The organism is Amycolatopsis orientalis DSM 43388 (genome assembly GCF_000411975.1).
Classification (GTDB): domain Bacteria; phylum Actinomycetota; class Actinomycetes; order Mycobacteriales; family Pseudonocardiaceae; genus Amycolatopsis; species Amycolatopsis orientalis_D.
In genome coordinates, this window is sequence record NZ_ASXG01000063.1 from 1 (window position 1) to 56,485 (window position 56,485).

Consider the following 56,485-nt stretch of genomic DNA (forward strand, 5'->3'; position numbering starts at 1 on the left):
GGCGGGCGCGTTCGACGACCCGACGCCCGCCGAGCTGGCGAACCTCGAAGCCGAGAAGGAAATGCAGCGCACCGGCCGGGGGTATTCGGCGATCCAGGCGACCCGTCCGCAGACCCTCGGCTACGCCCTCACCGATTCCCCGGCGGGTCAGGCCGCCTGGATCGCGGAGAAGTTCTGGGCCTGGACGGACCACGACGGCCATCCGGAGGACGCGGTGTCCCGGCAGGCGATCCTCGACGAAATCTCGGTCTATTGGTTCACCGCGTCGGCGACCTCGTCGGCACGCCTGTACTGGGAGAGCTTCTCCCATTTCCGGGACCAGGTCACCGCGCCGTCCGGGCTGTCGGTCTACCCGCGCGACATCACCCGGCCCTCGCGGCGCGAGGCCGAACTGCGGTTCACCGACCTGCGCTGGTTCGAGGAACTGCCCCGAGGCGGCCACTTCGCCGCACTGGAGCAGCCGGAATCGCTGGTCGAGCAGGTGCGCGGGTTCTTCCGTCTCGTCCGCTGAGGAGTCCGTGCGCGCGGACGCTCAGTGGAAGACGGTGCCGCCCAAGACGATGTGGGTCGGGTGGTGCAGGGCGGCGAGGTCGGCGCGCGGGTCGTCGGCGTAAACGATCAGGTCGGCCGGGGCGCCGTGTTCGATGCCGGGGTTGCCCAGCCATTCGCGCGCTTCCCAGGAAGCGCTCGCGAGAGCCTGCGTACGCGACATCCCCGCGCGGTGGAGCGCTTCGACCTCGTCGGCGATACGGCCGTGCGCGACCATGCCGCCCGCGTCCGTGCCCGCGAAGACGCGTACGCCCGCTTCGACCGCCGAGGACACCATATCGGCCACACCGGCGTGCAGGGCGCGCATGTGAGCCGCGTACGTCGGGTACTTGCCCGCCTTGTCCGCGATGCCCGGGAAGTTCTCGATGTTGATGAGCGTGGGCACCAACGCGACGTCGCGGCGCGCGAGTTCGGCGAGCTGATCCGGCGACAGCGCGGTGCCGTGTTCGAGACAGTCGATGCCCGCGCCGATCAAGCCCGGCAACGCCGCTTCGCCGAACACGTGCGCCGTGACGCGTGCGCCGAGGTCGTGGGCGACGCGGATGGCTTCCGCCAGCACATCGTCCGGCCACAACGGGGCGAGGTCGCCCTGGCCGCGGTCGATCCAGTCGCCGACGAGCTTGACCCAGCCGTCGCCGTCGCGGGCCTGCTCGGCGACCGCTTCGGGCAGCAGCGCCGGCTCGTCCAGCTCGATCGCGAAGCCGGGGATGTAGCGCTTCGGCAGCGCCAGGTGCCGTCCGCACCGGATGATCGTGGGCAGGTCGGCGCGCGATTGCAGCGGGCGGACGTCGAGCGGCAGGCCGCAGTCGCGGATCAGCAGCGTGCCCGCGTCGCGGTCGGTCGCGGCCTGCTCCGCCGCCTCCCGCACCGACAACCCGCCGGTCGGGCCGAGGCCCGGGTGGCAGTGCGCGTCGACGAGCCCGGGGACCACGAATCCGCCGGTGGACAGCGTTTCCGCGCCGGGAACCGGCTCGAACGACAGCTGTCCGTCCTGGATCCAGAGGTCACGCGGTTCGCCGTCGGGCAGGACGGTGCCGGAAAGGTGCAGCGCGCTCAATTGTTCTTCGGGTCCTTCGGCAGCTTGAACTTGGACGGGTCGAAGCCGGGCACGTCGTTCATGCCGCCGAGCTGGGACAGGTCCGGCATTCCGCCGCCCATGCCGCCGGGGGGAAGCATCGGCATGCCGCCGGGCATCCCGCCGCGCATCTTCGGCTGCGTGGGGCCGCGCCCCTTGCCCTTCTTCCCCTTCTTGCCCTTGCGGTTCTTGCTCCCGCCGCCTCCGCCGAAGCCGAACCGGCCGGCCATCTGCGCCATCATCTTGCGCGCCTCGAAGAAGCGGTTGACCAGGTCGTTGACCTCGCGGACGGTCACGCCGGAGCCGTTCGCGATGCGCAGCCGGCGCGAGCCGTTGATGATCTTCGGGTCGGCGCGCTCGGCGGGCGTCATGCCGCGGATGATCGCCTGCAGCCGGTCGAGCTGCTTGTCGTCGACGGCGGCGAGCTGGTCTTTCATCTGGCCCGCGCCGGGCAGCATGCCGAGCAGGTTGCCGATCGGGCCCATCTTGCGCACGGCGAGCATCTGCTCGAGGAAGTCCTCCAGCGTGAGCTGCCCGCTGGTGAGCTTCTGCGCGGCCTGTTCGGCCTGCTCCTGGTCGAAGTGCTGTTCGGCCTGCTCGATCAGGGTCAGCACATCGCCCATGCCCAGGATGCGCGAGGCCATCCGGTCCGGGTGGAACGTGTCGAAGTCCTCGAGCTTCTCGCCGTTGGACGCGAAGAGGATGGGCTGGCCGGTGACCTCGCGGACGGACAGCGCGGCGCCACCGCGCGCGTCGCCGTCGAGCTTCGTGAGCACCACGCCGGTGAAGCCGACGCCGTCGCGGAACGCCTCGGCCGTGGTGACCGCGTCCTGACCGATCATGGCGTCGACCACGAACAGGACCTCGTCCGGCTGCACGGCCTCGCGGATGTCCGCCGCCTGCTTCATCAGCTCTTCGTCGACACCCAGCCGGCCTGCGGTGTCGACCACGACGATGTCGTGCTGCGCGTGCTTGGCCTCCTCGATCGCGCGGCGGGCGACGTCGACCGGGTCGCCGACGCCGTTGCCCGGCTCCGGCGCGAACGTGGGGACGCCCGCGCGCTCGCCGACGATCTGCAGCTGGTTGACCGCGTTCGGCCGCTGGAGGTCGCAGGCGACCAGCATCGGCGCGTGGCCCTGCTTCTTCAGCCACATCGCCAGCTTCCCGGCGAGCGTCGTCTTGCCCGCGCCCTGGAGGCCGGCGAGCATGATCACCGACGGCGGGTTCTTCGCCAGGCGCAGCCGCCGCGTCTCGCCGCCGAGGATGCCGATCAGCTCCTCGTTGACGATCTTCACGACCTGCTGGGCCGGGTTCAGCGCCTGGGACACCTCGGCGCCCTTGGCCCGGTCCTTGATCTTCGCGATGAACGCCTTGACCACCGGGAGCGCGACGTCCGCCTCCAGCAGCGCGATGCGGATCTCGCGCGCGGTGGCGTCGATGTCGGCGTCGGACAGCCGGCCCTTGCGCGAGAGCGACTGCAGGGCCGAGGTGAGCCGATCGGAGAGGGTGTCGAACACGGGGGTGCACGCTCCAGCTGGGTCGAAAGTTCGCGTGCCGGGCGGTGCTCGGCACCCCCGGCATCTTCCGAGGGTAGCCGCTCCGGCCGTCCCGCCTTCACGGGTACGGGAAGGGTACTACGCAGTCAGGTACTAATTGACGCAGCGATAACAGCTCAACCGCGCGAAAACCGTTCGACCAGCCTCGCCGATTAAGTAAACATAGGCGTATGACATCAGCGACTGCCCGCCGCGCGACGCTCGCCGAACCGGCAGCGGAGGAGGACGAACAGGTCCCGTTCCGCCGCATCGCGGGCCTGTTCCGGCCGCACCGGCGGGCGCTGGCCGGGCTGTGCGCGCTGCTGGTCCTGCAGGCCGGGCTGGGCGTCACCTCTCCGTTCCTGCTGCGCGAGATGCTGGACGACGCGCTGCCGCACCGCGACGCCCTGCTGGTGAGCCTGCTGGCCATCGGGATGATCGCCGCCGCGCTCGGGTCCGGCGCGCTGAGCGTGCGGACCACCGGACTGTCCAACACCATCGGCCAGCGGGTGATGAACGAGCTGCGGGTGGCGGTGTACAGCCATCTGCAGCGGATGTCGCTCGGCTTCTACACCCGGACCAAGACCGGCGAGGTGCTGTCGCGGGTGTTCAACGACATCGGCGGCGTGGACAACGTCGTGACCGGGACCGCCGCGTCGATCGTGCAGAACGGCACGACGGCGCTGGCGATCGCGGCGGCGATCCTGGTCATGGACTGGCAGCTGGCGCTGTTGTCGCTGGTCGTTGTGCCGTTGTTCCTGCTGTTCACGCTGCGGCTCGGCGGCAAGCAGCGCAAGCTCGCCCGCGGCCGGACGCGCCGGATGGCGCGGCTGACCACGATCGTCGAGGAATCGCTGTCGGTCACCGGCGTGCTGCTGGCCAAGACGATGGGCAACGCGAAGCTGATGCGCGACCGGTTCGCCGAGGAATCGCGCGAGGTCGCGGCACTGGAGCGCAGGGCCGCGCTGGCCGGACGGTGGCAGCGGGCGGCGCGGACGATGAGCCTGACGATCATCCCGGCGCTGGTCTACTGGGCGGCCGGGCTGGAGCTCGCCGGTGGTGCGGCGCCGATCTCGTTGGGCACCGTCGTCGCGTTCACCAGCATGTTGAACCGGCTGCTCACGCCGGCGACGGCGATGCAGACGGTGGGCCAGAACGTCGCGTCGGCGAAGGCGTTGTTCGGACGGATCTTCGAGGTGCTCGACCTGCCGGTGGAGATCGACGACCGGCCGGGCGCGCGGACGCTGCGGCCCAGCGGCGGCGCGGTTTCGATGCGCGGGGTGTCGTTCCGCTACGACGACGAAGGCCCGTGGACGTTGCGCGACATCGATCTCGACGTGCCCGCCGGGACCACGACCGCGCTGGTCGGTTCGACGGGTTCGGGGAAGACGACGCTCGCCTACCTGGTCGCCCGGTTGTACGAGGTGACCGAGGGGAAGGTGTGCGTGGACGGGACGGATGTCCGGGACGTCACGCTCGCGTCGCTGGCCGCCGGGGTCGGGCTGGTGTCGCAGGAGACCTATCTGTTCCACGCGTCGGTGCGGGAGAACCTCCGCTTCGCGAAGCCGGACGCCACCGACGCAGAGCTGGAGAACGCCGCGAAGGCCGCGCACATCCACGACACGCTGGCCGCGCTGCCCGAGGGCTACGACACGGTGGTGGGGGAACGCGGCTACCGGTTTTCCGGCGGGGAGAAGCAGCGGATGGCGATCGCGCGGATCCTGCTGCGCAATCCGCCGATGCTGATCCTGGACGAGGCGACGAGTTCGCTGGACAACCGCACGGAACGGGCGGTGCAGGCGGAACTGGACCGGCTCGCCGCGGGCCGCACGACGATCGCGATCGCGCACCGGCTGTCCACTGTGGAGCACGCGGACCAGATCGCGGTGCTGGACGCCGGCCGGATCGTCGAGCGCGGGACGCACGAAGAACTGCTCGCGCTGGACGGGCGGTACGCCGCGTTGGTGCGGGGAGAAACCGCCTAATGTGGCGGTATGGAGACCGAACCCGACGCGCACCGGGCCGACGAGCTGGCGGCGCTGGCCCGGACGGTGCGCGAGGGCGTCGGACGGCTGAACTGGCGGATGCGCTTCGAGGCGGGTTCGCCCGCTCCGGGACCGGCCGTGCTGGCGGTGCTGTCGCGGCTGTACCGGGGCGGCACGCACACGCCGAGCGAGCTGGCCGAAGCCGAACGGATCCATCCGCAGTCGCTCACGCGGATCCTGGCCACGCTGGCCGAACGCGAATGGATCACGCGCACTCCGGATCCATCGGACGGACGGCGGTCGCTGATCGACCTCACCCCGGCCGGGCTGCGGGAGCTGCGCGAGTACTCGGTCGCGCGGGAGACCTGGCTGGCCGCGGCTCTCGAACGGACGCTCAGCCCCACCGAGCAGGAGCTGCTCCGGCTCGCCGCCGGGCTGCTGACCCGGATCGCGGACTCCTGAGTCCCGGGGTTCCGGGGCGGCCGCTCCCCACGGCCGTCCCCGGAACCGTGGCGGAAGAGCTCACCTCCCCAGGAGGCCTTCCGCCGCGGGCACGCGGAGCGGTTCCCCCTCGACCACCCGGCGTTGGCCAGAAGTCTGCCGTCCGGGCACCGGCGCGCGGCAGCGTGAAGTCCCTCAATCGGGACTGAGTAGAACTACTCAAACGCGGGTGTCGGGCCCCGCCGAATCGCTCGTGTGCTCGAACAGCGGTTCGGCGTCGGAGAGTTCCTCGGCCGAGCAGCTCACCGCGCAGGCGGCCGCCTGCAGGACTTCGGTGAGCACCTCGACCTCGGACGGCGAGACGGTGGCGAGCGCGGGGTTGCGGACGTCCATGCGGCCGGCGAGGCCGGCCAGCGCGTGGGAAAGCGCGTGCTGGCCGGCGACCAGCTGGGTGACCACCTCGGACAGTTCGCTGAGGGTGGCGGCCGAGCCGTCGCCGCGGAGCAGGGCGGAGAGCTCCTCGGCGCACGTGCGCAGGTGCCCGGCCACGACTGTCGGCGGCAGCGAAAGCTCGGGCAGGTTCTCGTGACCTCGCACCGCGTTCACCTCGCCCCCTGGTCGGACCGTCCATCCTGCCATCGGAACCGGTTTTGTCGCTTCCGACACCCCGGACGGGTGAGCCCGGATGGCGCAATCCAGCCGGATCTGCCTGGCCAGCTGTCCGTGAAGGACTCCTTGCGGGAATCTGATTCCCGCAAGGAGTCCTTCACGGACCGTCAGGAGACCGCGGCCAGCACGGCGTCGGTGATGCCAGCCCGCCACGACGGGGTGACGTGGCCGGAACGCGGCGAGAGGGCGAAAGAGTCGACCACGGCGCCGCCGAGGGTCGCGGCTTTCGCCCAGTGGACGTCGGCCTCGGCCCGGCGCAGGGCGCTCGCCACGCGGAACAGCAGGCCGATCTGGTCGGCGGCGCGCAATTCGAGCACGACGGCGTCGGGGCCGCTCGTTTCGTCGTCGAACCAGCGCACCACCGGTTTGACCACGACCGGCGACGACGTGGCGTAGTCGCGTTCCTTCGCCGCCAAGCGCTGGGTGAGCGGCATCGTCCCGGCGACCGCGCGGGCGAATTGCTCCCGCAGCAGCGCGGGGTCCGGCAGGGAGCCGAACTTCGGCGACGCGGTGAACACGCCGGCCCGGCCCCTGCCCGAGTGCTCGCGCAGGACCGCCGAGTGGACCTCCAGGGAGTTCAGCGCCAGCACTCCGGCCGCCGGGGCGAGCAGTTCCCGGTCCGCGGGCACGGCCAGCAGCGCGGTGACCACCTTGCCGTGCGCGGAAATCCGGATTTGGCCGACCCCGGTCCGGGCGGCCTCGGCGACGAGCTCCCGCTGGTCGTCGTCGAGCGGCTCGGGCGGGGTGAAACCCTTGCCGTGCATCACTTCCTCGCACCCGCTGACCAGTTCGGCGAGCAGCCGGTCCTTCCAGTCGGTCCAGACGCCGGGGCCGGTGGCCAGCGAGTCCGCCCGGGTGAGGGCGTGCAGCAGTTCCAGCAGGACGATGTCGCCGTCCAGGGTTTTCACCACGCGCGAGAGGGTCGCGGGGTCGCCGATGTCGCGCCGGGTCGCGGTGTGCGGGAGCAGCAGGTGGTGGCGGACCATCGCGGAGACCGTCGCCACGTCCGCCGTCGGCAGGCCCAGCCGCTGCGCTACCGAGGCGGAGATCTTCGCGCCCAGCTCGGAGTGGTCGGCCTCGCGGCCCTTGCCGATGTCGTGCAGCAGCGCGCCGATCAGCAGCAGGTCCGGCCGCGACACGGTGGTCGACAGCTTCGCGGCTTCGACGCACGCCTGGACGAGGTGCCGGTCGACGGTCCACTGGTGCACTGGCGACCGTGGCGGCAGGTCGCGCACGGCGCCCCATTCCGGGAACAGCCGCGCCCACAGGCCGGTGCGGTCGAGTGCTTCGACCGCGTCGACCAGCCCCTCCCCCGCGCCCAGCAGCTCGACGAGCGCGTTGCGAGCGTCGTCCGGCCACGGTTCGCGCAGTTCGGGTGCGGACTCGGCGAGCGTGCGCAACGTGCCCGGCGAGATGGGCTTCCGGGTACGCGCGGAGGCTGCTGCGGCGCGGAGCAGGAGCGCTGGGTCCCGGGCGGGGAGCGCGTCCCGGGCGAGCGCGACCTCGTCGCCGTGCAGCACGACGCCCTCGGCCAACGGACGTCGTACTGGGCGTCGACCGAAGCGCGGGCGGGGTTGCTCCACAGTGGACCGAAGAGCGACATCGACCGCGTACGCGATGGTTCGGCCCGCGCCGGAAAGCTTGCGTGCCAAGGCGAATCGGTCGCCCAGCTCAAGCTCGTGCGCTACGACGTCGGCGTCGGCGGCACCGAGGATGTCTCGCTCCCGACGCGATTCGCGGCGCAGTTCGGTACGGACGTCCAGCAGGAGCTGTTTGGCTGCCAGCAGCTCTTCGCCCGGTCGTGCGGTGAGCTGCGCGGCCGCGAGGGCTTCCAGGACGCCGAAGTCGCGCAGGCCGCCGCGGCCGTGTTTGAGGTCCGGCTCGGCGGATTGGGCGATCTCGCCGCTGCGCCGCCACCGGGTGTGGACGGATTCCGCCAGCTCCGGCAAGCATTTGCGGGCGGTGCGCCGCCACTGGTCGCGAGCGGCGGACGCGACCCGTTCGGTGAGATCCGGGTCGCCGGCCAGGTGCCGGGCGTCGAGGAGACCCAGCGCGGTACGCAGGTCCTCCGCCGCGACTTTCAGCGCCTCGCCCGGGGTGCGGACCGAATGGTCGAGGCCGACCCGCGCATCCCACAGCGGGTACCACAGCGCGTCGGCGATCTCCCCGATGTTCCCGTTCCCGTTGTGCAGCAACAGCAAATCGAGATCGGAGCACGGCACCAGCTCGCGCCGTCCCAACCCCCCTACGGCGACCAGCGCGACACCTGGGTCCGCGGTGTCGACGCCGGCCGCCGTCGCTCCTTTCCCGAGCCAGAACTCGTACAGATCGACCAGGGAGGCCCGCAGTGCGGGAGCTCCGTGCCGTCCTTCGAGCAGCAGTGCGGTGGCCCGGGCGAGTTCTCCCCCGTCGGTCATCGGCTACAGCGCGTCCGTGCCGCGTTCGCCGGTGCGGACCCGGATGACCGTCTCCACTGGTGTCACCCAGACCTTCCCGTCGCCGATCTTGCCGGTGTGCGCGGCGGTGGTGACCGCGTCGAGGACCTTCTCGACGACGGCGTCGTCCACCACGACCTCGATCTTCAGCTTGGCCACGAAATCCACCGAGTACTCGGCGCCGCGGTAGACCTCGGTGTGGCCCTTCTGCCTGCCGTAGCCCTGGACCTCGCTCACCGTCATCCCGAGCACGCCCAGCTGCTCCAGCGAGGAGCGGACGTCGTCGAGCGTGAACGGCTTGACGATCGCGGTGATCAGCTTCATGCCTTGCTCTCCTCGAGTTTCGTGACGGGCTTGACCGGGACCGTGTTCGAGTGGCTGAGGCCGCCCATGCCGGTGAAGTCGTAGGCGCTCTCCGCGTGCTGGCCCTCGTCGATGCCGCCGACCTCGTGTTCGGTGCTGACGCGGAACCCGCCCGCCTTCTTGATCGCGAACCCGATGATGAACGTCATGATGAACGAGTAGCCCAGGACCGCAAGCGCGGCGACCACCTGGATGCCGAGCTGTTTGAAGCCACCGCCGTAGAACAGGCCGTCCGCGCCCGCCGAGTTCACGCTCTTGGTCGCGAAGAACCCGATCAGGATGGTGCCGACGAGACCGCCGACGAGGTGCACGCCGACGACGTCGAGCGAGTCGTCGAAGCCGAGGCGAAACTTCAGCGAGATGGCCAGCGCGCACAGCACCCCGGCGATGACACCGATTGCGATCGAGCCGAGCGGGCTCACGAAACCGCAGGCGGGGGTGATCGCGACCAGGCCCGCCACCGCGCCCGAAGCCGCGCCGAGCGTGGTCGGCTTGCCGAACTTCAGCTGTTCCACGAGCAGCCAGCCGAGCACCGCGGCCGCGGTCGCGACGGTGGTGTTGGTGAACGCGACGCCCGCGAGGTCGTTCGCGCCCAGCGCGGAACCGGCGTTGAAGCCGTACCAGCCGAACCACAGCAGCGACGCGCCGAGCAGGACGAACGGGACGTTGTGCGGGCGTCCGGTGTCCTTCGGCCAGCCCTTGCGCTTGCCGAGCACCAGCGCGAGGGCGAGACCCGCGGCGCCGGCGTTGATGTGCACCGCCGTGCCGCCGGCGAAGTCGAGCGCCTTGAGCTGATTGGCGATCCAGCCGCCGACCGCGTCCTTGCCGGTGAATCCGTCGAACGAGAACACCCAGTGCGCGACCGGGAAATACACGATGACGACCCAGATCGCCACGAAAAGCGTCCAGCCCCAGAACTTCGCGCGATCCGCGATGGCGCCGGAAATGAGCGCCGGGGTGATGATCGCGAACATCAGCTGGAACATGCAGAACGCGAGCAGCGGCAGCGCGTCCGGCCCCGGCCACGGAACCGCGGGCGGGCCCGAGCTCGCCAGCCCGACGAGCTTGCCGAACGCGTCCGACAGGCCGGCGTAGTCGAGGTTCCCGACCAGGCCGCCGAAAGCGTCGTCGCCGAAGGACAGCGAGAACCCGAAGAGCACCCACAGCACCCCGACTATCGCGAGCGCGATGAAGTTCATCATCAACATGTTCAAAACGCTCTTCGCGCGGACCATGCCGCCGTAGAAGAACGCGAGGCCTGGGGTCATGAGCATGACCAGCGCGGCGCTGACCAGCACCCAGGCGGTATCTCCGGCGTTCAGCACAATCGTCCTCCCGTGCCGTGGGCAACTGCTGAGGAAGTGTTGGCCGCCGGTGTTTCACCAGGCTTCGGTTCACGTTTCCCTCGCGTGAACTCCGGTGCGGTGGTTGTTACGGGGACGTTTCCGCGACCCCAGGGCGAAATGTCCGGTCAGGCAACCTCATGGTCGAATAGCGCCATGTCTTTGCCTGATCGGGTGATTGATGCACTGCGCTGTTCGGTGTGCGCGGAGCCGGTCTCGCTGACCGGCCGGACGCTGCGCTGCGAGCGGCGGCATGCGTTCGATCTGGCCCGGCAGGGTTACGTCAACCTGCTGCACGCCCGCATCCCGGCGGGGACGGCCGACACCGCGCCGATGGTGGACGCGCGGGCGGCGTTTTTGTCTTCCGGCGCGTACGAGCCGCTCGCCGACGCGGTCGCCGCTGCCGGTTCTGCTTCCGGATTGATCATCGACGCCGGGGCGGGCCCGGGCTATTACCTCTCGCGAGTACTGGACGCCGCTCCGGACGCGGTCGGGCTCGCGCTGGACGTATCAGCGATCGCGTTGCGGCGCGCCGCGCGGGCGCACCCGCGGCTGGGCGCGGTGGTGTGGAACCTGTGGGAGCCGTGGCCGGTGGGCGACGGCGTGGCTTCGGTGGTCTTGGACGTGTTCTCGCCGCGGAACGCCGCGGAGTTCCACCGGGTGCTCGAACCAGGCGGGAAGCTGGTCGTGGCGGCGCCGTTGCCGGGACATCTCGCGGAACTGGGCGACCTGGTGCTCGCGGTGGACGCGCGCAAGGAAGAACGGCTCGAAGCGGCGCTGGGCGGGTTGTTCGTGCGGGAGTCCGGGGTCGAGGTGGTCCGGACGCAGGAGTTCACCGCCGCGCAGGTACGGGACGTGGTCGCGATGGGGCCCGCGGGATTCCATCTGGACCGGGATGGGCGACGGGAACGGCTCGAAGCGGCGGAGGGACGGGCCGTGACGCTGGCGGTTTCGGTGAGCACTTGGCGGAAGCGGTGAAGAAAGCCCCGCCCGACCCCCGGATACGCATGGCTGAACTGAGCGACGTCGAGGCGATCCGCCGGTTCGGCGAAAGGCACATCCCGCCGCACTACACCCCACTGATCGGCGAAGCGGCGGCCCAGCGCCAGGTCCGCCAGTGGTGGAACGACTCGCACCTCTCCGCAGCCGTGGCCGACGGGCGGGTCATCGTCGCCGAAACCGGCGGACGGGTCGTGGGGGTCGGCCAGCTCGGGCCGGACCACGTCGTCTACAAGCTCTACCTGGACCCGGCGCACCGTGGCCACGGTCTGGGCCCGCGGCTGCTCAATGCTCTCGCGAGCCAGTTGCCGGACAGCGTCAGCCAGCTGCGCATCGAGCACTTCGCCGCCAACGAGCGAGCCGCGGCGTTCTACGAACGGGAAGGCTTCGAGATCGAGCGGGTCGAACCGGACCCCGGCGGAGACCCCGCGCTGGCCGTGGTCTGGCGGGCCCGGCCGATCACTCTCCGGGAAGAATGGCCGCCGCCCCCGGCGCTGGGTTAGCGTGGCGCTCGATGAGCGAACGTACCTGGGGCTTCCGCACCCGCGCCCTGCACGCCGGCGGCACTCCCGATCCCTCCACCGGGGCCCGTGCGGTGCCGATTTACCAGACGACCAGCTTCGTGTTCGAGGACGCGTCCGACGCGGCCAATCTGTTCGCGCTGCAGAAGTACGGGAACATCTACAGCCGGATCGGCAACCCGACCGTCGCGGCGTTCGAGGAGCGCATCGCGAGCCTGGAAGGGGCGATCGGCGGGGTCGCGACGGCCAGCGGGCAGGCGGCGGAGTTCCTCACCTTCTCGGCCCTCGCCGAAGCCGGGGACCACATCGTGTCGGCTGCCGGGCTGTATGGCGGGACGGTCACGCAGCTCACCGGGACGCTCGCGCGGTTCGGCGTCGAGACGACGTTCGTGCACGGCGACACCGAGGAGTACGCCAAGGCGGTCACCGACCGCACGAAGCTGATCTACACCGAGGTGATCGGCAACCCGAGCGGTGCGATCGCGGACCTTGCCGGGCTGGCCGATCTCGCGCATTCGCACGGCATGCCGCTCGTGGTCGACGCGACGCTCGCCACGCCCTACCTCTGCCGTCCGATCGAGCACGGCGCGGACATCGTCCTGCACTCGGCCACGAAGTTCCTCGGCGGACACGGCACGACGCTCGGCGGGGTCGTCGTCGAAGCGGGGACTTTCGACTGGGGCAACGGAAATTTCCCCCGGATGACCGAGACCGTCGACAGTTACGGCGGGCTCAAGTACTGGGAGAACTTCGGCGAGTACGCGTTCTGCACGCGGCTGCGCGCGGAGCAGTTGCGCGACATCGGCGCGGTGCTGTCGCCCCATTCGGCGTTTTTGCTGTTGCAGGGTGTGGAAACGCTGCCGCAGCGGATGGACGCGCACGTGGTCAACGCGCAGGCGATCGCGGAGTACCTGAACGCGGACCCGCGGGTCGCGTGGGTGTCTTACGCGGGGTTGCCGGATCACCCGGACCACGAACGGGCGGCGCGATATCTGCCGCAGGGGCCGGGCGCGGTGTTTTCGTTCGGGGTGAAGGGCGGACGCGCGGCGGGCGAGAAGTTCGTGGAGTCGGTGGAGCTGCTGTCGCACTTGGCGAACGTCGGCGACGCGCGGACGTTGGTGATCCATCCCGCCTCGACGACGCACGCGCAGCTGTCCGAGGACCAGCTCGCCGCGGCGGGCGTGGGCGCGGACTTGATCCGGCTGTCGGTCGGGCTGGAGGACGTCGACGATCTGCTGTGGGATCTCGACCAGGCCCTCGGCAAGGCGGTGAACGCGTGACCTACGACGTCGGAGCGGTCGAACGGCGGCGTCTTCTCGGACGCACGAAATCGGTGACGGTCGTGGGCGCGTCGGCGAATCCGGCGCGGCCGAGCTACTTCGTGGCGACTTATCTGCTGTCGTCGACGCGGTACGAGGTCAACTTCGTGAACCCGCGACTCGACACGCTGCTGGGGCGGCCGGTGTATCCGTCGCTGGCGGACGTGCCCGGCGAGCTGGATCTGGTGAGCGTGTTCCGCAAGCACGACGACCTCCCCGGGGTCGCCGAGGAGGTCATCGACGCGGGAGCGCGGACGTTGTGGCTCCAGCTCGGCCTGTGGCACGAACCGGTGGCGGACCGCGCCCGCGAGGCGGGGCTCGACGTGGTGATGAACCGGTGCGTGAAGATCGAACACGCGCGGTTCGCCGGCGGCCTGCACCTGGCCGGGTTCAACACCGGGGTGATCAGCTCCCGGCGGCAGACCGCGCCCTGACCAGGGCGGCTACGGTTGCCGGGTGAACTGCCCGCACGGCTGGCCGCGCCAGGAAACCGAGATGACCTGTTTGGACGATCTCGAAGTCGTGTTCGGCGGCGGACCGGTGTCGGTGCGGTTCGGCGAACGGCACGCCGCCACTCACCACCTGGACCGGCGGCTGTTCTTCGCCGTCCGCGCCCAGGGGCCCGGGCTCGATGCCCGGCTGGAGGGCGTCACGAACTACGTCACCGGCCGCGGCCTCGCCCGCTTCCTCGACGGGCTCGACTTCCGCGGCTGGGAAGGCGAATCGCGCTGGACCAACGCCGACCGCGACCTGACCGTCTCCGCGACCTACCGCTCCGGCGGCCGCGTCGAACTGGCCTGGACGCTCCGGCCGTGGCGGCACTCCGTCCACGGCGAATGGGAGACCACGGTCAAGACCGCGATGGAGGCTGGCGCGGAGAAGGACGAGCTGGCCGCCCAGCTCCACGCTTTCCTTACCGCCGAAGGATTTCCGGTCGAATACGGCGAGACCGAGTTCAGCTGACCGTCGCGACCAGGAACTCCTCCCCCGCCGCCGCGAGCCCGTCCGCCCGCCCGGAGAGATACCGCTTGGTCAGCTCAGCCGCGCTGACGTGCTGGACGTCCGGAAAACCGCACTCCCGCGCCAACTCCAGCATCTCGTCCGGCGCGAAGAAGCTCACGAACGGCGTCCCGGCCGCTTTCGCGCCCTTCATCGCCGCTGCCCGGGCCGCGCGGTCGGGTTCGTCCAGGTACTCCTCCGGCATCTGGAACGTCATCGCCACCACGGTCCCCGGCGCGAAACCGGCGAGCGCGCGCAACGTCGCGGCGTTGGCCTCGCGGGTCAGGTACATGCTGACGCCCGTGGAGGCGACCACTGCCGGTTCGTCCAGGTCGAAACCGTTGGCGGCCAAGCGTTCCGGCCACTGTTCGCCGGATTCGAAGTCGACCGGCACGAACCGGTGCGGCTCGGGCAGCCCGAGTTCGGCCAGCCGCGCGCGCTTCCACTCCTGCGTGCCCGGCTGGTCGATCTCGAACACCCGCACGCCCAGCCCCGGCTCCCGCTGCGCGAACGTGTCCAGCCCGGCGCCGAGCAGGACGTACTGCGAGACCCCGCGTTCGCGCACCAGGTCCTCGACGAACCGGCTGCGCAGCGCGATCCCCGCGCGAAACCGCCGGGTGAAGTCGAGGTCCATGTCCGGCCGGGACCGCCAGTCCGGCCCGGGATCGGCCAGCTGGAGACCGATCTCGTCGACCAGCGCGTGCGGCGGCGGATCGGCGAGCACGTGCAGCGCGCGCCACAACGCCACCCGCACCGCGGTGTGGTCCGGCTCGCTCACTTCGGGGCCCGCAGAACCCAGGTGCGGCCGTCCGGATCCCGCACGGTCATCTCGCGCGTGCCGTAGTGGGTGTCCTCGAACGGGGTGACGACGTCGAGTTCCGCGTCCACCGACTCGTCCGGCACCGCCACCACCACGCTCGTGCGCGGCTCCTGGCTTTCCGGGACCTCGGCGACGAACACCGGCACGCCGTCGCCGTTGGAGAGCTGGCCCGAGTTGTGGTCGGTCTCGAAATCGAGGCTGAAGCCCACGCGCTGCAGGAACTTCGCGGTCTTGCCCCAGTTGTGCGTCTCCAGGAAGAGCATCGTGATGCCTTCGCTCATGTCAGCCGTCCTCTCGTTCTTCCGGCGGTTCGCCGAGATACGCCCGCAAGGCCGCGGTGACCAGCGCGGACAGCGATTGCTCGGTCTCGATCGCCCGGTACTTCACCTGCTTGATCAGCTCGACCGGCAGGTAGACGTTGAATTGCTTGACCTCTTCACCGGCCATTCTAGGATGCTAGCAATCTAGCCGACGGCGAGCAAGGGCCGCGGAACGCCGTCGTGAGAAGGTGGGGGCATGGCGAAACCCTCCGGGCTGCAGATCAGGAACATCATCGCCGCCGTCCTGATGGCTGCCGCGTTCGTGTTCAACCTGGTGAGCGGCGGCCCGTGGTGGGTCACCGCGATCGTCGGCGTCGCGGCTCTGCTGTCGTCCTTCTCCGCCTACCTGAACCGGCCCAGCGCGCGCGGCTGACCCGTCCGGGCAGCCCGGCCCGGACACTCGGGCAGGAAGATCGTCCCGTTCAGCCTTCGTCCGCACGGACGTCGCCTCCGGTTCAGCCGCCGCTGCTCTACTCGGCGCGGCCGGATCGCGGCAGGCGAAGGAGTGTTGGTGGCAGGGAACGGCTTCACCGTCCACCCGGACGAACTGCACAAGTTCAGCGAGTATCTCGACAAGACGACCGTGCCCGCGGTGGACGACTCCGCGAAGGCGGTGGACGACGCCAACGGCGGCGACATCGACGCGTTCGGCGTCGTGCTCGCGCAGGTGCTCGCCATTCCCGCGCGGATCGCGCTGAAGGCTGTCTCCGACAATCTGCACGGCGTCGCGAAGGACGTGACCGACAGCGCCGACAAGACGCGCCAGGCCAGCGAGCAGTACCGCACGGGCGACCAGGACCTCGCGAAGGCGTTCGACAATTTCAAGCCGGAGCAGGTGAAATGAGCGCCGTCGTCCCCATCACCGACTCGAACAACACCACCGGCGCGGGCGTCGCGGACAGCTGGCACAGCGTCGTCTCGTCGATCCAGGAGATCCAGCACCTGCACGGCGCGGACGCGGCCGCGGTGGGGGTCGAACTCGGCGTGTCGATCGTCGGCGCGATCGCGGACACCGCGGCGTTCGTCCTCGACCCGTTCGGCAAGCTGATCGCGGCCGGGCTCGGCTGGCTGATCGAGCACATCTCGTTCCTCAAAGAGGGCCTCGACAAGCTCGCCGGCGACCCCGCGGCGATCAAGAAGATGGCCGAGGAACTGCACAAGACCGCGCAGAACCTGCGCAACGCGGCGAAGGACCTCGACACCACGCTGCAGAAGACGGTCACCGACTGGCAGGGCGACGGCGCGGAGGCGTTCAAGAAGAACATCAGCGACCGGCGCGGGCAGATCGACAGCGCCGGACAGGCGGTCGACGTCGCGGGCTACGTCGTGGAGACGACGATGGCCCTGGTCACCGTGGTGCGCTCGCTGATCCGCGACCTGATCACCACGTTCCTCGGCGACGTCATCGCGACCATGCTGATCGCGCTCGCGATGGCGGCGTTCACGTTCGGCGCGTCGATCGTCGTGGGGGTCGGCAACGTGATCCGGTCCGGGATCTCGCTGGCGCTGACGATCGCGTCCAAGATCGCCCGGATCGTCGGCCTCGGCGGGCGGACCGCGAGCCGCCTGGCGCAACTGGCGGAAAAGGTCAAGCCCTCCCGCGGCGGCGGCTCGCACGGCGGCGGGAACACCCACGAGATGACCGACCTCGGCGGCAACCACGGCACCGGGAACCACGGCGGCGAGGGCGGCGGAACCGGCGGCCAGGGCGGGCACAGCGGGAACGGCACGCCGCACGAGGACTCTCCGGGCGGGAACAGCTCGCACGAGGACGCCCCCGGTGGGAACAACTCGCACGAGGATGCGCCGGGCGGGACCAACTCGCACGAGGACGCCCCCGGCAGCAGCAACTTGCACGAGGACACTCCGGGCGGAACCAACCACGAAGACAACCCGGGCGGGACCAACCAGCACGAAGACTCGCCGGGCGGCAACCCGCACGAGGACGATCCGTTCGACACCTGGCTGGCCGCGGACCAGCACTTCAACCCGCCGCCCAACCGCCCGCACGACACCCCGGGCGGCAATCCGCACCACGAGGACGCCCCGGGCGGGAACGGTCACGACAACACGCCTGGCGGCACCAACCACCACGAAGACACGCCGGGCAACAACACCCCGCACGAAGACGCCCCCAGCGCCAACGGGCACGACGACACGCCCGGCGGCGCCAACCACCACGAAGACACGCCAGGCGGAAACACGAACCACGAGGACGCTCCCGGCGGCAGCAACCCGAACCACGAGGACAACCCGGGCGGCACCAACCATCACGAGGACAACCCAGGCGGCGGCAACCACGAAAACGGCGAGGGCGGCGGGAACAGCGCGGGCGGGTCCGGCCCGCAGTCGCCGTTCAAACCGTACGAGTTCGGCTGGATGAAGAAGCACGAAAGCTGGCTCGAGAACATGTGCAGCCTCCCGCAGGTCCAGAAGTACACCGGCGGGAAGAACGTCTGGAAGGACATCGTCAAAGGCCCGGAGGACTACTTCAAGAGGCACCCGGACGTCTTCACCTTCCTCAAGGGCCTCTCCGACGCCAAGAGCAGCAAGAACTTCGTCGGCTGGGTGGGGAAGGACTCGATCAACTTCGACAAGGCGATCACCGACATCCACATGCAGGCCGAGGAAGCGTGGAATTCCTCGGACGAGCAGTGGCGTCAGGAACACCCGGATCCCGCTGGCACGGAGTAAGCGGACGAAAAAGCCGTGAGGGCCTCCTTCCGGGAAACTGATTCCCGGAAGGAGGCCCTCACGGACGTTCCCCGCCGCGGCGAAGGCACCCGGCAGGCTTGGGACAAGGACGTGAAGGGCTCCTTGAGGGAAGCCAACTCCCCGAAAGAGGCCCGCACAGACCATCCCTGCCGCAGCGAAGACACCCGACAAGCCTCGCACAAGCGACCTCAAGGACCCCTCAAGGGAAGCCAACCCCCCGAAGGAGACCCGCACAGACCATCCCTGCCGCAGCGAAGACACCCGACAAGCCTCGCACAAGCGACCTCAAGGACCCCTCAAGGGAAGCCAACCCCCCGAAGGAGACCCGCACAGACCATCCCTGCCGCAGCGAAGACACCCGACAGGCCTCGGACAAGGGACGTGAAGGGCTCCTTGAGGGAAGCCGATTCCCTCAAGGAGCCCTTCACGGACCGGAACTCAGCCGGACGTCTCGGCGAACCGGGCGGTCAGGGCTTCCCGGCCGCGTTTGCTCAGTTCGCCGAAGAGCCGCAGGCGGGCGAGGCCGCCGTCCGGGTAGATGTCGAGCCGGATTTCGGTGACCTCCGGGCCGTCGTCGGCCAGGGCGAACCGGTGCCGGGTGTCGGGCTGCAGCCTGGTGCGCGGCAGCAGTTCCACCCACTCGCCCTCGTCGAGGCGGCCGCTCACCGAGGCCCAGCCGGGCGCGTTTCCCTTGAGGTTGCTCGTGTCCAGCTCCACGAACCGGATCACGCCCGCGCCCGCCAGGCGGACCGTCGCCCAGTCGTTGCCGTCGTCGCGGCGGCGGGCGGTTTCCCAGCCTTCCGCCTGGTGCGCGGCGAGGCCCGGCGACAGCATGTTGTTCGGCGACGAATAGAACATGTCGCTGCACCCGGTGACGACCGCGCCGTTCTCCAGCGCCGCCAAGTCCAGCGAGCGCGGGTCGAGCAACGCCGGGTCGGGCACCGGCGAACCGTGCACGCGCAGGCGCGCGACGCCGCCGTCCGGGTGCTGGGTGAGGCGCACGTGGGTGTAGCGGCGCGGGGACGTCACCTTGTAGAAATTCTCCGAGTCGCCGACGGCAGGTTCGTGGTCGACCAGGACGTCCCAGTCGGCGTCCTGCAGTTCGGCGGCGCTCGGGTAGCCGGGCACCGACGTCGCCGCCACAGACACGAAGGGCGGGTAGTTGCCCTTGAAGAACGCCGTGTCCACCACCACGCCGGACACGACGCCGCCGAGGCCGAGGCGGACCAGGGCGTGGTCGTCGCCGGGTTCGCGGTGCCGCCGGGTCTCCCAGCCGTCGTACACCTGGCCCTTCGGGCCGAACGTTTCGGCGCGGTGCGCCGGCCGCCACGGGTTGACCAGGTTTTCCTTTTCGGCGAACAGTTCGTCGCTCGCCCACATCACGGTGCCCCCGAACAGGCGCGAGGCCAGGTCGGGCTGGGCGGTCCACTCCGGACGGTCGGACACGTGCTCCTCCATCTCTTCAGCAATTGCCCCGGGTCAGCAGAGTCCCCCTCGGTTCGTCGCCGGTCACCGGCTCGCCGCGCAGCCACGTGCCGCGCACGACCCCGGCCAGCGGACGCTGGTCGTACGCGCTCACCGGGTTGCGGTGCGCGAGCTTCGCGACGTCCACGACGAAGGCGTCGTCCGGCGCGAACACGCAGAAATCGGCGTCCGCGCCCACCTCCAGCTTGCCCTTGCGCGTCATCCCCACCTGCGCGGCCGGACGCTCGGCCATCCACCGCACCACGTCGACCAGGCTGAAACCGCGCTGTCGTGCCTGCGTCCAGATCGCGGGCAGCCCGAGCTGCAGGCTGGAAATGCCGCCCCAGGCGAGGCCGAAATCGCCCGTGTCGAAGCGTTTCAGCTCCGGGGTGCACGGCGAATGGTCGCTGACGATCGTGTCGATCACTCCGTCCGCCAGCCCCTGCCACAGCAATTCCCGGTTCGCCGCCTCGCGGATCGGCGGGCAGCACTTGAATTGCGTCGCGCCGTCCCGGATTTCCTCCGCGATGAACGACAGGTAGTGCGGGCAGGTTTCCGCCGACAGCGCGACGCCTTCGCGCCGGGCGCTGGCGATCAGCGGCAGAGCGTCCGAAGAGGACAGATGCAGGATGTGTGCGCGGACGCCGGTGCGCCGGGCCGCTTCGATCACGTGCGTGATGGCCAGATTTTCCGCTCCGCGCGGACGGGAGCCGAGGAAGTCGCGGTACTTCTCGCCGTGCGGGTCGGGCGCGGCGTCGATCGCGTCGGAATCCTCTGCGTGCACGATCATCTGCGCGTCGAACGACTTCAGCTCGCGCATCGCGGATTCCAGGCCGGCCGCGTCCAGCGGCGGGAACTCGTCCACGCCGGAGTGCAGCAGGAAGCACTTGAAGCCGAAGACCCCCTCGTCGTGCAGCCCGCGCAACTCCCCTTCGTTGCCCGGAATCGCCCCGCCCCAGAACCCGACGTCGACGTGCACGCGCCCGCTCGCCGCCTTGCGTTTGACCTCCAGCGCGGCCACGTCGACCGTCGGCGGCAGGCTGTTGAGCGGCATGTCCACGATCGTCGTGACGCCACCGGCCGCGGCCGCGCGCGTCGCGGTCTCGAAGCCTTCCCACTCGGCCCGGCCGGGGTCGTTGACGTGCACGTGGGTGTCCACGAGACCGGGCAGCAGCACCTCGTCCGCGGCCAGCTCGACGACCTGGGCGCCCGGCATCTCGACAACGCCGGCTTCCACCGCGACAATCCGGCCGTCGCGCACGCCGATCGTCGCCGGCCCGAGACCGGCGGGGGTCACCGCACGCGCGGCCCGCACTACGAGGTCCATCGACGACACCCTCCAGTTCCACGTTACGGAAACAGTCTTTCGCCCACCGAGATTAGACGCGCCCTTCCCGGCTCGTCAACGCCGTCCCTTCCACGTTACGGTCACCAGGTGGAGTTGGAAGCCGAGTTCACCAGCGAGCCGTTCCGCGGCGAGGGCGCACCGCCGGAGCACGCCGTCCGCGCTCGCGACGCCGCCGACGCGGCCGGACTCGACACCGACTTCGGCCCGCTCGGCACCCTGGCCCGCGGGAGCGCCGACGACCTGTTCGCCGCGCTGCCGTCGATCGCCCGCGCCGCCCTCGAAGGCGGGGCCACCCGGGTGACGCTGCAACTGCGCCGGACCGACGATTCCGACCCCGTTCCCGCGGTCGAACTCAACAGCGCGCTCGCGCGATTGATCGCCGACGTGGAACACGAACTCGGCTCGAAACTCCGCGAACTCGACCGCCCGGAAAAACAGCGCGCGGTGCGCCTGCTGCGCGAGCGCGGGGCCTTCAACCTGCGGAAATCGGTTTCGGCCGTCGCCGAGGAACTGGGCGTCACGCGATTCACGGTCTACAACTACCTCAACCGGGAAGCCGACTGAAACAGCCGCGAGACGCGATTCAACAAAGTGTTGACGCACGCTCGGCCCGGCCGTACGGTCAGCGGAACACCACCTCCCCGGAGGAGATTCCGTTGCCGCTCGCACTCGCCGAGTTCAACTCCGCACCCGCCGCCGAACTCCGGCCGACGCTCACCGCCTGCCTGGCCGTGCCGCGCTGGGTCGACACCGTGCTCGAAGGCCGCCCGTACGCCGATTTCGCCGCGCTGCGCAAGGCTGCGGACAGCGCGACCCCGTTGCGGCGCAACGAGATCCGCGACGCGATCGCCGCGCACCCGAGGATCGGGGAACGGCCGACCAGCAAGGGCAGCGACGCCGACTGGTCGCGGTCGGAGCAGTCCGGCGTGGACAACGCGGACGAGTTCGCCGCCGCCAACGCCGAATACGAAGCCCGGTTCGGGCACGTGTTCCTGGTGTGCGCGAGCGGGCGGAGCGGCGAGGAACTGCTCGCGAACCTGCGGTCCCGGCTCGGCAACGACCCGGAGACCGAACTCGACGTCGCCGGCGCGGAGCTGGCCAAGATCGCGCAACTGCGCCTGGCGAAAGCGGTAACCCCATGAGCCTTGTGACCACGCACGTCCTCGACACGTCTGCCGGGAAGCCCGCTGCTGGCATCTCAGTGCGCTTCGAGCGCCAAGACGGCACGGTGCTGGCCGAGGGCAAGACCGACGACGACGGCCGCATCCGCGATCTCGGCCCGGACACGCTCGAGCCCGGCGTCTACCGGCTGGTCTTCGACACCGGGAGCTACCTCGGCCCAGACGCGTTCTTCCCCGACGTCACGATCGCTTTCCGGATCGTCGACGGCACGTCGCACCACCACGTGCCGGTGCTGCTGAGCCCGTTCGCCTATTCCACCTATCGCGGGAGCTGACATGGGAATCTCGTTGGGCCCCAACCAGTACGGCAAGGCCGAGGTCCGCCTCGTCACCGTCCGGCGCACCGGCGGCGTGCACCATCTGCGCGACCTCACGGTGTCCTCGGCGCTGCGCGGCGACCTTTCGGCCACGCACCTCACCGGCGACAACTCCGCCGTGCTGGCCACCGACACGCAGAAGAACACCGTGTACGCGTTCGCCAAGCAGCAGGACGTCGGCGAGATCGAGGACTTCGCGCTGCGGCTCGGCCGGCACTTCGTCGGCACCCAGGAAAAGATCACCGGCGCGCGGATTTCCATCGAAGAGCAGGAATGGGACCGCATCACGGTGGACGGCGCGCCGCACGACCACTCGTTCAGCCGTTCCGGCGGCGAACGCCGGACCACTACCGTCACCGTGCACGCCGACCGCGCCTGGGTGGTGTCCGGAGTGGACGGCCTGACCGTGCTCAAGTCCACCGGGTCCGAATTCCACGGCTACCCCAAGGACGAATACACCACGCTCGCCGAAACCGACGACCGCATTCTCGCCACCGCCGTGACCGCGCGCTGGCGCTACGAGGGATTCACCGGGATCGACTGGGCCAAGAGCCATCGGGAGATCCGGCGGACGCTGCTGGAAACGTTCGCCACCAAGCACAGTCTTTCGCTGCAGCAGACCCTGTACGCGATGGGCGAAGCCGTGCTGAAGGCACGGCCGGAAGTAGCCGAGATCCGGTTCTCCCTGCCCAACAAGCACCATTTCCTCGTCGATCTAAGCCCCTTCGGCCTCGAGAATCACAACGAGGTGTTCTACGCCGCCGACCGACCGTACGGCCTCATCGAGGGCACGGTCGTCCGCGACGAAGCCGAAGAGCCCGGCCCGGCCTGGACCGACGCCGTGCTCTAGCCCCGAGTCCCCTCCGGGAGAGCGCATGTCAGTAACACCGGAACGACCTTCTCGGCACCCCGTGGACGCGGCGCCCCCGCTGCCGCAGTTGATCCTCGGCGGAATCCAGCACGTCGCGGCCATGTACGCCGGGGTGGTGGCGCCACCGCTCGTCATCGGCGCGGCCGTCGGCCTCTCCCCCGGCCAGCTCGCGCTGCTGATCAGCGCGGCGCTGTTCACCGCGGGACTGGCCACCTTGTTGCAGACCCTCGGCTTCTGGCGTTTCGGCGCGAGACTGCCGCTGGTCAACGGCGTCACTTTCGCCGCCGTCGCGCCCATCCTGTCCATCGCGGCGCAACATCGCGACGGCAACGCGCTGGGCGTCGTCTACGGCGCCACGCTCGTCGGCGGCGTGTTCGTAGTGTTCGCCGCACCGTTTTTCTCCAAGCTGACGCGGTTTTTCCCGCCGGTGGTGACGGGGACGGTCATCACGCTCATCGGGATTTCGCTGCTGCCGGTCGCCGTGCAGTGGATCGCCGCGCAGCACAAATCGGCCAAGCCGAGCGGGCTCGTGCTGGCCGGGATCACCCTGGTCGCGGTGCTCGTCTTCACCCGGTTCCTGACCGGGTTCTGGAGCCGGGTCGCGCTGCTGCTCGGCCTGGTCGTCGGCACCGTGGCGGCGTGGCCGATGGGCCAGGTCGACACGTCGACGCTGCGCCAGGCCCCGGTGTTCGGGATCGTGACCCCGTTCCACTTCGGGACGCCCGCGTTCGACATCGCCGCGATCGTCTCGATGCTGATCGTGATGCTCGTGATCATGGCGGAAAGCACCGCCGACCTGCTGGCGCTCGGCGAAATCGTGGAGCGGCCGACCACCAGCCGGGTGCTGGCCGACGGCCTGCGCGCGGACGGGCTCTCCACCGCTGTCGGCACGATCTTCGGCGGGTTCGCCTGCACCGCGTTCGCGCAGAACATCGGCCTCGTGTCGCTCACCCGCATGGTGAGCCGGTACGTGGTCGCGGCCAGCGGCGTCGTGCTCGTGCTGCTGGGCGTGTTCCCGGTGACCGGCGGGATCGTCGCGCTGGTGCCGCAGCCGGTGCTCGGCGGGGCCGGGCTGGTGCTGTTCGGCAGCGTCGCGGTGAGCGGCATCCGGACGCTCGCGAAGGCGTCGTTCGAGCATCCGGTGAACGTCGCGATCGTCGCCGCGTCGCTTGGCGTCGGGCTGATCCCGATCGCCATGCCGGACTTCTACTCCGAGTTCCCGGCGGCGCTGCAGGTCGTGCTCAACTCCGGGATCAGCGCGGGCTGCGTGACCGCGGTCGTGCTGAACCTGGTGCTCCGGCCGCGTTTGATAGAACGCTCTACTGTCCAGGAGCTATCCTCGGTGTCGTGACTGGCACCAAGGACCGCATCCTCGCCGCCGGGGCGGAGTTGTTCCGGCAAGGCGGATACGCCGGCACCGGCATGAAGCAGATCGTCGAGAAGGCCGGCGCCCCCTTCGGGTCCGTGTACCACTTCTTCCCCGGCGGCAAGGAGCAGCTGGGCGAAGAAGTGGTACGCACCTCGGGGAGGGAGTACGGACGGCTCTTCGAGGTCTTCATCGGGCCCGCGCCGGATCTGATCACCGGCCTCGAGACGTTCTTCGGGGCCGCGGTCACCACGCTGCTCGAAACGGACTACGTCGAGGGCTGCCCGATCGCGACCGTCGCGCTCGAGGTGGCGACCACGAACGAACCCCTGCGCAAGGCCACCGCGGACGTGTTCGAGGCGTGGACCAAAGCGGGCACCAAGGGATTCGCCGCCTTCGGGCTTCCCGAGGAGCACGCCCGCACGCTCACGCTCGCCTTGGTGACCAGCTTGGAAGGCGCGTTCGTGTTGTGCCGCTCCATGCGGACGACCGAACCGATGGCGGTCGCGGGCGCGGCAGTGGTCGACGTGGCGCGACGGCTGCTGACCGAACTGGGTGAGGACGGGAAGCGCCGCACCGCGGACAGCTAAGCTGGAACCAGGATCCGGGTCCGCGGGAGGTGGCCGGTGTTCGGTCTCAGCATCGACCACATCGTGATTTTGCTGCTCGCCGGGTTGTTCATCCTCGGCCCCGAACGGCTGCCCGAGGCCGCGCACTGGGCCGCGCAGACCCTGAAGCGGGTCCGCGGGTTCGCCGCGGGCACCAAGGCGCAGCTCGAGGCCGAACTCGGACCGGAGTATCAGGAGCTGCGGAAACCGTTGCAGGAACTGCAGTCCCTGCGGATGGCCAATCCGCGGGCGGCCGTGGCGCGGTACCTGCTCGACGACACTCCCCCGGTCCCCGGCCCGCCCCCGACGCCGCCTCCGGCTCCGGCCCCGGTCCCGTTGCGGGCGAACGAGCGGCCGCCGTTCGATCCCGACGCGACCTGATCATTCGGCCGCGCGCCACGCCCATCCGGCGAGCACGAGCAGTTCGACCAGTTCCAGCACGGCCATCAGCCGTTCCACGAGCCCGGTCGCGACCGTCGGCAGATGCTGGCCGAATGCGACATTGGCCGCGAACGGAATAAGAAACGGCAGGAAGAACGGCACGGCCGCGACTGCCAAAATACGAGACCAGCGCGCATAACTCCGCCATTGCGGCGGTTTCCGATGCGTCCATCCCAGCAGCCATCCGGCTAACGGCAAACTCACACAACTGATGCCGGTCGCGCCGAGATGCACTTTGCCGACCCACGTCACCGCATTTCCTTGCGGATCCTTCGTGAACAGCGCCACCGCGGCGAGCCCGACGCACCAGGCGAGCATCGCGACGACCGTCAGCGCGCCGCACAGAAGCCCTTGACGGCGCAGGACCACCGCCACCGCCACCGAGCCGGCCGACGTCAGCAGCATCGCCGCCGCCCACATCCACCAGCCGGGAGTCCAGGCGTAGTCGCTGAGCATCGCGCTGACCGGGTCGATCGGGCCCCAGTACCGGTCGACGTGCAGCACCACCAGCAACGCCGCCGCGACCAGCACCGCGGCGACCGCCGCGCCGAGCGCGCGTTTCGTTGCTTTCGCCGACGGGGCTGGCGCCAGCGCCGGGACCGGCGCCGGGGTCAGTTCTGTCGCCACTGATGGTTCTCCGCTCGCCCGTTCGCTTTCCGGAAAGCATATCCCGACCGCGAGTCCGGCGCTTTCGGACAGTCCGCCCGAATTGCCGCGCATTCTCAGCGTCCTGCCAGAAAACCCGGACTACCCTCGCGGCCGTTCACTGCTTTCGGACGACGGGAAATCCATGCCTGCCGCGCGCGGTACGGAATTGCGACTGCTTCTGTTCGCGGTGGCGATCGTCTGGTTCGCCTTTCTGCTCGTCGACGCGAACGCGCTCGGGCATCTCGGCTCGTCGATCGTCGGCTACGGCGCGTCGTTCACCGCGGTGGTCGCGGTGGCGCACCTCGCGGTCCGGCGCTGGGCCCCGCACGCGGACCCGCTGATCCTGCCCTGCACTGTGCTGCTCAACGGCCTGGGCCTGGTGGTGATCCACCGGATCGACCTCGGGCTCGCCGAGCAGGCTGTGCAGCGCGGCAAGACGTACTCGGCCGTCGCCGGGCAGCAGGTGGTGTGGACGGTCGTGGGGCTGGCGTTGTTCCTGGCCGTGCTCGGCTTCGTGCGCGATCACCGCGTGCTGACCCGGTACGGCTATCTCGCCGGGCTGGCCGGAATCGTCGCGGTCGTGCTGCCCGCGCTGCTGCCGTCGTCGCTGTCGGAGGTCAACGGCGCGAAGGTGTGGATCAAGATCGGCCCGATGTCGATCCAGCCGGGCGAGTTCGCGAAGCTGCTGCTGATCGTCTTCGCCGCGACGACGCTGGTGGCGAAACGGGAATTGTTCCGCGTCGCCGGGCGCAAGGTGCTCGGCGTGGAACTGCCGCGGGCACGCGACCTCGGCCCGATCGTGCTCGCCGCGCTCGGCTGCATCGCCGTGCTGGCGTTCGAGAAGGAACTCGGCGCCTCGCTGCTGTTCTTCGGGATCGTCCTGGTGATGATCTACCTGGCGACCGAGCGGGCGATCTGGGTCTGGGCCGGGCTGACCGTGTTCGCCGGCGGCTGCGTACTGGCGTATTTCCTGTTCAACCACGTGCGGCAGCGCGTCGCGAACTGGCTGGACCCGCTCGCCACCTACGACCAGGCCGGCGGCGGGTACCAGGTCGCGCAGGGCTTGTTCGGCCTCGGCACCGGCGGCATGGGCGGCACCGGGCTCGGCGCGGGCAGACCGGACATCGTGCCCGAGGCGAACACCGACTTCATCACCGCGAGCCTCGGCGAGGAACTGGGTTTCCTCGGACTGGCCGCGGTGCTGATGCTGTACCTGCTGATCGCCCTGCGCGGAATGCGGCACGCGCTCGCCGTCCGGGACAGCTTCGGCAAGCTCCTCGGCGGCGGGCTCGCGTTCACCGTGGCGATGCAGATTTTCGTGGTCGTCGGCGGCGTGACGAAGCTGATCCCGGAAACGGGGATCACCGCGCCGTTCCTGTCGAAGGGCGGTTCGTCGCTGCTCGCGAACTACATCCTGGTCGCACTGCTGCTGCGGATCTCGGACGCGGCCCGCCAGCCGAGCGCGACCGAGCCGGTACAGGCGGCGCGGGCGCCACTGTCCGACGCCGGGACAGTGCTGGTCAACCGGCCTCGATGACCTGTCCGCGGCCCGACGGGCACGAGCGCCGGGTCCACTGCGCTCAGCGATCCCGCAACCGAGCACTCGCCTTCGCCAGCTCACCCGCAACCAACGACTCATCCACCGTCACAAGCCGACCACCGTCCACCACCGGCATCCCGCCCACGAACAACCTCCGCAACAGCAGCACGGACACCGCTGGCCAGTGCGGGTCAACCGGCCTCGGTGACCAGTCCGCAGCCCGCGGGCATCAGCCCGTCCAGCGCCGGTCCACTGCGCTCAGCGATCCCGCAACCGAGCACTCGCTTTCGCCAACTCACCCGCGACCAACGACTCATCCACCGTCACAAGCCGACCCCCGTCCACCACCGGCTTCCCGCCCACGAACAACTTCCGCAACGGCGGCGGCGCGGCCAGCACCAGAGCCGCGACCGGGTCCTCGATGCCCGCGTAGTTGAGCCCGTTCAGGTCCCACACCGCCAGGTCCGCGAGCTTCCCCGCCTCCACCGAGCCCAGTTCCTGTTCCCGGCCGAGGCAGCGCGCGCCGCCCAGGGTGCCTAGCCACAACGCTTCCCGCGTCGTCAAACCTGTCGGTCCGCCGCGTTGCCGGGCCTGCAGCAGCGCCTGGTGCAGTTCCTCGGCCAAGCCGCCGGATTCGCTCGAAGCCGCGCCGTCGACGCCCAGCCCGACCGGAGCGCCCGCGTCGAGCAGATCCCGCACCGGGGCGATTCCGCTGCCCAGCCGGCCATTGGACGTCGGGCAATGCGCGGAACCCGTCGCCGTCGCGCCGAAACGGCGGATCGCCTCCGGGGCGAGGTGCACGGTGTGCGCCAGCCAGACGTCCGGCGCCAGCCAGCCCAGTTTGTCCGCGTACTCCGCGGGCGTGAGGCCGGTCTCGGCGAGGCATTGCTTTTCCTCGTCCTGGGTTTCGGCCAGGTGCGTGTGCAGCCGGATCCCCTTGCGCCGGGCCAATTCGGCCGAATCGGCCATCAGCCGCTCGGTGACGGTGAACGGCGAACACGGACCCGCCGCGATCTGCAGGTACGCGCCCGGCGAGGCGTCATGGTAGCGGTCGATCGCGGCTTCCGTACCGAGCAGGGCGACCTCGGCGGTCTCGACCAGGCTGTCCGGCGGCAGTCCGCCGTCCGATTCGCCGCGGTCCATCGAGCCGCGGACCAGGTGCAGCCGCAGCCCGGTCCGTTCCCGCGCGGCGACGAGCGCGGCCACCTGGTCGCCGCCGCCGGACGGGAAGACGTAGTGGTGGTCGGCGACCGTGGTGCAGCCGCTGAGGGCGAGGCGGGCCATTCCGGCGCTGCCCGCGGCGTGCGTGATGTCCTCGTCCAGTTTGGCCCACACCGGATACAGCGCGACCAGCCACTCGAACAGCGTGTGGTCGGCGGCGAGCCCGCGGGTGGCCCACTGGTAGAGGTGGTGATGCGTGTTCACGAGGCCCGGCGTGACGAGGCAGCCGGTAGCGTCGACGCGTTCGTCCGCCTCGCCGGGGAAGGCTCCGTCGCCGACCGCCGCGATGCGGTCGTCCTCGAGCACGACGTGCCCGTTGCGGTACTCGGGACCGCTGACCGTCGCGATCGCGGCGTTCTCGACGACTGTCCTCATGCGACACTCACCTCCGGAAGCTCTCGGGAGTGGCTACCCCGAACGCGGGGCGGCCACTCCCGAATCGCCTCACAACGCCCTGGCCGCGCGATCCGCCACCAGGTTCAGGAACCGGCTCGGGTCGCTCAGTTCGCCGCCCTCGGCGAGCAACGCCATGCCGTGCAACAGCTCCGCGGTCTCGGCCAGCGAAGCATCCTCCGGGTGCTCGGCGAACGCCTTGCGAAGCCCGGTCACCAGCGGGTGCTCCGGGTTCAGCTCCAGCACCCGCTTCACCGGCGGCAGCTCCTGTCCCATCGCGCGGTACATCTTCTCCAGCGTCGGGGTCAGGTCGCCCGCGTCGCCGACGATGCAGGACGGCGACGTCGTCAGCCGCGAGGACAGCCGGACCTCCTTGACGGTGTCGGACAGCGTCGCCGACATCCACTTCAGCAGGTCCGCGTACTCGGCCTTCTTCTCCTCGGTGGTCTCGTCGCCGAGGTCCACCTCGCCCTTCGCGACCGACTGGAACGTCTTGCCGTCGAAGCCGCTCACCGCGTCGGCCCACATCTCGTCGACCGGGTCGGTGAGGATCAGCACCTCGTATCCCTTGGCGCGGAACGCTTCCAGGTGCGGCGAGTTCTCGATCGTGGTGCGCGAATCGCCGGTCAGGTAGTAGATGTGCTCCTGGCCCTCCTTCATCCGCGACACGTAGTCGCGCAGCGAGGTGGGCTTCTCCGCGTGATGCGTCGAGGCGAACGACGAGATCTCCAGGATCTGCTCGCGGTTCTCCGGGTCGTCGATCAGGCCTTCCTTGATCGCGCGGCCGAACTCGGCCCAGAACTTCGCGTACTTCTCGGCGTCCTCGGTCATCATCGTCTTGACCGTGGAGAGGATCTTCTTCTCCAGCCGCCGCCGGATCGCCCGGATCTGCCGGTCCTGCTGCAGGATCTCGCGCGAGACGTTCAGCGACAGGTCCTGGGCGTCGACCACGCCCTTCACGAAGCGCAGGTAGTTCGGCATCAGCGCTTCGCAGTCGTCCATGATGAACACGCGCTTGACGTACAGCTGCACGCCGCGCTTCGCGTCCCGCATGAACAGGTCCATCGGCGCGCGCGAGGGCAGGAACAGCAGCGCCTGGTACTCGAAGGTGCCCTCGGCCTGCATCCGGATCGTCTCGAGCGGATCGGTCCAGTCGTGGCTGATGTGCTTGTAGAACTCGTGGTACTCCTCGTCGGAGACCTCGTCCTTCGAACGCGCCCAGAGCGCCTTCATCGAGTTGACGGTCTCGAGCCCCTCTTCGCCCTCGCCGGTCTTGGCCATCTGGACCGGCCAGGTGATGAAGTCGGAGTAGCGCTTGATGATCTCGCGCACCTTCCACGGCGACGTGTAGTCGTAGAGGTGGTCCTCGTCGTCGGCCGGCTTGAGGTGCAGCGTCACCGAGGTGCCCTGCGGGACGTCGGAGAGGGTCTCGATCGTGTAGGTGCCCTCGCCGGTGGACTCCCAGCGGACGCCCTCCTCGGTGCCCGCGCGCCGGGTCACCAGGGTGACCTTGTCGGCGACCATGAAGCTCGAGTAGAAGCCGACGCCGAACTGCCCGATCAGGTCCTGCCCGGCGGATTCCTTCGACTCCTTCAGCTTGCGCAAGAAGTCGGCGGTGCCGGATTTCGCGATGGTGCCGATCAGGTTGACGACGTCGTCGCGGCTCATCCCGATGCCGTTGTCGCGCACGGTGAGAGTGCGCGCGTCGGAGTCGAGGAGGATCTCGATGTGCAGGTTGTCAGTCTCGGCCTGGAGATCCTTGTCGCGGTACGTCTCCAGCCGCAGCTTGTCCAGCGCGTCGGAGGCGTTAGAGACCAGCTCGCGCAGGAAGATGTCCTTGTTCGAGTAGATCGAGTGGATCATCAGCTGAAGCAGCTGGCGCGCCTCCGACTGGAACTCCAGCGTTTCGACCGTCCCGGTTTCCTCAGCCATGGCTTTTCGTGTTTCCTTTCGCCCCTGAAAGACCAGCATGAAGTCTACCGAGCAGGGACGACAGAACTTGCGGAGACCGCGACGTCCGAATGCCGCCGGCGAGGCCCGCTCGAGGCGGCCAGTCTGGCGTCCGTGACTGATCCCGCAACCGTGCTCGACGGCATGTATCGAGCCGAAGCTGAGTATTTCGCCGCCGGCGGTCCCGGCTCGGCCTCGTTCGCTCTGCTGGCCCCGTATTTCGCCGAGGATGTCGTACTGCATCAGGCCGACGGACTGCCGTTCGGCGGCGCCTGGCACGGCCACGCCGGGCTGGAGAAATTCTTCCTCGAAATGAGCCGGACGTGGGAGTCGTTCGAGATCGGCGAGCAGGAGTTCCTCGCCGTAGGCGCGACGTCGGTGGTGCTCACCCAGGTCCGCGCCCGGGCGCGGGAAACCGGTCGGGAGCTGGAATTCCCGATCCTGCAGACGCTTCGGGTCGAGAACGGGCGGATCGTCGAGGTGCACCCGTTCTACTGGGACACCGCGGCGATCGCGAGTGCCTGCCGCGGCTGAAGCCTCGTGAGCGGCTAAGCCGGTTCTAACCGGCCTAGCCACTCACGAGTTCAGGCTTCCCGCCGCGCGTACGCCTCGAGCCGGGCCGCCTCGAACGGCAGTTCCGACTCCGCCAGCGCACCGCAGTAGTACCCGCCCAGCAGATACCGTGCGAGCGCTTCCGCGGTGGCCGGTTCGTCCAGCACTCCCGCGGAGGTGTTCGACGCGTAGTCCCGCAACCGTTTGGCCGCCGCCGGGGCACCCTCGCGGTAGAAGGAGTACGTCGCCGCGTACCGGGTCGGCAGCTGGTGCGGATGCAGGTCCCAGCCCTGGTAGAAGCCGTTCTCCAGGGACCGCCGCACCAGCCGCAGGTGTTCGGCCCACGCACCCGGCAGGTCGTCGCCGACCGGGAGCCGGTTGGTCGAACCGTCGGACAGCCGCACGCCCGTTCCGGCAGCCGCGACCTGCATCAGCTGCTTCGCGAAGTCGGCCGCCGGGTGCGCCATGCTCTGGTAGGCCGCGCTGATCCCGAGACCCGCGCTGTAGTCGTAAGTCCCGTAATGCAGCCCGGAACACCGGCCGTCGGCGGCCTGGATGATCCGCGCGACCGAAACCGTGCCGTCGGTGGAGAGGATCGACTGCGCGGTCTCGATCTGCACCTCGAACCGCAACGCGCGGTCCGCCAGTCCGTACGCGGTTTCCAGCCGCCCCAACACTTCCGCGGCGACTTCGACCTGTTCGACCGCGGTCACCTTCGGCAGCGTCACCACGAATCCGTCCGGCAGCGATCCTTCGGACAGCAAGCCGGACAGGAACAGGTCGAGCGTCCGGATGCCCCGCCGCCGGGTCGCGGCTTCGAAGCTCTTGAACCGGATTCCGGCGAACGGGGTGCCGCCGGTGGTCGCGAGCGTCCGCCCGGCGCTTTCGGCGGCCGCGTCCTCCGCTTCGTCGCCGGGATGGCCGTAGCCGTCCTCGAAGTCGATGCGGAGGTCCTCGATCGGCTCGGTGAGGAGCTTCTCGCGGACGCGCTCGGCCACCGCCGGGTCGAGGTTCAGCAGGTCGCCGTGTTCGACGAAGACCCGCATCGCCTGCTTGCCCCAGTCGGCGACCAGGCGCGTGCGGTACTGCGACGCCGGAACGTACACCGTGTGCACCGGACGCCGGCCCGGAGACTCGCCGGGGTACTTCGCCGCCACGCGCGCGTCGGCCTCGGCCAACCGCGCGTCGGCGGCGGTGTAGACGTCCTCGGCGAGCCGTCCGCCGCCCATTACTGGATGTGCTCGTAAGCCGGCAGGGTCAGGAAGTCCGGGAACTCGTCGGCCAGCGCGACCTGCTCGAACAGCTCGACCGCGGGCTTCAGCAGATCGTCGGGGACCTCCGCGGCCAGCTCGCCGCGGACGTCGGCGACGACGCCGCGCACCAGCTCCGCGGTGACCTTTTCGCCGTTGTCCAGCTGCGTGCCGTTCTTGACCCACTGCCACACCTGCGACCGCGAAATCTCGGCCGTGGCGGCGTCTTCCATCAGGTTGTGGATCGCCGCCGCGCCGTTGCCGCCGAGCCACGAGGCCAGGTAGCGGATGCCGACGTCGACCGCCGCGCGCAGGCCGGCCGCGGTGGCGCTGCCCGGCGTCGAGGCGACGTCCAGCAGCTGGTCGGCGGTCACCTGCACGTCGTCGCGGGTGCGCTCGAGCTGGTTCGGCTTGTCGCCGAGGACCTTGTCGAACTCTTCCTTGCAGAGTGCGACCATGCCCGGGTGCGCGACCCACGAACCGTCGAAGCCGTCCCCGGCCTCGCGCGACTTGTCGGCGTGCACCTTGTCGAAGGCGCCCTGGTTGACTTCCGGGTCCTTGCTCGGGATGAACGCGGCCATGCCGCCGATCGCGAACGCGCCGCGCTTGTGGCAGGTGCGCACGAGCAGTTCGGTGTAGGCGCGCATGAACGGCGCGGTCATGGTGACCGAGTTGCGGTCCGGCAGCACGAACTTCTCGCCCGCATCGCGGAAGTACTTGATGACGCTGAACAGGTAGTCCCAGCGGCCGGCGTTGAGGCCGGAGGCGTGCTCGCGCAGTTCGTAGAGGATCTCTTCCATCTCGAACGCGGCCGGGATGGTCTCGATCAGCACGGTCGCGCGGACGGTGCCGTGCGGGATGCCGAGCGCCTTCTCCGCGTGCGTGAACACGTCGTTCCACAGCCGCGCTTCGAGGTGGCTTTCCATCTTCGGCAGGTAGAAGTACGGGCCCTTGCCGCGGTTGAGCAGTTCCTGGGCGTTGTGGAAGAAGTACAGGCCGAAGTCGACCAGCGCGCCGACGCCCTTGCGGCCGCCGAAGGTCAGGTTGCGCTCGTCGAGGTGCCAGCCGCGCGGGCGGACCACGATGGTGGCGTGCTCGACGTCGGGCTTCAGCTCGTAGTGCTTGCCGTTCTGGTCGAGCGTGATGGTGCCGCGGATCGCGTCGAACAGGTTGACCTGGCCGCCCACGACGTTCGCCCAGTGCGGCGTGTTCGCGTCCTCGAAGTCGGCGAGCCACACCTTGGCGCCGGAGTTGAGGGCGTTGATGGTCATTTTGCGGTCGGTCGGGCCGGTGATCTCCACGCGGCGGTCGCGCAGGGCTTCCGGAGCGCCGGCGACCTGCCAGTCGCCCTCGCGGATCTCCTTCGTTTCCGGGAGGAAATCGAGCCGGCCGGTGGTGCGGGCCTCCTCGCGCCGCTTGCCGCGCGCGACGAGGAGTTCGTCGCGCCTCGCGGCGTACTCGTCGTGCAAGCCCGCTACGAAAGCGAGGGCTTCCGGCGTCAGAATCTCGTCCCCACGCTCGACGGACCCGCCGAGTACCTGGACCTCAGACATGCGCAACACCCCGAGTAGTGCTTTGAATAACGTCCCTACGGTTTTTACCTGACGGACTATAGTTTCTGCATAGCGGAACATCAATCGGGTCTGTGAGGAGGACCACTGGTGGCGGCTGAGAAGAGCGGACGAGACGGCGGCGTCCAGTCCCTGCAGCGCGCGTTCGAGCTGCTGGAGCACCTGGCGGACACCGGCGGCGAGGCCAGCCTGTCGGAGCTGGCGACCCTGTCCGGGCTGCCGATGCCGACGATCCACCGGCTGATCCGCACGCTGGTGTCGCTGGGCTACGTCCGGCAGAACACCAACCGGCACTACGCGCTGGGCGCCCGGCTGATCCGGCTCGGCGAGAACGCCAGCATGCAGTTCGGCGCGTGGGCGCGGCCGCTGCTGGTGGAGCTGGTCGAGGAGGTCGGCGAGACAGCGAACCTGGCGGTGCTGGAACGCGACGAGGTCGTGTACGTGGCGCAGGTCCCCTCGAAGCACTCGATGCGGATGTTCACCGAAGTGGGACGGCGCTTGCTGCCGCACGGCACCGGGGTGGGTAAGGCGATGCTGGCGGAACTGCCCGCCGAGGAGGTCGCGGAGCTGCTGGAGCGCACCGGGATGCCCGCGTACACCGAGCACACCTTCACCGACCCGGATGCGCTGGCGGTGGAGCTGAAGAAGATCGCCGGACAGGGTTACGCCCTGGACGAGGCGGAGCAGGAGCTGGGGGTGCGCTGCATCGCCGTCGCGATCCCCGGCGCACCGGTGCCCGCCGCGGTGTCGGTGTCCGGCCCGTCCGGACGCCTGACGGCGGACGCGGTGAGCCACATCGCCCCGGTGGTGCAGAAGATCGCGGACCGGCTTTCGCAGCAGCTGCCGGTTACCTGAGTTCGCCTTTGAGGAGGTCCATCAACAGGCCGTCGTGCCAGGTGCCGTCCAGCCCCTGCTCGTAGTCGCGCAGGACCCCGACGCGCCGGAAGCCGAGCTTCTCGTACACGTGGATCGCCCGGACGTTGGCCGCCGCCGGGTCGATGGTGATCCGGTGGTGCCCCTGGTCGAACAGCCGCTGGGCGAGAATCCGGACCGCCTCCGTGCCGAGCCCGAGACCGTGGTGGTCAGGGTGCACGGCGAGATCGATCCCGGCATGGCGGTAACGGGGAGTGAGTTCTTCCCAGCTCTGAATGACGCCGACGGTCTGGCCTTCGTACTCGATGGCGTAGGACTGCTCTTCCCCTTCGGCGAGGAGCCCGTCGGTTTCCTCGTCGGGATCGCCCCACCACCGCGAGACTTCCGGGGCGGAAAGGATCTCGCGCACTCGCGACCGGTCGGCTTCGGCGAGCGGGCGGAGGGTTACGCGGGTCAATTCATCGGTTTCTGGTCGACCTGGACGTTGTACCGCACGTCGGAGCCGTGCACCGCACCGATTTTGGCGGTGAGCCCGACTTTCTGTCCACCGGCGGTGAGGACGCACCGCATCGACTCCCCCTCGACGGCCTTGATCGCCCCGGGGCAGGTGACGGTGTCCGGCCGCTTGCCGATGGACTGCTGCAGCGCGTCGGAGATGCCTCTTTCCAGGTCCTCCTTGGAAACCTGCTTGCCGACGCTCACGCTCACGGAACAGCCGGCGAGCAAGAAGGCACAAGCGGCGAGCAGGACAGGACGGATGCGCACGGGATTTTCTCCTAGTGCCAGACGGAATGGGGGATGCGATCGAGGAGATCGCAGCGGAGATCGAGGGCGGGCAGCAGAAACTTCGGGTCCCGGTGGTCGCTGACCTGGTCGAAGAAGTCGAGCTTGCCGCCGACCAGGGCGAACCCGCGGAATGTGCGCGGGTCGCTTTTGAGGAACGCGGTCACGGACGGACTCAGCACGGCGCGAGCGAAATCGGCGTTCCCGCTGCGCACTTCGTATCGGAGGTCGAACTCGGGATCGCCGGTCTGCACGTCGCCTTGCCCGAGGTGCGCGTTGACCCGGCTGGACAGCTCGGCGACACGGCTGATCTGCAATGCCGGACCGGTTCCCGGACCGCGGACCCAAATCACGCGGAGCGTGTTGGTCTCGCCCTGCATCGACGTCCTCGCCCGGAAAATCCCGGCGAGGAACGGCCTGCCGCGATGAGTCCCGGTGACGATCTGGCGCGCCTCGTAGATTTCCCGCCGGTTCAGGTACGGGCCGAGCGGGTTCATCACCTGCTCCACGGCGTTCCGCTCGATGTAGCGGTCGCCCTCGTCGAAATAAGCGCAGTAGGCGTCGTTGCGCTCTTCGTACCGCCACCCACGCCGTTCGATCTCCTGCTGCAGCCGGGCCATGGCCTGTTCCTGGTCGCGCTTGTAGGAGCGGCCGTTCCAGACCAGGAACCAAACGAGCGCCCCGGCCATGAGCAACGTCCCGCCGATGACGATGACCAGGATCAGCGCGACGCTCATCGCCGACGCTCGTCCCCGTCGTCGAAGATGTCGACTTGTTCGAACTCTTCGTCCGCTACGCGCGGGCCCCGACCGGCGAAAGCGGGCATCGGCCGACCGGACGGAACGGCGGCCGGCGCGGGGACGGCGCTGACGGAGGACGGGCGGGAAGCCCCGAACAACGCCTCGTCGGAGTCCAGGACCCGGTCGAGCAATTCGGTGTCGCCGAGTCCCCGGCGCACCACGTCGGCCTGTGCTCGGGCGACGTTCGCCTGTGCTTCGGAAATCGCCCGCAGGACGTCCGCGGCGAGCACTTCCCGGGCAGTTTCGGACGAACTCTCGCTGAAGGCGATCGAGGTGATCCCGCCGCCGGGTCCGGCCACGACCGTGACCGCGCCGTCGGGAGACGTCGCCCGTCCTTGCGTTTCCTTGAGTTCGTCGTTCATCCGCTGGTACGCCTCGGCGCGCAGCCGGTTGTCCGTCGCGGCGGAATCGATCGCTTCGATCCGGGCGAGCAACTGCCGAGCTGTTTCGTTCATCGGGTGGGCTTCTCCGGCTCGATGGTGGCAAGGAACTTCTGGAAATCGCCGATCACGTGCTCGAACTGGTCCTCCAGCAACGCGGACAGCACCACGTGCAGCACCGCGCTCCGCTGGGGGTCGCGCTGGTCCCGCATCAGCATGAAAACCTGGAACTGCACGAGGTCGGCGGGTTTGCCCCGCAAGGGAATCGTGAGCTTCACCGCCTGGGTCAACGCGGGATCCGAGTCCGAGCCGACCTCGTTCCGCCTGCCGAGCCGGACGTCGGCGGCCCCGGCCGCGCGCAATTTCTCGACCGCTTCGTCCCCGATCTCGGTGAGGTCGGCGTTCTCCCGGACCTCGCCGGTGATCGAGATGTTGGGAGTGAACCCGTCCCGCGCCGACGACGCCTTCAGCGCTACGAACGCCGCGCCCGGTGCTCCGACTTCGTCCGGCGGGGCGGATTGCCAGCCCTCGGGCAAAGAGAACTGGATCGGGACCGGAATGGTGGATGCCACTGCGTTTCTCCGAATCTGGGTGTGGTTTTCAGAAGCCTAGGAAGTCGGCGACGGCCCCCGCCGCGTTGGAGATGCCATGGCCCACGTCGGAAACGACCTCGCCGACATCGTCGGCGACGTCCTTCACCGTGTCCACGACCTCGCCCGGATCGATCGCGATGTCGAACCCGATCTTGCCGCCGATGCCGAGGCCGACGCCGACGGAGGCGCCGAGGTGGAACTTGCCGTCGTCGCCCATGCCGACCTGACCGCTCGCTTCCACGCCCGCACCGGCCCAGGCCTCGCCGTGCACGCCGGCGGACACGCCGCCGACCTCCGCGCTGACGTCGCCCTCGACCCGGGCGCCGACAAACGCCTCGGCACTGCCTTGAGCCCCGGTCACGCCGATCGAGCCCTCTGCGGAAGCACTGGCCCCGATCTCGCCTTCGGCGGACCCCTTCAAGCCCGCGTGGTCGCCCAGATGCAGTTCGCCTTCCGCACTGCCTTTCGCCAGATAGGCCTCGGCCGAGGCACCCGCGTTGACGCCGAGGATGCTCGCTCCGGCGTGCGCCTCGGCATTCGCGCCGAGCACCGCGCCCTCGATCTTTCCGCTGCCGCCGAACTGCTCGGACCCGAATTTGCCCTCGAGCGAACCGTCGAGCAGATCCACGCCCGCCTCGGCCGACACGGTCGATTCGTGGGTGTCGATCCCGAGCGACTCGAGCAGGCTGCCGATCTTGTCGCCGAACATCCCGTCCGACTGGCTGCCGAATTCGCCCTTGAAGCTCTTGCCGAACCGGCCCTTCTGCCAGCCGCCCGGGTCCTTTTCTTCCGACTTGCCCTTCTCGTCGTTCCACTGGTCGATCAGCTTGCGGTGGTCGGCTCCGAACTCCTTGCCCTTGCCGACGTCTTTCGAGTACGTGCCGTCGTCGTCGGGGCTGAACCCGAGAGCCTCCGCAGTCATGCCGCCGACCTGCTCGAGCTTGCTGCGCGCGTTCTCGAGGATCTGCTGCGCCTCGGCCATGGCGCTCCGGCCAGGATCCACCAGCGGAGCGATGGCCTCTCCGATCGAGCTGGCCTGCAACATCTGGACCTGGTGTTCCGCGGCGGCGGCCCGTGAGGCGGCCTGCGCCTGGGTGAAGAGCTCGATCGCCCGCTGCGCTTCGCCCTGACTCCAGGTCAGCGCGTCGCCGTAGTCGGCGAGCGCGGTAGCGCCTTTGCCGAGGACGCCGATCGTCTCGCTCCAGTTCTTCGGCTCTTGTCCGAAGACTTCCCGGAACCGGTCCGCCGCGTCGCCGGACCATTCCTTCGGCGTGATCCCGCCGAGCCCCTCGGAAATCCCGGCCATCTTGTCGATGTTGCGTACCAGCTCTTTCAGATCGCCGGAGAGCAGGTGCGGCTCGCCGGGGATCAGGGCTTTCGGATCGGTGGTCTGCCCGAGTTCCGCCGCCATCAGAAGACCGGCCCGAGCTCGCCGCCGGAGGAACCCGGGAAGAGCTGCCGGGAACGCTCCGGGCTCATGATCCGCATCGGCCCGTCGTCGTCGATCGACCCGCTGATCCGCCCGGTCGCCCCGCCGGTCCAGCCGCCACCGGGAACGTCGTGCAACCCTTCTTCGGGCTCGCCGAGCCGTTCGTTCAGTTGGCTGGGCGTGAGACCTCCGGTGAAGCCGCCCCCGGGAGCGCCTTCGAGGCTGTTGCCGATCTTCGCTTCCGCCTGCGCTTCAACTCCGGCGAACGGCGTGCCGCCTCCGGCCGCCTCGCCGAAAAGGCCGCCGAGTCCCGCGCCGAACTTGCCGATCGTCCCGGTCGCGGCGGCGTCGGACTGCGCATATTTCCCGGCCGCGGTCCGCAGGTCGTCGCCATGTCCCTCGGCGATCTCGGTCAGCCGGGCGACCTCGGCTTGGATTTCTTCGACGAACCCGGCCCACCCGGCCTGGACCCCTGGGTGCCCGTAGTCGCCGCTCGGCCCTTGCCACAGCAGGCCCGCGGCGCTGCCGATCACATCCCCGATCGAATTCGCCGTCCGGAAGAGTTCTTCCGGTACCGCGCCGAAACCGCCCGACATGCCCACCCCTCGTAGTCGTAGCTGCGCCGCTACCCACCGTGGCAGGCCACGCTACAAGGAATGTCCGGTTTGGCCGTTATTCACCCATCTGGGGGATCAGCCCAGCAATGCGTCCACGAACGCACCAGGCTCGAACGGCGCCAGGTCGTCCGGCCCCTCGCCCAGTCCCACGAGCTTCACCGGCACTCCCAGTTCCTTCTGGACCTGGAACACGATCCCGCCCTTGGCCGTGCCGTCCAGTTTGGTCAGGACGATGCCCGTCACGTCGATGACCTCGGCGAACACCCGCGCCTGCGCGAGGCCGTTCTGGCCCGTCGTGGCGTCCAGCACCAGGAGGACCTCGTCCACGCGCGCCTGCTTTTCCACGACTCGCTTCACCTTGCCGAGTTCGTCCATCAGGCCGGTCTTCGTGTGCAGGCGGCCCGCAGTGTCGATCAGGACCGTGTCGACGCCCTCGCTGATGCCCTGCTTGACCGCGTCGAACGCGACCGCTGCCGGGTCTGCGCCTTCCTTGCCTCGCACGACCGACGCGCCTACGCGTTCGCCCCACGTCTGCAGCTGGTCCGCGGCAGCCGCGCGGAACGTGTCGGCCGCGCCGAGGACGACGGTTCCGCCCTGGGCTACCAACACCCGCGCCAGTTTGCCGGTCGTCGTGGTCTTGCCGGTGCCGTTCACGCCCGCGACCAGCACGACCGCGGGCTGCTTCCTGCCGTCCGCCTCGTGCGGCAGGGCGCGGACCGAACGCTCGGCGTCCGTGGACAGCGACGCGGTCAGCACCTCGTGCAGCAGTTCGCGCGCTTCGGCCGACGTGCGGACCGCGCGGCGGTTCAGTTCGTCGCGCAGGCGTTCCACGATCTGGGTCGTCGTGGCCGCGCCGAGGTCCGCCATCAGCAGCGTGTCTTCGACGTCCTGCCAGGAGTCCTCGTCCAGGTCGCCGCCGCCGAGGAGGCCCAGCAGGCTCTGGCCGAACACCGAGCGGGACTTCGACAGCCGGCCGCGCAGGCGCTCGAGCCGGCCGGACGGGGACTCGATCTCCTCGATCGGCTCGACCGTTCCCGGCACGACCGCCTCGGGAGCCTCTTCCTCCACCGGCTCCGGGAGCTTGACGTCGCGCACCGTGCGCTGGTCCGAGTCGCGCGGGACAGCGGCGTCGTCGCCGACCGCGGGCTGGCCGTCCACCTCCGGCCGATCCTCGACGGGATGCTCGACCACCGGCTCCGGCGAAGGCTCAGGCTCAGGCGAAGGCTCCGCCTCGGGTTTCGCCTCGACAGCCGTTCCACCGGACGCGAAGGAGATCCCGCCGCTCGCGGCGTACCCGCCGCCCTTCGGCTTCTCCTCGACCTCGCGCTGTTCGGCGATGCTGATCCGCCGCTTGCGCGCGATGAGCAGCCCGGACACCAGCAAGGCGACCAGGACGACGACGGCGACGACAACGATCCAGAACCAGGTGCTCGACACGCCACCATCCTGTCATCCGCGTGCACAAGCCACCGGACACCCCACCGCGAGGCCAACGAGTAACGCGAACGGTTCCGATTCGGCCAAGACTCCACGGAGCGTCTTGCGCCGCCCCTTGCGCGTTGACTAGACCACATCGGATGACCACCCCCGCCGGCCACCGTTTCCGCGTCCTCGGGCTGCTTTCGGGCACGTCCGTGGACGGGATCGACGTCGCGGTCGCCGAAATCCGCGCCGAGGACGGGACCGTCGTCCTCACCCCGCTCGGCGAACTCGACGTGCCCTATCCCGCCGACCTCCGCGCGGACCTGCTCGACGCCCTCCCGCCGCGGCCGAGCAGCGCGCGGCAGCTGACCGTCCTCGACACCCGGGTCGGCCAGGCCTTCGCGGACGCGGCCGCGCGCGGGATCGCCGCGTACGGACCGGTGGACGTGATCGCCTCGCTCGGCCAGACCGTCTACCACTGGGTCGAAAACGGCGTCGCGCTCGGCACGCTCCAGCTCGGCCAGCCGGCGTGGATCGCCGAGCGGACCGGAGTGCCGGTGATCGCCGACCTCCGCATCCGCGACATCACCGCGGGCGGGCAGGGCGCTCCGCTGGCGAGCACGCTCGACGCGATGTGGCTGCGCGGCCTCGCCGAGGAGACCGGACGTCCGGTGGCCGCGCTCAACCTCGGCGGCATCGCCAACATCACCGTGGTCACGCAGTCCGACTACGTGCTCGCCTACGACACCGGCCCGGCCAACGCGTTGCTCGACCTCGCCGCCGCGCACGTCAGCGACGGCAAGCTGTCCGCCGACGTCGACGGACGGCTCGCGCTCGCCGGTTCGGTCCGGGAGGACCTGCTCGACCGGCTGCTGGCGGACCCCTACTTCGCCGCCCCTCCCCCGAAATCCACCGGCAAGGAGCATTTCCACGGCGGATACCTGAACGCGGCCCTGTCCGGACTGCCGCCGTTGCCGCCGGAGGATCTGCTGGCCACGCTCACCGAACTGACCGCCGCGACGGTCGCCGCGGAATGCCGGCGGCACGACGTCGCGACCGTCGTCGCGTCCGGCGGCGGAGTCGCGAACCCCGCGACGATGGCCGCGCTCGCCCGGCGCCTGCCCCGCGACGCGCTCCGCACCAGCGACGACCTCGGCCTCCCCGGCTCCGGCAAAGAGGCCTATCTGACCGCGCTGCTCGGCTGGCTGAGCTGGTGCGGGGTCCCGGCGACGCTGCCGTCGGCCACCGGAGCGAGCGGTCCCCGCCTGCTCGGCGCGCTGACGCCGGGTGCGGCGCCCCTGAATCTCCCCGCCCCGCTGGGGGGCGCCGCGACCCGGCTCCGGGTCGCGCAATCCGGGCAACCACGGTAGGAGAACCCCATGAATCCAGTCGATCTGGTGATCGTCATCGTGTACCTCGCGGCGATGCCGGTCATCGGCGTGCTGGTCGGACGCAGACAGAAGTCCGCGAACGACTACTTCGTCGGCGAACGCAGCATGCCGTGGTGGGCGGTCACGCTCTCGGTGGTGGCCACCGAGACGTCCACGCTCACCGTGATCTCGACCCCGGGGCTCGTGTTCGGCAGCGCCTTCCTGTTCCTGGAAGTCGCTTTCGGCTACATCATCGGCCGGGTGATCGCCGCGTTCGTGCTGCTGCCGCGCTATTTCCGCGGCAATTACGTGAGCGCGTACGAATTCCTCGGCCGCCGCTTCGGCCGCGGGCTGCAGGGCACCGCGTCGGTCACCTTCGTGGTCACGCGGCTGCTCGCCGAAGGGCTGCGGCTGTTCGCCGGCGCGATCCCGATCAAGGCGATCCTCGGGCACTACGGCATCCACACCGAGTACTGGCACATCGTCGTGCTGCTGACCGCGCTCACCGTGGTCTACGCGTTCGTCGGCGGCATCAAGTCGGTGATCTGGGTGGACGTCATCCAATGGTCGCTCTACATCCTCGGCGCGATCGGCGCGGTGATCTTCCTGTCCACGAAACTGCCGTCCGGCTGGACGCAGATCGCCTCGAGCCAGGGCCGGTTCCAGCTGACCGACTTCGCGTCGAACCTGCTCACCAACCCGTACGCGTTCCTCTGCGCGGTGGTCGGCGGCGCGTTCCTGTCGATGGCTTCGCACGGCGCGGACCAGCTGATCGTCGGACGGCTGCTGTCCTGCCGGAACCTGCGGGACGGGCAGCGCGCGCTGATCGGCTCGTCCATCGTGGTGTTCGTCCAGTTCGCGCTGTTCCTGCTCGTCGGCGCGATGCTCTGGGTCTACACCGGCGGCAAGACCGGCGCGACGGCCACCGCGGTCGCGGCCGGGAAGATGTCCGGCGACGACGTGTTCTCCAACTTCATCGTCAACGACCTGCCGGTCGGCCTGGCCGGGCTCTTGATCGCCGGCATCCTCGCCTCGACCATGGGCGCGCTCGCCTCCGCGCTCAACGCGCTGTCCACCTCCACCATCGCCGACCTCTACCAGCGGTTCACGCACAAATCGATCGAGGACGCCAAACTGCTCCGGCACGGTCGCATGTGGACACTCATCTGGGCGGCGGTGTTCGCGCTGTTCGCCTCGATGTTCACCAACTCGAAGGACCCGGTGATCCAGCAGGGCCTCGGCATCGTCGGCTACACCTACGGCGCGCTGCTCGGCTCGTTCTTCCTCGGCCTGCTGGTGCGCAAGGCCCGGCAGTCCGACGCGGTGATCGCGTTCGCCTGCTCGGTCGTCGGGATGGCGTTCCTGATCCTGTTCGTGAAGTTCGACAAGGCGACGACCGAGGTGCACATCCGGTTCGGCACGGCGACGAAGACGCTCGTGCCGCTGGCGACCTATTGGTACACCTTCGCCGGGGTGCTGATCACGCTGATCGTGGGCGGGCTGCTGTCGCTGCGGCGGCGCGGCGCGGACCCGAACGTCGAGAAGGCCGAAGAGCCGGTGGAAACCCCGGCGTAGAAAGCCGGTGCGTGGTCATGCCGGGCTCGCCGGCATGACCACGCGCCCGGCTCAGACGGCCTTGCCGTGGAACGAAAGCCCCTTGCTGCCGCAGAAAATCTGCTTGCTGCCGCCGTTTCCGCCGTCGTATCCGCAGTTCCAGCCGTCGACGTCGAGGAAGCGTCCGGTGCCCTCGGCCTTGGCCGGGGCCTGCGCCAGGTAGTCGGACATCACGTCGATCGCCTCGGTGCAGCCGACGGTGCCGGCGGGCATCGCCTCGGTCACCACGTCGACCTTGCCGCCGGGGCCGTCGACCGGGCCGCAGTCGGCTCCGTGGCCGAGTTCTCCCTTGCCCGGCAAGCGATCGCTGGGCTGCTCCTTGGCCGGAGCCGGACGCGTCTTGACCGAGGTGGGCTTGCTCGGGTGCGTCGGCACCGGGGTGGACGAACTCGGGGCGGGCACCGACGACGCGGTCGGCGCGGTCGAGAGCGCGCTTTGTCCCGCAGCGGCTTGTCCGGCCGGCGAGCCGCCGCTGCACGCGGCCACCGTCAGCACGGCACCGAGCATCGAACCGGAAATCAGAGTGCGGGCCACCATGGTGCGCATTGTCGAATCCCCCTCCAGGAGTGGTGCTTTCTAACACCCCTGAAGACGCGCAGGCTCCGCGGCAGTTGGCCGATCGGACGGCGAGCCGGGCAGACCTGCCCGTTCGGGCAAGATCGCCGAACCGGACGCAACCCCGGCTCAGGACGCCGGAACGGGTTCCTCTTCCGCGGTGCGCAGCCGCTGCGAGATCACCTTGGTGATGCCGTCGCCCTGCATGCTCACGCCGTACAGCGCGTCGGCGATCTCCATCGTCGGCTTCTGGTGCGTGATGATGATCAGCTGCGACGAATCGCGCAGCTGCTCCAGCAGGCCGATCAGCCGGCGCATATTGGTGTCGTCCAGCGCCGCCTCGACCTCGTCCATCACGTAGAACGGCGAAGGGCGGGCGCGGAAGATCGCCACCAGCATGCCGACCGCCACCAGCGACTTCTCGCCGCCGGACAGCAGCGACAGCCGCTTGACCTTCTTGCCCGGCGGGCGCGCCTCGACGTCCACGCCGGTGGCGAGCAGGTCGTTCGGCTCGGTGAGCACCATCCGGCCCTCGCCGCCGGGGAACAGCACGCCGAAGACGGTCTCGAACTCGCGCGCCACGTCCGCGTAGGCCGAGGTGAAGACCTCCAGGATCTTCTCGTCGACCTGCTTGATGACCGCTTCGAGGTCCTTGCGGGTGTCCTTGAGGTCTTCCAGCTGGGTGGAAAGGAACTTGTACCGCTCCTCCAGCGCCGCGAATTCCTCCAGCGCCAGCGGGTTCACCTTGCCCAGCAGGGTCAGGTCCTTCTCCGCGCGCTTGGCCCGGCGGGCCTGGGTCTCGCGGTCGTACGGCATCGGCGGCGGCGGGGTGACGTCCTCGCCGCGTTCCTTGGCCGCCTCGTACTCGGCCATCTCGCCCGCGCTCGGCGGCACCGGCACGTTCGGGCCATACTCCTCGACCAGGTCCGTGAGGCCGATGCCGAAGTCCTCGGCGATCTTGGCTTCCAGCGTTTCCAGCCGCAGCTTCTGCTCGGCGCGCAGCACCTCGTCGCGGTGCACCGCGTCGGTCAGCTTCTCCAATTCGCCGGACAGCTCGCGCACCTTCGCGCGAACCGCGGTGAGCGCGGTTTCGCGGCTTTGGCGCTGGGCCTGGGCTTCGTCGCGCTCGGCGGCCGCGCGCTGCACGGACACCTCGATCCGCTCCAGCGCGAACTCACCGGCGTTGACGACCGCGTTCGCGATTTCCGCGCCGCGCTCGCGCGCTTCCCGGGCCTTGGCCGCACGCTCGCGCGCCTGCTGCTCCGCGTAGGCCGCGCGGCGCAACGATTCCGCGCGCCCGGCGATGCTGCGCGCGCGTTCCTCGGCGGTGCGCTGCGCGAGCCGCGCTTCGACTTCCTCCTGCCGCACCACGGCCAGCTGCTCGGCGGCCTTGTCGCGCTCGGCGGTGTCCGGGTCGTCTTCCACCGGCTGCTCGGCGACCGCGGCGAGCCGTTCTTCCAGCTCTGCCAACTGTTCCAGCGCCTGCTCGCGGCTCTGCTCGACCTTCGCGCGCTGCTGAGTCAGCCGTTCGACCTCGGCCTGCGCCGAACGAGCCGCCTGCTGCAGCCGGTTGAGCCGCTCCGACGAACGCGCCTTGCGCACCTTGGCTTCGCCGAGCGCGTCCTTCGCCTGGCTGACCTCTTCGCGGCGAGCCTGCTGTTCGGCGCGGGCGCCTTCCAGTTCAGCGGAGTACCGCTCCAACGCGCGTTCGGCCGCTCGCAAGCGTTCCTGCGCCTCGTCGACCGCCGCCTGGACCTCGATCACGCTCTCGCGGGCGGCGGAACCGCCGGCGATCCAGGTGGCCCCGAAGACATCGCCCTCCGCGGTGACCGCGCGCACCTCCGGGTGCTGCTCGACGAGCCGGCGCGCGGCCTCCAGGTCCGGCACCAGCGCGAGCCGGTCCAACGCCTGCTCGACCGCGGGCCGCAGCTGCTCCGGCGCGCTGACGACCTCGCGAGCCCAGCGCGCGCCCTCGGGCAGGGCCGGCCAGGAGCTGGTGTCCACAGTGGACCCAGCGCCGACCGGCACGATCCCGGCGCGGCCGGAATCGGTCTCCTTCAAGTACTTCAGCGCGGACAGCGCGTTCTCACCGCCGGACACCGCGACCGCGTCGGCCACCGGCCCGAGCGCGGCGGCGAGCGCGACCTCGTGTCCCGGCTGGACGGTGAGCAGCGCGGCGACCGAACCGAGCAGGCCCGGCAATTCCGCCGACGCGCCGAGCAGCGCGCCCGCGCCGTCCTTGCGCTTGAGCCCCATCGACAGCGCTTCGACGCGAGCCTTCTCCGACGCGATCTCGCGCTCGGCGCCGCGTTCGGCCTTCACCAGCTCTTCGACGCGGGCCTTGGCGGCGTTGTTCGCCTCCACCGCACGGTCGTGGCGCTGCTGCAGCTCGGCGTCGTCGGAGTCTTCCGTGCCGCCGGCGGCTTTGGCTTCTTCCAGCTCCTCGACGGCGATCTCCGCGCGCTCGGCCGCTTCCTGCAGCCCGACGGTGAGCCGGTCGACCTCTTCCGCGGTCGCGCCGTTCTTGCTGCGCAACGCTTCGACCTGGCCGGTCAGCTTCGCCATGCCCTCACGCCGGTCGGCGATCGCCCGGACCGCGGCCCAGTGCGCGCGCTCCGCGGCCTGCACCCGCTGTTCGAGCTCTTCCCGGCGCAGCACGGTTTCCGCGAGAAGTTCGCGGGCCTCCATGACCGCTTCGGTCAGCTCCTGCTCGCGTTCGGCGGCCTGCTCGGCCTCGGCGAGCAGTTCCTCCGGGTCACGGCCGCCGGTCGGCGCGGACACGTCCGAAGAAAGGTGCCGCTGCCGCTCGACCGCCAGCCGCACGGTGCCGCGCAGCCGTTCGGTGAGCGCGGACAGCTTGTACCAGGTCTCCTGCGCGGTCTGCAGCCGCGGCGCGTCCTCGGCGAGCGAAGCCTCCAGCTCGGCCTCTTCGGCGGACACGATTTCCAGCGCCTGCTCGACCTCGGCGCGGCGCTGGCGGGCGGTGCGCTCGTCGGCCTCGTCGCGGGCGATGGACTCGCGCTGGGTGACCAGGTCGTCGGCCAGCAGCCGGAGCCGGGCGTCGCGCAGGTCGGACTGCACCGACTGGGCCTTGCGGGCGATCTCGGCCTGCTTGCCCAGCGGCTTGAGCTGGCGGCGCAGCTCGGTGGTGAGGTCGGTGAGCCGGTCGAGGTTGCCCTGCATGTTGTTGAGCTTGCGCAGGGTCTGCTCTTTGCGCTTGCGGTGCTTGAGGACGCCCGCGGCCTCCTCGATGAACGCGCGCCGCTCCTCGGGCTTCGACTCGAGAATCGCCGACAGCTGGCCCTGCCCGACGATGACGTGCATCTCGCGGCCGATGCCGGAGTCCGACAGCAGTTCCTGGACGTCCATCAGCCGGCAGCGGTCGCCGTTGATCTCGTACTCGCTCGCGCCGTCGCGGAACATCCGGCGGGTGATGGAGACCTCGGCGTACTCGATCGGCAGCGCGCCGTCGGCGTTGTCGATGGTGAGCGTCACCTCGGCGCGGCCGAGCGGCGCGCGGCCCGCGGTGCCGGCGAAGATGACGTCTTCCATCTTGCCGCCGCGCAGGTCCTTCGCGCCCTGGGTGCCCATCACCCAGCGCAGCGCGTCGAGGACGTTCGATTTTCCGGAACCGTTCGGGCCGACCACGCAGGTGATGCCGGGTTCGAAGCGCAGCGTGGTCGCCGAGGCGAAGGACTTGAAGCCCTTGAGCGTCAGGCTTTTCAGGTGCACGTGCTGCCGACCCCTCTTGGCCACGGGTACTGGATGGCTACCGGTTCCCCCGGTTCGGGACAGGCTACCCGGGGGTTCCCGGACGCCGTGGGAGGCCGGGCCGCCCGGGCGCGCCTAGCACAGGTCCGGCCGCCCCGGCAACCCCAAGCACCCCATCAGCCGCAACCGCCCCACCGGCCTCAGCGCTCGGCGAAGCCTTCCAGCCCGCCCTTGGCGGCGGTCCAGCGTTCAACGACCTGATCCACTCGTCCGGGTGAGGTTCCCGAGCGCAGCGCGGCCAGCAACTGCGCACAGTTGCCCCGGCTACCCTCCGCGACCACCTCGACACGGCCGTCCGGGAGGTTCCTGGCGAATCCGGTCAGCCCGAGTTCCAGCGCGCGGCTCCGGGTCCACCAGCGAAAACCGACACCTTGCACCTGCCCGTGCACCCAGACGGCCAGCCGGACGGGCGATTCCTGCTCGTTCACCGGCCCCATCCTGCCGCACACGCCCGGCTGCGGACGGTGACGGCCCCGTCCCTCGGTCGCGCGAACGGGTCCTGAGCAGTGATAACCTCCCGCCTGGCATCCGGGGCCGGAGCCCCGCTCCCCCGTGCCGCCCCTCGACTTGAGCGTTGACCCTTCTAAGGAGCCTGCATGTCCCGTCCCGACGGGCCTGAACCAAGCTCAGCGTCGCCGGAGATCGCGGTGAGCGCTGCCCCCACCGCTCCGCCGAAGGGCGCGAGCGGGAGGCTCAGCCGCTCCGGCTACGCGGTCCTGGGCGTCAGCGGCCTCGTGGTCGCCACGGCCTTCGCCGCGGTCGCCGAACTGGCCGGCCCCGGCTCGGTCGCCGACACCGCCACGAACAGCACCACCGGCGGCGGGCTCGGCCAGCCGGTCGGCTCGCAGGTCGTCGTGCCGGGCAACGCCGTCCCCGGCGGCCCGATGACCGTCCCCGGCTCGCCGACCCCCGGCCAGACCGCCCCGCCGACCCCGACCACGGTGGTCGCCGTCGGCCCGGACGGAAAGCCGACGACGAGCGTCATCACGCCCCCGCCGAACGCGGGCCAGCCCGGCGGCCAGCCGGGCGGCGGACAGCCGATGCCGGGCGGCACCACGTCGGAACGCAGCGACCCGCCGCCCACCAAGCCCGGCGGCGGAACCACGACCCCGCCCACGTCGCACACGGTGACCCCGCCGACGTCGACCACGTCCGACCCGGTGAGCACCCCGCCGTCCGACAGCTCGACGCCGAAACCCCCGGGCAGCAGCTCCACCGGCGGCCAGCCGTCGTCCACGCCGAGCCAGTCCACTTCGGACACCAACCCGACGAGTTCCACCAGCCGCTGAAAGTCCGTGAGGGGAACCCTGAGGGAATCTGATTCCCTCAGGGTTCCCCTCACAGCTTTCCAGCTGGCGGTCAGATCTCGAAGCGGTATCCCATGCCGGGTTCCGTAAGGAGGTGCCGCGGCCGCGACGGCTCCGGCTCCAGCTTCCGCCGCAACTGCGCCAGATACACCCGCAGATAATGGGATTCCGTCTCATACGACGGCCCCCACACCTCGTGCAGCAGCTGTTTCTGCGCCACCAGCCGACCCCGGTTGCGGACCAGCAGTTCCAGCACACCCCACTCAGTCTTCGTCAGGTGCACCTCGCGCCCCTCGCGCAGTACCTTCTTCGCCGCCAGGTCGATCGTGAACGATCCGGTGTCCACCACGGCTTCCGCGCCGTCCGTGCCCCCGACCGACGAACGGCGCACCGCAGCACGCAATCGGGCGAGCAGTTCGTCCATTCCGAACGGTTTGGTCACGTAGTCGTCGGCGCCGGCGTCGAGTGCCTGCACCTTGTCCGCCGAATCGCCGCGCGCGGAGAGCACGATGATCGGCACCGTGGTCCAGCCGCGCAGGCCCGCGATCACCTCGGTGCCGTCCAGGTCGGGCAGGCCCAGGTCGAGCACCACCACGTCCGGTTTCGTCTCGGCGACCGCTTTCAGCGCGGCGGCGCCGTCGTGCGCGGTGATCACCTTGTACCCGCGCGCGTTGAGGTTGATCCGCAGCGCCCGCACGATCTGCGGTTCATCGTCGACGACCAGCACCGTCGCCGTTTGGTCGGCAGTCATCGCGCCGCGCCCTCCTCCGCCGATTCGGCTTCCACCAGTTCCCGGCCGGTACAGGCCGGGAGCGAGATCACCACGGTCAACCCTCCGCCCGGAGTGTCCTCGGCGCGAACGGTACCGCCCATCGCCTCGGTGAACCCCTTCGCGACCGACAAGCCGAGCCCGACCCCGGGCGTCGAGTCCCGGTCCCCGCCCAGCCGCTGGAACGGCGCGAACGCGGACTCCGCGGCACCCTTCCGCAACCCCTTGCCGTGGTCGACGATCCGCAATTCCACGAACTCCGAATGCGCGCTCGCCCGCGCCGAAACGTCGCCGCCGCCGTGTCGCAGCGCGTTGTCGAGCACGTTGGCGATCACCCGTTCCAGCAGGCCGGGATCTGCTTGCACCGAAGGCAACCGGGCGTCCACGGAGACCCGCACCTTTTCCGAGTTGTCCACATTGGACAGGGCGTGCGCGAGCACTTCGTCGTAGCCGACCGGACGCAGATGCGGGGTGACCGCACCGGTCGCCAGCCGCGACGAGTCGAGCAGGTTGTCGATCAGCCCGGCGAGCCGGTCCGCCGACAGCTCGACGGCTTCCATCAGTTCCTCAGTGTCCTCATCGGACAGAGACAGGTCCGGCGCGCGCAGGCTGCCGATCGCGGCCTTGATGGACGTGAGCGGCGTCCGCAGGTCATGTCCGACGGCGGACAACAGCGTCGTGCGCAGCTCGGTCGCCTCGGCCTTCCGCTCGGCGGCTGCCGCGGCCGCCGCCATCCGCTGCTGCCGCAGAGCGAGCAAAGCTTGTCCCGCGACGGCTTCCAGCACCCGGCGGTCCGCCGCGGGCAACGCGCGGCCACGCAACGTCAGGTGCACGTCAGCGGTCACCGCGATGTCCACATCGGCCTCGTCCGGATCCGCGCACGGCTCGCCGCCGGACAGCGCGACCTTCTCCCACTTTCCGTTGCGTTTCTCCAGCAGCGTCACGGAAGTGAGGCCGAAGTTCTCCCGCACCTTCTCCAGCAACCGCTCGATCGGGTTCGGATTGGTCAGCACGGTCCGCGCGTACGAAGCAAGCAGCGACGCCTCCGTGCGCGCCCGCGCCGCCGCCACCCCGCGCCGGGCGGCCGAAGCGACGACCAGCGCCACCATCACCGCCACTACGACCATCGCGATCAGCGTCACGACGTTCTGCGGGCTGTGCACATCCAGCGTGTACAGCGGCGGCGTGAAGAAGAAGTTCAACAGGCCCGCGCCGAAGATCGCAGCCACCAAAGCCGGACCGAGCCCGCCCACCAGCGCGACGACGACGGTGGCCAGCACGAAGAGAATCACGTCCGTGGAGAACTCGACCGCGTCGCGCAGCAGCACGCCGAGCACGGTCGCGACGACCGGCGCCACGATGCTCAGCACCCAGCCCATCACGAGCCGCGAAGGAGCCAGCGGGCTTGTGCCCAAGCGCGCCCGGAGCCGTCCGCCGGCGTAGGAGTGCGTGACCATGTGCACGTCGATCGGCCCGGACTGCTGGATCACTGTCGCGCCGATGCCCTCGTCGAAGAGCCGCGCGATCCGGGAACGCCGCGAAGTGCCGATGACCAGCTGCGTCGCGTTGACCCCGCGCGCGAAGTCGAGCAACGCGGTCGGCACGTCGTCGCCCACCACCGCGTGGAAGGTCGCGCCGACCTCCTCGGCCAGCGTGCGGCAGCGGGCCATCGCGGTCGGCCCGAGCCCGGCCAGGCCGTCGCCGCGCAGGATGTGCACGACCTGCAGTTCCGCCCCCGCCCGGTTGGCGATCCGGCTGGCACGGCGGATCAGCGTCTCGCTTTCCGGCCCGCCGGTGATCGACACGACCACCCGTTCGCGCGTTTCCCAGGTATCGGTGATCTTCTGCTCGGCCCGGTAGCGCTGCAGCGCGACATCGACCTGGTCGGCCACCCACAGCAGCGCCAGCTCGCGCAGCGCGGTGAGGTTGCCCGGCCGGAAGTAGTTGCCCAGCGCCGCGTCGATCCGCTCGGCCGGGTAGACGTTGCCGTGCGCGAGCCGCCGCCGCAGCGCCTCCGGCGTGATGTCCACCAGTTCCAGCTGCTCCGCGCGGCGCACGACCTCGTCCGGCACGGTTTCCTGCTGGGTGACGCCGGTGATCCGCTCGACCACGTCGTTGAGGCTCTGCAGGTGCTGGACGTTGACCGTGGACAGCACGTCGATGCCCGCTTCGAGCAGCTCCTCGATGTCCTGCCAGCGTTTCTCGTGCCGTCCGCCGGGCACGTTCGTGTGCGCCAGCTCGTCCACGACGACGACCTCGGGCGCGCGGGCGAGCACCGCGTCGAGATCCATTTCGGCGAACTCGTGCCCGCGGTGGCGGACCGTGCGCCGCGGCACGACCTCCAGCCCGTCGAGCAGGTCGGCGGTCTTCTTCCGGCCGTGCGTCTCGACCAGGCCGACGACCACGTCGGTGCCGCGGTCGAGGCGGCGGCGCGCTTCGCCGAGCATGGCGAAGGTCTTGCCGACGCCCGGAGCCGCGCCGAGGTAGATCCGCAGTTCGCCTCGGCGCGGCTTCGGGGGTGTGTCAGAGGTGCTCACTGTGTCAGTGTGCGCCAGGAGCGGCCGAATGCACGGCAAGGTTGAGCCGGAGCACATTCACGCCCGGCACACCGATCCCGTTGCCGGTCGTGTTGTCCGCGACCAGCTGCCGCACCTTCTCCTCGCTCAGCCCGGTGTTGCGGGCCACGCGCAGCACCTGCAGGTCGGCGTAAGCGACGCTGATCGACGGGTCGAGGCCGGAACCCGAGGCGGTCACCGCGTCCGCGGGCACCTCCGTCGGGGCGACGCCCTCGCGCTTGGCGATCAGGTCCCGCCGCTGCGCGATGGCCTTGGCCAGATCCTCGTTGTACGGCCCCTTGTTGGACGGCCCCGACGTCGACGGGTCGCCCGGTCCGAGCACGTCCTTCGAGCTGGCCGAGGGCCGGTTGTGGAACCACGGGTCGTGCGCGGGGTCGGCGGGCACCGGGTCGATCCCGATCAGCGACGAGCCGACGGCCTGGCCGTGCTGTGTCACCACCGAGCCCTCGGCGTTCGCGTGGAGGCCGGGGACGCGGGACACCGCCCACACGCCCAGCGGATAGAGGATGCCGAGCAGCACGGTCATCGCGAGGAGCAGGCGCAGGCCCGCCCAGGTCTGCTTGAGCAAGACGTTCATGTCAGCCAATCCCTGGAATGTGGCGCACGATCAGGTCGATCACCCAGATCCCGAGGAACGGGCTGACGATCCCGCCGAGGCCGTAGACGAGCAGGTTGCGGCGCAGCAGCGCGGACGCCGACGACGGCCGGTACCGCACGCCGCGCAGGGCGAGCGGGATCAGCGCGACGATGATCAGCGCGTTGAAGATCACCGCGGACAGGATCGCCGACTTCGGCGTCGCCAGGTGCATGATGTTGAGCGCGCCGAGCTGGGCGAAAATGCTGGTGAACATCGCCGGCAGGATGGCGAAGTACTTCGCCAGGTCGTTCGCCACGCTGAACGTGGTGAGCGCGCCGCGGGTGATCAGCAGCTGCTTGCCGATGCCGACGATCTCGATCAGCTTCGTCGGGTTCGAGTCGAGGTCGACCATGTTCCCGGCCTCTTTCGCCGCCATTGTCCCGGTGTTCATCGCCACGCCGACGTCGGACTGCGCGAGCGCGGGCGCGTCGTTCGTGCCGTCGCCGGTCATCGCGACGAGCCGGCCGCCCTCCTGCTCCTTCTTGATGAGCGCCATCTTGTCCTCGGGCTTGGCCTCGGCGAGATAGTCGTCGACGCCCGCGTCCTGTGCGATGGCTTTCGCGGTGAGCGGGTTGTCGCCGGTGATCATCACCGTTTTGATGCCCATCGAGCGCAGTTCCTCGAAGCGCTCCTTCATGCCCGGCTTCACCACGTCCGACAGCCGGATCACGCCGCGCACGAAAGCCGTCCCGCCCGCCGCTTCCGCGACCACCAGCGGGGTGCCGCCCTGCTGGCTGATCTCGTCCACGACGCGTTCGGTCTCGTCCGGCACGTCGCCGCCGCGGTCGCGTACCCACTCGCGCACCGCCGAGGTCGCGCCCTTGCGGACCTCGCGGCCATCCAAGTCGACGCCGCTCATCCGCGTCTGCGCGGTGAACGGCACGAACTCGGCGAGCTTCTCGCTGTTGTCCGCCGCGGCCGGAAGGCCGTGCCGCTCGGCGATCAGCTCGACGATGCTGCGGCCTTCCGGCGTGCCGTCGGCGAGGCTGGACAGCCGGGCCGCACGGGCCAGGTCGTCCACAGTGGACTCGCCGACCGGGATCAGCTCGGTCGCGCGCCGGTTGCCGAAGGTGATCGTGCCGGTCTTGTCGAGCAGCAGCGTCGACACGTCGCCGGCGGCTTCGACCGCCCGGCCGGAGGTGGCGAGGACGTTGCGCTGCACCAGCCGGTCCATCCCGGCGATGCCGATCGCGCTCAGCAGCGCGCCGATCGTCGTCGGGATCAGGCAGACCAGCAGCGCGGTCAGCACGATCACCGACTGCTCGCTGCCGGAGTAGGCCGCCATCGGCTGCAGCGCCACGACGGCGAGCAGGAAGATGATGGTCAGGGTCGACAGCAGGATGGTCAGCGCGATCTCGTTCGGCGTCTTCTGCCGGGAAGCGCCTTCCACCAACGCGATCATGCGGTCCACAAAGGACTCTCCGGGCTTGGTGCCGATCCGCACGACGATCCGGTCGCTCAGCACCGTGGTGCCGCCGGTGACCGCGCTGCGATCGCCGCCGGACTCGCGGATCACCGGGGCCGATTCGCCGGTGATGGCCGATTCGTCGACCGTGGCGATGCCTTCGACGACGTCGCCGTCCCCGGGGATCACCTGTCCGGCCTCGACCACCACCCGGTCGCCGACGCGCAGGTCCGCCCCGGGCACCTGCTCCTCGGAACCGTCCTCGGTGAGCCGCCGCGCGACGGTCTCCTTTTTGGTCCGCCGCAACGTTTCCGCCTGCGCCTTGCCCCGCCCTTCGGCGACGGCCTCGGCCAGGTTCGCGAACACGACAGTGAACCACAGCCAGACCGCGATGAGGACGGAGAACACGCTCGGATCGGTGATCGCGAAGACCGTGGTCAGGACCGAACCGGCCCACACCACGAACATCACCGGGTTCTTGAGCTGATGCCGCGGGTTCAGCTTGCGCAGCGCGTCCGGCAGGGACGCCCACAGCTGCCTCGGGTTGAACACCCCGGCTCCGACTCTGCTGGCGTTCACGGTGTTTTTGGAGTGCTGCTGCGTCTCCTCTTCGGGAGTCCGCTCTTGAGTGAGGGTCATGCCAACGCCTCCGCGATGGGCCCCAGCGCGAGCGCCGGGATGAACGTGAGGGCCGCGACGAGGACGACGGTGCCGGTCAGCAACGTCCCGAACAGCGGCCCGGTGGTGGGCAGCGTGCCCGAGGTTTCGGGGACTT

Annotated in this window: 55 protein-coding genes and 1 pseudogene (1 of these 56 cut by a window edge); 24 read left to right on the plus strand and 32 right to left on the minus strand. The window is 69.9% G+C overall.

Translation table 11 applies throughout. From position 1 onward, the window contains the following. Positions 1-511 (plus strand): annotated as a pseudogene (locus L942_RS10530) (epoxide hydrolase); the annotation flags it as partial. 21 nt (positions 512-532) lie between these two features. Here the strand turns inward: L942_RS10530 and L942_RS10535 are convergent. Both L942_RS10535 and ffh read right to left on the minus strand, forming a co-directional pair. Then, positions 533-1,606: an amidohydrolase family protein gene (locus tag L942_RS10535; protein ID WP_037358202.1), complete on the minus strand. Its 1,074-nt coding sequence runs from the start codon at positions 1,604-1,606 to the stop codon at positions 533-535. Then, complete coding sequence (ffh, locus tag L942_RS10540) at positions 1,603-3,141, minus strand: signal recognition particle protein (RefSeq protein ID WP_037358204.1); 1,539 nt, start codon at positions 3,139-3,141, stop codon at positions 1,603-1,605. Before ffh ends, L942_RS10535 begins: the two co-directional genes overlap by 4 nt. 209 nt (positions 3,142-3,350) lie before the next feature. On the opposite strand from ffh, the gene L942_RS10545 reads away from it, so the two are divergent. Together L942_RS10545 and L942_RS10550 are read left to right on the plus strand one after the other, a co-directional pair. Beyond that, complete coding sequence (locus L942_RS10545) at positions 3,351-5,144, plus strand: ABC transporter ATP-binding protein (protein WP_037358206.1); 1,794 nt, start codon at positions 3,351-3,353, stop codon at positions 5,142-5,144. A 9-nt stretch (positions 5,145-5,153) separates the two neighbouring features. Then, positions 5,154-5,606 (plus strand): MarR family winged helix-turn-helix transcriptional regulator, encoded by a 453-nt coding sequence (locus L942_RS10550; protein ID WP_037358208.1) that lies wholly within the window; start codon positions 5,154-5,156, stop codon positions 5,604-5,606. A gap of 198 nt (positions 5,607-5,804) precedes the next feature. Here L942_RS10550 and L942_RS10555 read toward each other — a convergent pair whose 3' ends face one another. The 4 genes from L942_RS10555 to L942_RS10570 form a co-directional block, all read right to left on the minus strand. Beyond that, complete coding sequence (locus L942_RS10555) at positions 5,805-6,182, minus strand: hypothetical protein (protein ID WP_037358405.1); 378 nt, start codon at positions 6,180-6,182, stop codon at positions 5,805-5,807. A 179-nt stretch (positions 6,183-6,361) separates the two neighbouring features. Continuing rightward, positions 6,362-8,671, minus strand: a complete 2,310-nt coding sequence (locus tag L942_RS10560; RefSeq protein WP_037358210.1) for a [protein-PII] uridylyltransferase — start codon at positions 8,669-8,671, stop codon at positions 6,362-6,364. 3 nt (positions 8,672-8,674) lie between these two features. Further along, positions 8,675-9,013: a P-II family nitrogen regulator gene (locus tag L942_RS10565; RefSeq protein ID WP_037358212.1), complete on the minus strand. Its 339-nt coding sequence runs from the start codon at positions 9,011-9,013 to the stop codon at positions 8,675-8,677. After that, complete coding sequence (locus L942_RS10570) at positions 9,010-10,377, minus strand: ammonium transporter (protein WP_051165863.1); 1,368 nt, start codon at positions 10,375-10,377, stop codon at positions 9,010-9,012. Before L942_RS10570 ends, L942_RS10565 begins: the two co-directional genes overlap by 4 nt. A 174-nt stretch (positions 10,378-10,551) precedes the next feature. Between L942_RS10570 and L942_RS10575 the strand changes: the two genes are divergently transcribed. From L942_RS10575 to L942_RS44215, 5 genes are all read left to right on the plus strand, one after another. Then, the gene (locus L942_RS10575) at positions 10,552-11,373 is read left to right on the plus strand and encodes a putative RNA methyltransferase (protein WP_063695754.1); all 822 of its coding nucleotides are present in this window, start codon (positions 10,552-10,554) and stop codon (positions 11,371-11,373) included. Between the two features lie 29 nt (positions 11,374-11,402). Beyond that, positions 11,403-11,897 carry a GNAT family N-acetyltransferase gene (locus L942_RS10580; RefSeq protein ID WP_051165864.1) on the plus strand — a complete coding sequence of 165 codons (495 nt, stop codon included), beginning with the start codon at positions 11,403-11,405 and terminating at the stop codon, positions 11,895-11,897. A gap of 11 nt (positions 11,898-11,908) precedes the next feature. Further along, complete coding sequence (locus L942_RS10585; RefSeq protein WP_037358415.1) at positions 11,909-13,195, plus strand: O-acetylhomoserine aminocarboxypropyltransferase/cysteine synthase family protein; 1,287 nt, start codon at positions 11,909-11,911, stop codon at positions 13,193-13,195. Continuing rightward, positions 13,192-13,668, plus strand: a complete 477-nt coding sequence (locus tag L942_RS10590) for a CoA-binding protein (protein WP_037358215.1) — start codon at positions 13,192-13,194, stop codon at positions 13,666-13,668. Before L942_RS10585 ends, L942_RS10590 begins: the two co-directional genes overlap by 4 nt. A 61-nt stretch (positions 13,669-13,729) precedes the next feature. After that, positions 13,730-14,197, plus strand: a complete 468-nt coding sequence (locus L942_RS44215; RefSeq protein ID WP_051165865.1) for a DUF6228 family protein — start codon at positions 13,730-13,732, stop codon at positions 14,195-14,197. On the opposite strand, the gene L942_RS10600 is transcribed toward L942_RS44215, so the two are convergent. From L942_RS10600 to L942_RS10610, 3 genes are read right to left on the minus strand one after another with little or no spacing between them, the layout of a single operon-like run. After that, positions 14,190-15,011: a class I SAM-dependent methyltransferase gene (locus tag L942_RS10600; RefSeq protein WP_037358217.1), complete on the minus strand. Its 822-nt coding sequence runs from the start codon at positions 15,009-15,011 to the stop codon at positions 14,190-14,192. The genes L942_RS44215 and L942_RS10600 overlap by 8 nt on opposite strands. Next, positions 15,008-15,334, minus strand: a complete 327-nt coding sequence (locus L942_RS10605) for a VOC family protein (RefSeq protein ID WP_037358219.1) — start codon at positions 15,332-15,334, stop codon at positions 15,008-15,010. The genes L942_RS10600 and L942_RS10605 overlap by 4 nt, the downstream gene beginning before the upstream one ends. A 1-nt stretch (position 15,335) precedes the next feature. Then, positions 15,336-15,500, minus strand: a complete 165-nt coding sequence (locus L942_RS10610) for a ribbon-helix-helix protein, CopG family (protein WP_037358221.1) — start codon at positions 15,498-15,500, stop codon at positions 15,336-15,338. A gap of 69 nt (positions 15,501-15,569) precedes the next feature. On the opposite strand from L942_RS10610, the gene L942_RS44865 reads away from it, so the two are divergent. From L942_RS44865 to L942_RS41960, 3 genes are all read left to right on the plus strand, one after another. After that, the gene (locus L942_RS44865) at positions 15,570-15,746 is read left to right on the plus strand and encodes a hypothetical protein (protein ID WP_167545671.1); all 177 of its coding nucleotides are present in this window, start codon (positions 15,570-15,572) and stop codon (positions 15,744-15,746) included. A 138-nt stretch (positions 15,747-15,884) separates the two neighbouring features. After that, the gene (locus tag L942_RS10615; RefSeq protein WP_051165866.1) at positions 15,885-16,217 is read left to right on the plus strand and encodes a type VII secretion target; all 333 of its coding nucleotides are present in this window, start codon (positions 15,885-15,887) and stop codon (positions 16,215-16,217) included. Continuing rightward, complete coding sequence (locus L942_RS41960; RefSeq protein ID WP_051165867.1) at positions 16,214-18,067, plus strand: WXG100 family type VII secretion target; 1,854 nt, start codon at positions 16,214-16,216, stop codon at positions 18,065-18,067. Before L942_RS10615 ends, L942_RS41960 begins: the two co-directional genes overlap by 4 nt. A gap of 459 nt (positions 18,068-18,526) precedes the next feature. Here the strand turns inward: L942_RS41960 and alc are convergent, their stop codons facing one another. Together alc and allB are read right to left on the minus strand one after the other, a co-directional pair. Continuing rightward, the gene (alc, locus tag L942_RS10625) at positions 18,527-19,546 is read right to left on the minus strand and encodes an allantoicase (protein ID WP_037358222.1); all 1,020 of its coding nucleotides are present in this window, start codon (positions 19,544-19,546) and stop codon (positions 18,527-18,529) included. Between the two features lie 4 nt (positions 19,547-19,550). Further along, positions 19,551-20,879, minus strand: coding sequence for an allantoinase AllB (gene allB / locus L942_RS10630; protein WP_037358425.1), 1,329 nt, complete (start codon positions 20,877-20,879; stop codon positions 19,551-19,553). A gap of 108 nt (positions 20,880-20,987) precedes the next feature. Here allB and L942_RS10635 point away from each other — a divergent pair, with 108 nt between their 5' ends. From L942_RS10635 to L942_RS10665, 7 genes are all read left to right on the plus strand, one after another. Further along, on the plus strand, positions 20,988-21,464 hold the full coding sequence (locus tag L942_RS10635) for a helix-turn-helix domain-containing protein (RefSeq protein WP_037358225.1): 477 nt from the start codon (positions 20,988-20,990) through the stop codon (positions 21,462-21,464). A 92-nt stretch (positions 21,465-21,556) separates the two neighbouring features. Next, positions 21,557-22,042: a 2-oxo-4-hydroxy-4-carboxy-5-ureidoimidazoline decarboxylase gene (gene uraD / locus L942_RS10640; protein WP_037358228.1), complete on the plus strand. Its 486-nt coding sequence runs from the start codon at positions 21,557-21,559 to the stop codon at positions 22,040-22,042. Further along, positions 22,039-22,356, plus strand: a complete 318-nt coding sequence (gene uraH / locus L942_RS10645) for a hydroxyisourate hydrolase (protein ID WP_037358231.1) — start codon at positions 22,039-22,041, stop codon at positions 22,354-22,356. The genes uraD and uraH overlap by 4 nt, the downstream gene beginning before the upstream one ends. Before the next feature lies 1 nt (position 22,357). After that, a complete protein-coding gene (pucL, locus tag L942_RS10650; RefSeq protein ID WP_037358233.1) occupies positions 22,358-23,248 on the plus strand; it encodes a factor-independent urate hydroxylase in 891 nt (296 codons plus the stop codon). A gap of 25 nt (positions 23,249-23,273) precedes the next feature. Further along, positions 23,274-24,620 (plus strand): nucleobase:cation symporter-2 family protein, encoded by a 1,347-nt coding sequence (locus L942_RS10655; RefSeq protein ID WP_051165868.1) that lies wholly within the window; start codon positions 23,274-23,276, stop codon positions 24,618-24,620. Next, positions 24,617-25,225: a TetR/AcrR family transcriptional regulator gene (locus L942_RS10660; protein WP_037358235.1), complete on the plus strand. Its 609-nt coding sequence runs from the start codon at positions 24,617-24,619 to the stop codon at positions 25,223-25,225. The genes L942_RS10655 and L942_RS10660 overlap by 4 nt, the downstream gene beginning before the upstream one ends. Before the next feature lie 36 nt (positions 25,226-25,261). Continuing rightward, positions 25,262-25,624, plus strand: a complete 363-nt coding sequence (locus L942_RS10665) for a twin-arginine translocase TatA/TatE family subunit (protein ID WP_037358237.1) — start codon at positions 25,262-25,264, stop codon at positions 25,622-25,624. Here L942_RS10665 and L942_RS10670 read toward each other — a convergent pair whose 3' ends face one another. Further along, entirely contained in the window at positions 25,625-26,311 is a 687-nt protein-coding gene (locus L942_RS10670; RefSeq protein WP_037358239.1) for a DUF998 domain-containing protein, read from the minus strand. A gap of 163 nt (positions 26,312-26,474) precedes the next feature. Here L942_RS10670 and L942_RS10675 point away from each other — a divergent pair, with 163 nt between their 5' ends. After that, the gene (locus L942_RS10675) at positions 26,475-27,869 is read left to right on the plus strand and encodes an FtsW/RodA/SpoVE family cell cycle protein (RefSeq protein ID WP_037358241.1); all 1,395 of its coding nucleotides are present in this window, start codon (positions 26,475-26,477) and stop codon (positions 27,867-27,869) included. Between the two features lie 261 nt (positions 27,870-28,130). Here L942_RS10675 and L942_RS10680 read toward each other — a convergent pair whose 3' ends face one another. Together L942_RS10680 and htpG are read right to left on the minus strand one after the other, a co-directional pair. After that, positions 28,131-29,468: an 8-oxoguanine deaminase gene (locus L942_RS10680; RefSeq protein ID WP_037358243.1), complete on the minus strand. Its 1,338-nt coding sequence runs from the start codon at positions 29,466-29,468 to the stop codon at positions 28,131-28,133. 69 nt (positions 29,469-29,537) lie between these two features. Then, positions 29,538-31,418 (minus strand): molecular chaperone HtpG, encoded by a 1,881-nt coding sequence (gene htpG / locus L942_RS10685; RefSeq protein ID WP_037358245.1) that lies wholly within the window; start codon positions 31,416-31,418, stop codon positions 29,538-29,540. Between the two features lie 132 nt (positions 31,419-31,550). On the opposite strand from htpG, the gene L942_RS10690 reads away from it, so the two are divergent. Then, the gene (locus L942_RS10690; protein ID WP_037358247.1) at positions 31,551-31,970 is read left to right on the plus strand and encodes a nuclear transport factor 2 family protein; all 420 of its coding nucleotides are present in this window, start codon (positions 31,551-31,553) and stop codon (positions 31,968-31,970) included. A 50-nt stretch (positions 31,971-32,020) separates the two neighbouring features. Here the strand turns inward: L942_RS10690 and L942_RS10695 are convergent, their stop codons facing one another. Both L942_RS10695 and aceB read right to left on the minus strand, forming a co-directional pair. After that, positions 32,021-33,217: a DUF6986 family protein gene (locus L942_RS10695; protein WP_037358250.1), complete on the minus strand. Its 1,197-nt coding sequence runs from the start codon at positions 33,215-33,217 to the stop codon at positions 32,021-32,023. Next, entirely contained in the window at positions 33,217-34,791 is a 1,575-nt protein-coding gene (gene aceB, locus L942_RS10700; RefSeq protein WP_037358252.1) for a malate synthase A, read from the minus strand. Before aceB ends, L942_RS10695 begins: the two co-directional genes overlap by 1 nt. Before the next feature lie 108 nt (positions 34,792-34,899). Between aceB and L942_RS10705 the strand changes: the two genes are divergently transcribed. Beyond that, the gene (locus L942_RS10705; protein ID WP_037358254.1) at positions 34,900-35,664 is read left to right on the plus strand and encodes an IclR family transcriptional regulator; all 765 of its coding nucleotides are present in this window, start codon (positions 34,900-34,902) and stop codon (positions 35,662-35,664) included. Here the strand turns inward: L942_RS10705 and L942_RS10710 are convergent. The 8 genes from L942_RS10710 to ftsY form a co-directional block, all read right to left on the minus strand. Then, a complete protein-coding gene (locus tag L942_RS10710) occupies positions 35,657-36,139 on the minus strand; it encodes a GNAT family N-acetyltransferase (protein ID WP_037358257.1) in 483 nt (160 codons plus the stop codon). The two genes, L942_RS10705 and L942_RS10710, sit on opposite strands and share 8 nt — an antisense overlap. Beyond that, positions 36,136-36,447: a DUF4333 domain-containing protein gene (locus tag L942_RS44220; protein ID WP_051165869.1), complete on the minus strand. Its 312-nt coding sequence runs from the start codon at positions 36,445-36,447 to the stop codon at positions 36,136-36,138. The genes L942_RS10710 and L942_RS44220 overlap by 4 nt, the downstream gene beginning before the upstream one ends. An 11-nt stretch (positions 36,448-36,458) precedes the next feature. Further along, entirely contained in the window at positions 36,459-37,202 is a 744-nt protein-coding gene (locus L942_RS44225) for a hypothetical protein (RefSeq protein ID WP_037358260.1), read from the minus strand. Next, positions 37,199-37,720 carry a YbaB/EbfC family nucleoid-associated protein gene (locus L942_RS10725; protein WP_037358262.1) on the minus strand — a complete coding sequence of 174 codons (522 nt, stop codon included), beginning with the start codon at positions 37,718-37,720 and terminating at the stop codon, positions 37,199-37,201. Before L942_RS10725 ends, L942_RS44225 begins: the two co-directional genes overlap by 4 nt. After that, positions 37,717-38,217: a hypothetical protein gene (locus L942_RS10730; protein ID WP_037358263.1), complete on the minus strand. Its 501-nt coding sequence runs from the start codon at positions 38,215-38,217 to the stop codon at positions 37,717-37,719. The genes L942_RS10725 and L942_RS10730 overlap by 4 nt, the downstream gene beginning before the upstream one ends. 28 nt (positions 38,218-38,245) lie before the next feature. Further along, positions 38,246-39,649 (minus strand): putative T7SS-secreted protein, encoded by a 1,404-nt coding sequence (locus tag L942_RS41965; protein WP_051165870.1) that lies wholly within the window; start codon positions 39,647-39,649, stop codon positions 38,246-38,248. Then, positions 39,649-40,263, minus strand: coding sequence for a hypothetical protein (locus L942_RS43690; protein WP_063695756.1), 615 nt, complete (start codon positions 40,261-40,263; stop codon positions 39,649-39,651). Before L942_RS43690 ends, L942_RS41965 begins: the two co-directional genes overlap by 1 nt. Before the next feature lie 96 nt (positions 40,264-40,359). Then, positions 40,360-41,721, minus strand: coding sequence for a signal recognition particle-docking protein FtsY (ftsY, locus tag L942_RS10745; RefSeq protein ID WP_037358265.1), 1,362 nt, complete (start codon positions 41,719-41,721; stop codon positions 40,360-40,362). Between the two features lie 140 nt (positions 41,722-41,861). Between ftsY and L942_RS10750 the strand changes: the two genes are divergently transcribed. Both L942_RS10750 and L942_RS10755 read left to right on the plus strand, forming a co-directional pair. Further along, the gene (locus tag L942_RS10750) at positions 41,862-43,076 is read left to right on the plus strand and encodes an anhydro-N-acetylmuramic acid kinase (protein WP_037358267.1); all 1,215 of its coding nucleotides are present in this window, start codon (positions 41,862-41,864) and stop codon (positions 43,074-43,076) included. A gap of 9 nt (positions 43,077-43,085) precedes the next feature. Then, the gene (locus L942_RS10755) at positions 43,086-44,651 is read left to right on the plus strand and encodes a sodium:solute symporter (protein WP_037358269.1); all 1,566 of its coding nucleotides are present in this window, start codon (positions 43,086-43,088) and stop codon (positions 44,649-44,651) included. A gap of 51 nt (positions 44,652-44,702) precedes the next feature. Here the strand turns inward: L942_RS10755 and L942_RS10760 are convergent, their stop codons facing one another. From L942_RS10760 to L942_RS10770, 3 genes are all read right to left on the minus strand, one after another. Next, positions 44,703-45,227, minus strand: a complete 525-nt coding sequence (locus L942_RS10760) for a hypothetical protein (protein ID WP_235079032.1) — start codon at positions 45,225-45,227, stop codon at positions 44,703-44,705. Between the two features lie 147 nt (positions 45,228-45,374). Continuing rightward, positions 45,375-48,977: a chromosome segregation protein SMC gene (gene smc, locus L942_RS10765; protein ID WP_037358440.1), complete on the minus strand. Its 3,603-nt coding sequence runs from the start codon at positions 48,975-48,977 to the stop codon at positions 45,375-45,377. Positions 48,978-49,156: 179 nt separating this feature from the next. After that, a complete protein-coding gene (locus L942_RS10770; RefSeq protein ID WP_200862778.1) occupies positions 49,157-49,453 on the minus strand; it encodes an acylphosphatase in 297 nt (98 codons plus the stop codon). A 210-nt stretch (positions 49,454-49,663) separates the two neighbouring features. Between L942_RS10770 and L942_RS44230 the strand changes: the two genes are divergently transcribed. Next, positions 49,664-50,305, plus strand: a complete 642-nt coding sequence (locus L942_RS44230; RefSeq protein ID WP_158684451.1) for a hypothetical protein — start codon at positions 49,664-49,666, stop codon at positions 50,303-50,305. Between the two features lie 70 nt (positions 50,306-50,375). Here L942_RS44230 and L942_RS10780 read toward each other — a convergent pair whose 3' ends face one another. The 5 genes in view from L942_RS10780 to kdpA are tightly spaced (at most 4 nt apart) and all read right to left on the minus strand, a layout consistent with a single transcriptional unit that may run on beyond the window. Next, positions 50,376-51,074, minus strand: coding sequence for a response regulator (locus tag L942_RS10780; RefSeq protein WP_037358276.1), 699 nt, complete (start codon positions 51,072-51,074; stop codon positions 50,376-50,378). Further along, positions 51,071-53,629 carry a sensor histidine kinase gene (locus L942_RS10785; protein WP_051165871.1) on the minus strand — a complete coding sequence of 853 codons (2,559 nt, stop codon included), beginning with the start codon at positions 53,627-53,629 and terminating at the stop codon, positions 51,071-51,073. Before L942_RS10785 ends, L942_RS10780 begins: the two co-directional genes overlap by 4 nt. Positions 53,630-53,633: 4 nt before the next feature. Then, positions 53,634-54,245, minus strand: coding sequence for a potassium-transporting ATPase subunit C (locus tag L942_RS10790; protein WP_037358279.1), 612 nt, complete (start codon positions 54,243-54,245; stop codon positions 53,634-53,636). 1 nt (position 54,246) lies between these two features. Further along, positions 54,247-56,349 carry a potassium-transporting ATPase subunit KdpB gene (gene kdpB, locus L942_RS10795; protein WP_037358281.1) on the minus strand — a complete coding sequence of 701 codons (2,103 nt, stop codon included), beginning with the start codon at positions 56,347-56,349 and terminating at the stop codon, positions 54,247-54,249. Continuing rightward, positions 56,346-56,485, minus strand: partial view of a potassium-transporting ATPase subunit KdpA gene (gene kdpA / locus L942_RS10800; RefSeq protein ID WP_037358284.1) — the 3' end only. Its footprint extends 1,522 nt past the window's final position; 140 of the gene's 1,662 nt are visible here — the last part of the coding sequence; its start codon lies off the right edge, out of view; it ends in the stop codon at positions 56,346-56,348. The genes kdpB and kdpA overlap by 4 nt, the downstream gene beginning before the upstream one ends.

What these genes read in the sequence shown, in the direction of transcription:
- L942_RS10560 (WP_037358210.1), bottom strand. Translation starts at nt 8,671, where the DNA reads ATGACCGACGGGGGAGAACTCGCCCGGGCCACCGCACTGCTGCTCGAA.
- L942_RS10585 (WP_037358415.1), top strand. Translation starts at nt 11,909, where the DNA reads ATGAGCGAACGTACCTGGGGCTTCCGCACCCGCGCCCTGCACGCCGGC.
- L942_RS10605 (WP_037358219.1), bottom strand. Translation starts at nt 15,334, where the DNA reads ATGAGCGAAGGCATCACGATGCTCTTCCTGGAGACGCACAACTGGGGC.
- L942_RS10725 (WP_037358262.1), bottom strand. Translation starts at nt 37,720, where the DNA reads ATGAACGAAACAGCTCGGCAGTTGCTCGCCCGGATCGAAGCGATCGAT.
- pucL (WP_037358233.1), top strand. Translation starts at nt 22,358, where the DNA reads ATGGGAATCTCGTTGGGCCCCAACCAGTACGGCAAGGCCGAGGTCCGC.
- htpG (WP_037358245.1), bottom strand. Translation starts at nt 31,418, where the DNA reads ATGGCTGAGGAAACCGGGACGGTCGAAACGCTGGAGTTCCAGTCGGAG.
- L942_RS10550 (WP_037358208.1), top strand. Translation starts at nt 5,154, where the DNA reads ATGGAGACCGAACCCGACGCGCACCGGGCCGACGAGCTGGCGGCGCTG.
- L942_RS10680 (WP_037358243.1), bottom strand. Translation starts at nt 29,468, where the DNA reads ATGAGGACAGTCGTCGAGAACGCCGCGATCGCGACGGTCAGCGGTCCC.
- L942_RS10695 (WP_037358250.1), bottom strand. Translation starts at nt 33,217, where the DNA reads ATGGGCGGCGGACGGCTCGCCGAGGACGTCTACACCGCCGCCGACGCG.
- L942_RS44225 (WP_037358260.1), bottom strand. Translation starts at nt 37,202, where the DNA reads ATGAGCGTCGCGCTGATCCTGGTCATCGTCATCGGCGGGACGTTGCTC.
- L942_RS10770 (WP_200862778.1), bottom strand. Translation starts at nt 49,453, where the DNA reads ATGGGGCCGGTGAACGAGCAGGAATCGCCCGTCCGGCTGGCCGTCTGG.
- L942_RS44215 (WP_051165865.1), top strand. Translation starts at nt 13,730, where the DNA reads ATGACCTGTTTGGACGATCTCGAAGTCGTGTTCGGCGGCGGACCGGTG.
- L942_RS10755 (WP_037358269.1), top strand. Translation starts at nt 43,086, where the DNA reads ATGAATCCAGTCGATCTGGTGATCGTCATCGTGTACCTCGCGGCGATG.
- L942_RS10610 (WP_037358221.1), bottom strand. Translation starts at nt 15,500, where the DNA reads ATGGCCGGTGAAGAGGTCAAGCAATTCAACGTCTACCTGCCGGTCGAG.
- L942_RS10545 (WP_037358206.1), top strand. Translation starts at nt 3,351, where the DNA reads ATGACATCAGCGACTGCCCGCCGCGCGACGCTCGCCGAACCGGCAGCG.
- L942_RS10750 (WP_037358267.1), top strand. Translation starts at nt 41,862, where the DNA reads ATGACCACCCCCGCCGGCCACCGTTTCCGCGTCCTCGGGCTGCTTTCG.
- alc (WP_037358222.1), bottom strand. Translation starts at nt 19,546, where the DNA reads ATGGAGGAGCACGTGTCCGACCGTCCGGAGTGGACCGCCCAGCCCGAC.
- L942_RS41965 (WP_051165870.1), bottom strand. Translation starts at nt 39,649, where the DNA reads ATGGCGGCGGAACTCGGGCAGACCACCGATCCGAAAGCCCTGATCCCC.
- L942_RS43690 (WP_063695756.1), bottom strand. Translation starts at nt 40,263, where the DNA reads ATGTCGGGCGGTTTCGGCGCGGTACCGGAAGAACTCTTCCGGACGGCG.
- kdpB (WP_037358281.1), bottom strand. Translation starts at nt 56,349, where the DNA reads ATGACCCTCACTCAAGAGCGGACTCCCGAAGAGGAGACGCAGCAGCAC.
- L942_RS10780 (WP_037358276.1), bottom strand. Translation starts at nt 51,074, where the DNA reads ATGACTGCCGACCAAACGGCGACGGTGCTGGTCGTCGACGATGAACCG.
- allB (WP_037358425.1), bottom strand. Translation starts at nt 20,879, where the DNA reads ATGGACCTCGTAGTGCGGGCCGCGCGTGCGGTGACCCCCGCCGGTCTC.
- L942_RS44865 (WP_167545671.1), top strand. Translation starts at nt 15,570, where the DNA reads ATGGCGAAACCCTCCGGGCTGCAGATCAGGAACATCATCGCCGCCGTC.
- uraH (WP_037358231.1), top strand. Translation starts at nt 22,039, where the DNA reads ATGAGCCTTGTGACCACGCACGTCCTCGACACGTCTGCCGGGAAGCCC.
- L942_RS10575 (WP_063695754.1), top strand. Translation starts at nt 10,552, where the DNA reads ATGTCTTTGCCTGATCGGGTGATTGATGCACTGCGCTGTTCGGTGTGC.
- L942_RS10565 (WP_037358212.1), bottom strand. Translation starts at nt 9,013, where the DNA reads ATGAAGCTGATCACCGCGATCGTCAAGCCGTTCACGCTCGACGACGTC.
- L942_RS10580 (WP_051165864.1), top strand. Translation starts at nt 11,403, where the DNA reads ATGGCTGAACTGAGCGACGTCGAGGCGATCCGCCGGTTCGGCGAAAGG.
- L942_RS10790 (WP_037358279.1), bottom strand. Translation starts at nt 54,245, where the DNA reads ATGAACGTCTTGCTCAAGCAGACCTGGGCGGGCCTGCGCCTGCTCCTC.
- L942_RS10655 (WP_051165868.1), top strand. Translation starts at nt 23,274, where the DNA reads ATGTCAGTAACACCGGAACGACCTTCTCGGCACCCCGTGGACGCGGCG.
- L942_RS10675 (WP_037358241.1), top strand. Translation starts at nt 26,475, where the DNA reads ATGCCTGCCGCGCGCGGTACGGAATTGCGACTGCTTCTGTTCGCGGTG.
- L942_RS10760 (WP_235079032.1), bottom strand. Translation starts at nt 45,227, where the DNA reads ATGGTGGCCCGCACTCTGATTTCCGGTTCGATGCTCGGTGCCGTGCTG.
- L942_RS41960 (WP_051165867.1), top strand. Translation starts at nt 16,214, where the DNA reads ATGAGCGCCGTCGTCCCCATCACCGACTCGAACAACACCACCGGCGCG.
- aceB (WP_037358252.1), bottom strand. Translation starts at nt 34,791, where the DNA reads ATGTCTGAGGTCCAGGTACTCGGCGGGTCCGTCGAGCGTGGGGACGAG.